Origin of the sequence: Shewanella sp. POL2, from assembly GCF_000282755.1 — a bacterium.
Taxonomy (GTDB): domain Bacteria; phylum Pseudomonadota; class Gammaproteobacteria; order Enterobacterales; family Shewanellaceae; genus Shewanella; species Shewanella xiamenensis.
Window position 1 is genome coordinate 1 of the sequence record NZ_AKZL01000013.1, and the last position, 57671, is coordinate 57671.

Below are 57671 nucleotides of genomic sequence, written 5' to 3' on the forward strand. Positions count from 1 at the left end.
CGTACCTTTGGCGCCTCGGGCTGGTTACTGCGTAGTGCCACTGGGCTTGAATTTGCCTTACTGGGGGGCATTGCTGGTGTGCTTGCAGTGATAGTGGCGGAATTTGCGCTGTATCTGTTAAAGACCCAAGTGTTTGAACTCAATGTGTATATGCACTGGCCCTGGTGGGGGATTGCCCCAGTCTGCGGCGCCTTATTGGTCGCGCTGCTGGGGGTATGGCGCTGCCGCCAATTACTCAATCAATCCTGCGCTGAATTATTAAAAGTGGGCACTTAAGATGAGGTCAGTTTGGAGCTGAGGCAAACGCTGTAACACCCCATTTGTAAAATGAAAAGCACTGGCATAAACCAGTGCTTTTTTTATTGGCGGTGAAATCGTTTCTATCATTGGATGACAACGATGATGACTTTACCGTTCATTTCATTACAAAGCCTTGTAGGGTTACATTATAAAACTGAGGTAGCCCTGCAATACAATCAAATTGACGATATCGATAAAGAAGGCGCCGACAATCGGTACCACCATAAAGGCCTGAGGAGAAGGGCCAGTGCGGGATACCAGTGCGCCCATATTCATCACTGCGGTTGGGGTGGCGCCCATACCAAAGCCACAGTGACCGCCAGTGATCACTGCTGCATCGTAATTGCTGCCCATCACTTTAAAGGTTACAAAATAGGCGAACAGCGCCAGCACGACGGTTTGCACCAACAGGATAATCAGTAGTGGGATCGCTAGATCTAAAATTTCCCACAACTTGAGATTCATCAATGCCATAGAGAGGAATAACGACAGTGCCACTGTGCCTATCACATCGATACTCTCAGTATGCGGTTTATAACCACGGGTGACTTCGGTGATGTTGGCGATGATAACGCCAAGAAACAGGGCATAGACAAAGTCTGGCATCTTGAGCCAATTCAGCTGATATTCGCTGACAAACACAGTAAACCATTTTGCCCCCGCAACGCAGATCAGCAGTACAAACAGGGTTTCGATGATTGTCTTGGCGGTAACTTGGTCCTCTTCGAGCTGATCATAGGTTACCAGTTGTGGATGCGTGGCGTGGTGCTTACGGCCCATGCCGTAACTAGATATCAGATTGTGCTTGCCAATGAGTCGCTGCGCGACAGGGCCACCGATAATACCGCCCATGACCAAGCCAAAGGTCGCCGCCGCCATGGCAAGTTCTAAGGTGTTGATGCCGTAGTTTTCGGCAAAGGTTTGTGACCAAGCAACACCTGTTCCATGGCCGCCAGAGAGGGTAATCGAGCCTGCGATAAGTCCTAAGATAGGGTCTAAACCAAGGAGGCTCGCGAGACTCACGCCAACCGCATTTTGAATAATAATATAGACCGAGGCCACGCCGAGAAAGATAAACACTTTCTTGCCGCCACTAAGCAGTAGCTTATAGTTAGCTGATAAACCTATGGTGCTGAAAAACATCAGCATTAAGGTATTTTGCATGGGTAAACTAAAGATGAGAGTGATGTCTTGGAAATGTAAAAAGGCAACGACTGCGGCGATGACCAGTCCACCTACGATAGGCTCTGGAATATTGTATTGTTTAAAAACACGCACATGGCGATTGATGGAATGGCCAATAAACAGCACGAAGATAGCAATTAAGAACGACTCGAGTTCGCCAATTGTGTAAGTGGTGTGCATGATAGTTCCTTACAAATGGTTTGTGTGGGAATACCGCTAGACTCAAGGTGAGTTAGGGTGACCCATCTCATTGTTTAGCTCTCGCTAATGCTAAGTGTTAAACGCGCGATCTAAGGACCGATTCTTGTCAATCCCCAAGGTTGGAGAAGAAATATTAAGCGCGAATATGAACCGTATTGGTATAGTTGATCAGCATCGCCACCGAGTGGGCGAGTACTGAAGATAATGGTCTTGCTTGGGGCGTTAACTGTGCTTCAGTGCGGGTGCTAACACGACAATATCGATAAGCAAGAGGCGAAAGTGTAACAGAAAAATGGGTTCATGTCGCTAAATAGTCTTTAGAATCATTGTGTTGTATTTATGTTTTGATGCTGTTGCCAAATCGGTCTAATCAGCCTTGTTGCACTAGGCTGATAAACAAATTCTATACTTGGTTTTTTATCTCTGATTTCTAAGTCATTCTTCAGTATCATATTAACGCTTGCCGATTGGCTTGATAACATTTTATTACCAAGCCAGTTACGGGGTATGAATGACGCCATAAAACAGATTAACTTGTGAGTAGGTCTTTAAGTGCTGGCTCAAGTTGAGCAAAACGGAAACTAAAGCCTGCGTCGAGCGCATGTTTGGGGAGAACAAATTGGCCTTCGATCAGCAGATCTGCCATTTCACCCATTGCGAGTCGTAAAACTGGTGCAGGTGCTGTCATAAAGGCTGGACGGTTTAATACTCTACCAAGAGTTTTAGAAAATTCAGCATTACTGACAGGATGGGGGGCTGTGGCATTAAATATGCCTTGGCAAGTTTCATGACAAAGTAGAAAGTCGATCAGGGCCACCATATCGTGGATATGTATCCAACTCATCCCTTGACGACCATGGCCTATAGGCCCACCAAGGCCGAGTTTAAAGGGCGGGAGCATTTTAGCTAGCGCACCGCCATGCCCAAGCACTATACCCGTGCGTAGGATACAAACACGGGTTTTAGTTGCAGCCTCTAGCGCGAGTCGCTCCCATTCTTTACAAATGTCATGGCTGAATTCAGGGTGGGGGGCTGCGTGTTCGTCAATCGTATTCGCGCCTTGACGGCCGTAAAAGCCAATTGCAGAGCCGCTTATCATCACCTGAGGTGGATTACTGCTTTGCAAAATCAGTTGGCTTAGTCTTGCGGTGATATTCCAGCGACTATCGCAGATGCGTTGTTTTTGCTGCGCACTCCAACGTTTAGCAACAATCGGTTCTCCGGCGAGATTGATCACGGCATCGATATGATTCAAATCATCAATTTCGTCTAAGGAGCTTAGATATTGATGCTGTGGGCCCAATAATTGCCGACTATTGGCAGGATGGCGAGTCAGCAATAACAGTTGGTGATGGTTGGCTAAATGGGCCACTAATTGCTGACCAATAAACCCACTTGCTCCCGTTATCAAAATCTTCATCGTCAAATCCTTAGGTGAGGGTGGCTATCTTTTATTTCAAACCTTATAAGCAATATACGACAACGGACAAGTGGGGATCACTTTATTGATTTTTTTGGTAACACAGTTCCATCGATACCGAATCAGCAAAGCGCAGGGCATGGGGCTTATCGATTTCGACACTGGCAAATTCAACCCAAGGATGTTCGCTGGCAATGGCTAAGGTTTGGCTGGTAAGGTTTTCAAGTAGTGAGAAGCGATTGTTTTCAATCAACTCAATGATCTTTTTTGTGATAGTACGATAATTAAGCGCATCATCGACATTATCGCTGTTGCGAGCTTTGGCGGCGCAGTAATGGATAACGACATTAATGATTACATCCTGCCTATTTTGGATTTCATCTTCTTTTATGCCGATAAAAGTGCGCAGTCTTAAGTTTTTAATGCGTATAATCGCGGTTTCTGGTTTCATAATAACAATCTAGTATCTAATGCTTAGGTGATTGAGTTTGAGACATTTCTTAGGCTAGCCTAACAACTTTATCGAAGATCAAGAAGGATTTTTACTCCATGACACGATCCAATTCGCCGACTGCCGCCTATAAAGGTTTTGCAGTTATGGCCTTTGTGGTGATTATTTTGGCAGGGATAAAGGCCGCCAGCCCGATTGTTGTTCCCTTTGTTTTATCCTGTTTTATTGCGGTGATTTGTAATCCAGCGATTGTCTTGATGACTAAATATCGGTTGCCTAAATGGCTTGCCGTGATCCTGCTAATGGGGTTTATCGTGTTGATGGGCTTGTGGCTCGCCTCTTTAGTGGGCAGTTCAATCAATGAGTTTTCTAAGCAGTTACCGCAATATCGCGATCAGCTGGTGGAGCAGTTTTCTTGGGTGCTACATAAGTTACAGGCACTCAATATTCAAATCTCTAAGGAGCAAGTGTTAGCCTATTTTGACCCTGGCATGGCGCTATCTATGACCACCAATATGTTGTCGGGTGTGGGTAATGTGATGGCGAATTTGTTCCTTATCATCCTGACCATCGTCTTTATGCTATTTGAAGCGCAGTCTTTACCGAAAAAACTGCACTTGGCCTTGGATGATCCCGATATGCGCCTGCAACAGATTGACCGTTTCCTGCAATCGGTAAATCAATATATGGTGATTAAAACCCTCGTTAGTTTAGCGACGGGCTTGATAGTCGGTATTGGACTGGCCTTTATCGGTGTGGATTACGCGCTGCTTTGGGCGGTTATCGCCTTTTTATTCAACTATATTCCCAATATCGGTTCAATTATTGCTGCTATTCCTGCTGTATTGCTGGCCTTTATCCAATTAGGCCCTGCCGCAGCAGGCGGAACCGCGCTGCTTTACATCGGCGCGAATATGGTGATGGGCAATGTGGTCGAGCCTAAATTTATGGGCCGCGGTCTCGGGCTTTCCACTTTAGTGGTATTTCTATCGTTAATTTTTTGGGGCTGGTTGTTGGGTTCTGTTGGCATGTTGTTGTCGGTTCCCTTAACCATGGTGGTTAAAATTGCCCTTGAATCCAGTAAGAGTGGTAGCTGGTTAGCCATTTTATTGTCCGATGATGTGGATGATAAACTGGTGAGCCAATCGACAAGCACTACTCCGGTTTTTGAACCTGTCGATACTCATCCAACTGATAAGAAGTAGTAGATAATGCAAGGTTTTATAGATGCACTGGCGACAATAAAAGTCAGTGAAGATGCCACGCGCTTATTCCACGGCCGCGGTGGACATTATCCAGGTTGCGAGCATCTTTGTTTAGATTGGTTTGCGCCCGTATTGTTATTGACCAGTTTTTCGGCCCTTGAAGCAGCTGAGCTCGCCCTTTGCCAACAGGCCATTACGGCACGTTGGCAAGTGATACAACCCAATCAGCCATTAAATTTGGTGTATCAATACCGCAGTGGTGGCGAAACCTTTAGTCAATTACTGGCGGGTGACGTGCCAGAGCCTCATATCGTGACTGAAAATGGTGCGAGGTTTCAGGTACATTTACTGCGTGGTCAAAACCACGGTTTGTTCCTCGACATGGCCAATGGCCGCGAATGGGTGAGAGCCAATGCACGCCACAAGAAAGTGCTGAATTTGTTTGCTTACACCTGTGGATTCTCGGTGGCAGCACTGCAGGGCGGCGCCGATGAAGTGGTGAATATGGACATGAGTAAGGGGGCTCTTGCGATAGGTAAGCAGAATCATCTGCTGAATGGCTTTACCGCTGGCGCGCGTTTTTTAGGGCACGATATTTTTAAATCGTGGGGTAAATTGCGTAAGTTAGGCCCCTATGACATCGTGGTTGCTGATCCGCCGAGTAATCAAAAGGGCAGTTTTGTAGCAACTAAGGATTATGTGCGTTTGCTCAGGCATTTACCCGAGTTGTTAGCCGATAATGCTGAAGTCTTGCTTTGCTTAAATGCGCCAGAGCTTGACACTCAATTTTTGCGTCAGCAGGTTGAGGAGGCGGCTCCTGAGCTTGAATACCTTGAACGTTTACCTAACCCTGCATCCTTTGCAGACATCTCTGAGGAGAAATCATTAAAGGTGCTGCGGTATCGTTTAAAAGCGTAAACTACAGTAGTCATCAGGGTTAAGTGGCCTTGATGACTACTTTTATAGCATCGATATTATCTTTCTACGCAATTGCTCCCAGTTTGCACTCATCTTCTTATATGCTTTATTTATCAACCACAATTCTTTAGCACATCATTCTACATCGACTGAAAGTCTTTCATGATTTAATACTGCTTTTTGGAATTTCCGACGATAAAGCACCGGTTTCATCTTTAAGTTGGAAACAAAACTGAAAGTTTTCTGTAATTGTTGGTTTTGCTTTGGTATACTCAGCGCCACGGAAATTCCCTTTCCTCATGGGCAAAATGTCTGCATAGAACGACATGCCTTTGCGACCTTACAAAATCGAGCAGGAGTTGTTATGGAAGTTCATGAATACGAAAACGCTTACTACCAAGTTAAAGACGATGTGATGACGTCTTTACCTGCGCAGAACGAAGAAGAAGCGGTCTAAGTTCTGTAAGCCATTCGCTTACAGTACAATTCTGAGTCTGAAGTAACAAATACAAGCACATGAAAATAGCAACCTTAAGGTTGCTATTTTTTTATCTGAGTTTGGATATTAGATTGATGCGTTATCAAGATATTAGCCATTGACCTTACGTTTTTCAGGCATAATCTCAACGATAATCCATTTACCATTAATTTTATGTAGGCGAATGGTTCTGTCATCAATCCAAGGTTGCCCTCCCTTTAAGCCCTTCATCTTGACAACTACCATAACGTCTTTGGTGAACTTACGGAAAAAGTCGATATCAATATCATCAATTTCCATTTCGACATTAGTCATAGACAGGCTAAGCACATTACGTTGTACTGCGGCAGCGATATAGTAGTGGGTGAGTACCTCTTTGAGCTGCTCATTGACATACAGCTTGGCTTTTTCTACATCTCGGTCAACATAAATGGCGCTAAAAAAGCCTAGGCTGACTTCTTCGGGCGTGAGCACGTGTTGTTCTTTGTCTGTGGGTTCGCCACAGCCAAACAAAAACAGTAATGAAAGGAAAAATAAGGTTCTCATGGCTTTTAGTTATAGGAATTTGTCACGAGTATCGCGATTTTAGCGGCTATGTTCAAGTTTTGTAATAATGGGCATCTTTGGCGAGAATGTCTTGACTCCTTTCTAATGGTTGTGGCATACCTTAAAGGATTCGCCTTTTAGGTTATCCACAGAATCTGTGGAAAAGTATGTTGAAGACTAGATGGATACTTTATAAGTGTCTGATACTCTAGCGCTTTATTGGCTGGTTAAAAAGTGACGCCTTTCTGTTAAGCCTTATTTCTGGCCTTTCCTTGTGGATATTTTTATAAAACTTTCCAGTCTATTCACAGCATTTGTTTTTCATCAGCAACATTTTCACCGTATTTTGGCTTTAATTTAAGCGTTTAATGCTGTCTATTTTGCGACCATTTGCCTCTGGAAATAAAAAAGCACTGAACAAGTCAGTGCTTTTAGGTTGAGCGTGTTGTTAGCTTAATTTACGATTTTTTAGCATCGTTTTGTGACGCTTGAATTGCCGTGAGGGCGATAGTGTAGACAATGTCATCCACTAACGCACCGCGGGATAAGTCGTTCACAGGTTTACGCATACCTTGTAGCATTGGGCCAATGCTGATGAGGTCAGCACTACGTTGTACAGCCTTGTAGGTGGTGTTACCCGTGTTGAGGTCGGGGAATACAAACACAGTGGCTTGACCTGCTACAGGGCTGTTAGGTGCCTTAGAGCGAGCCACGTTTGGCATAACGGCCGCGTCATATTGAAGTGGACCGTCAATAACCAGATCAGGACGTTTTTCTTTGGCGATACGAGTGGCTTCACGTACTTTATCCACATCTGAACCAGTACCTGAGTTACCCGTTGAGTAGCTGATCATCGCTACTCTAGGCTCGATACCGAAGGCTTTAGCAGATTCTGCCGATTGAATCGCGATATCGGCCAGTTGTTCAGCATTAGGATCGGGGTTAATCGCGCAGTCACCGTAAACCAGCACTTGATCTGGCATCAACATAAAGAAGATGGAAGAAACAAGGCTCGAGCCTGGGGCTGTTTTTATCAATTGTAGCGGTGGACGGATGGTGTTGGCGGTGGTGTTAACCGCGCCAGAGACAATGCCATCGACTTCGTCTTGTGCCAGCATCATAGTGCCGAGCACCATGTTGTCTTCTAACTGCTCTTTGGCAACGACTTCGGTTAAGCCTTTACTACGGCGTAGATCCAACATTGGCTCTACATAGCGATCACGTACTTCATCGGGGTCGACAATAACAACGCCTTCACCCAGCACGACATCTTGCTGAGCCGCTATACGCAGAATTTCATCTTTTTTACCAATAGCACGCAACGCGCGATACCACGTTCAGCACAAATGGCCGCGGCTTTGATCGTACGAGGTTCATCACCTTCAGGTAGCACCACGGTTTTGTGGGCGGCACGGGCAAGCTCGGTAAGCTTGTAACGGAACGCTGGTGGTGACAGGCGATGTTCCCGCGGAGAGTTTTTCGTGACGCTCTCAATCCACGTTTGGTCGATATGGCTAGCGACATATTCCTGCACTAAGTCGATACGAACGGCATCATCCACTGGCACTTCATGGTCGAAGCGTTGGATATTTAATGAGGTTTGCCAAGTATTGGTATCAATCAGGAAAACCGGTAAACCTGTCTCAAAAGCTTGTTCACAGAGTTTAAGGATCTCTGGCTCAGGCTCGTAGCTACCTGTCAGCAGCAGGGCACCAATCTTCACGCCGTTCATGGCTGCAAGACACGCAGATACGATCACATCGGAGCGATCGCCAGAAGTCACCAGTAAAGAGTCTGTCTTAATATGGTTGACCATATTAGGTAAGCTGCGAGCACAGAAGGTGACTTTACGTAGACGGCGAATATTCATCTCACCGGCATTAAGAATCCGTGCGCGTAAGTGTTTAGCTAAATCAGAGGCGCGTGGTGCGACTAAGTCTAGGTTGTAAGGCACGCTACCTAAAATGCGCAGTGGGCTCTTACCCGGCAGTTGGAACATGATAGAGGCATCAGAGCGTTGTACACCTTGATGATCAAACACTTCTGATAAGTCAGGGCGTGCACGACCTTCATCGTCCACCGGTGCACCAATCTTGTTGATCACGGCACCAATCAGACGTTTGTTGTTTTTGCCACCCCAAGAGTTGTAGGCAATTTCGAGGCGATTCATTAACCCTGTTGGAGTATCACTGCCAGGAGTGGCAATGAAAATCACGTCAGCATCCATGGCTTTAGCGATAGCGTAGTTAACGTCATCGGCAAAGGGATGGTTGCGGGTAGGTACCAGACCTTCAACAATCAGGGTTTCGGTGTTGCTGGCGCATTCTGCGGCGCGGGCAATGATTTGCTCCATCAGCACATCGGTTTGATCGGCGCGGATCAACGCTTCAGCATGGGCCATATCGAAGGGCTCTAACGGATTAACCGTTGGCGATTTGCTTAAAATCGTGGTTGAGCGTTCTGGACCGTTATCATTCGGACGAAGCTGTGAAATAGGCTTAAAGAATTGGACTTTTACCCCGTGGCGCTCTAATGCGCGCACCATACCAAGGCTTAAGGAGGTCAGGCCGACTCCTGTACCTATGGGGATTAACATAATATTTCGAGACATAAAAACCTCTAAGTTCGATGGTTTTTGGCAGAGTAGTCTCTGCGGATTTGCTTGTGTTTGTTAGTTGTAGGTCACTAATAATAAAGCCGTTTGACGACGCAAACGGCTTAATGAGTCTTATTATTTACTAATGAGTTTAATTGAATCTTCGGCGATAACCCACTCTTCGTTGGTTGGGATGACCATGGCGACAGTACTGTTGTCGGCGGTGATAATGCCTTTCTTACCGAAGCGTGCCGCTTTGTTGCGCTCGCTATCAACATGGAAATTAAATATTTGCAGCATGTTGAGTACTTTCTCGCGGATGATGTCGGAGTTTTCGCCGATACCGCCAGTAAAGACTACGGCATCTAAACGACCAAGTGGAACAGTATAAGAAGCAATGTATTTCGCTAGACGGTAGCAGAAAATCTCCAGTGCTAAGGTTGCACCTTTATGGCCATCGGCATAACCTTCTTCGATGCCACGGCAGTCGTTAGTCAGTTCAGAAATCCCCAGCAGACCACTTTGCTTGTTCATCAGGTTGTTGACTTCTTCCAGCGTGTAACCGAGTTGGTGCACTAAGTGGTAGATGATCGATGGGTCGAGATCGCCACAGCGTGTGCCCATGACTAAGCCTTCAAGCGGCGTCAGTCCCATTGAGGTATCAACGCTCTTACCGCCTTTAACCGCTGTCACAGAGGCACCGTTACCTAAGTGCGCGCAGATCACATTGGTTTCTTCTAAAGGCTTGTTCAACACTTTAGCGGCTTCACGGCTGACAAACAGGTGGCTAGTGCCGTGCATGCCATAACGGCGGATACCGTGCTCACGGTACAATTTGTATGGCAGGGCGTAGATGAAAGCGCGCTCTGGCATGCTTTGGTGGAACGCAGTATCGAACACTGCCACTTGGGGCAGTTTAGGGAAAGACGCAATGGCGGCGCGAATGCCGATAAGGTGCGCAGGGTTATGCAGCGGTGCCAGTGAAGAACACTCTTCAATACCTTTGATCACATGCTCGTCGATGATCACAGAGCGGGTGAACTTTTCTCCACCGTGTACGATACGGTGACCTACGGCTTGAATTTGTGCGGCTAATTCAGGTTGACCCGCGAGGATTTTATTGACGATAAATTCAACGGCTTCACGGTGAGCGGTGAATGCACCTAAAGAGGACTCATGTTTTTCACCGTTGATTTTCCATTTAATGCGCGAGTCTTCTAAGCCAAAACACTCGGCTAGGCCAGAGATCTGATCGTCACCTGTTTGCGCGTCAATGACGGCAAATTTGAGTGAAGAGCTACCGCAATTGAGTACTAAAACCAGTTTATTAGACATGTGTAAACCTTTTGCCATTGTGTTTAAGTTAACGATTCAAAATCTTGGGAACACGCGAGTAATTTGCCATCACAGTCTTGGGGCGTAGTGCCAGATTGTGCTATGGTAAAAGCAGTATTCCTCTGTAGTAGGTGTCTAAAATTGAGTCTCAATATTCTCAAAACCTTAGGTGACGGTCGTCGTTATATGAAGACGTGGCCTATGGTTAGACAACTGGGTTTGTATTTTCCTGAGTATCGGGTGGTACGCGCCACTCAGCTTGCCATTCTGGTGATGCCAGTATTGGCAATTTTAGCGAGCGTGAGTCAGCTCTATACCTATGGTTGGGGATTTTTACCCCAAGCACTCACTATCGCGTTGTTTTTTATCAGCCTGCCATTGCAGGGCTTATTATGGCTAGGCTGGCGTGCGCGCCATCCATTACCGTTATCGCTGTTCGACTGGAGTAATCAGTTGAGTGCGAAATTGTCTGCCATGGGCATTCATTGCCAATCCTTGGGCGCTAAGGCGTGTTACCTTGATATGGCGCTCATCTTAAAAATAGCCTTTGAGCGCTTAGATGCCAGTTATTGGGAGGAGCTTTAAGCCTCCCTTGACGCTTAATATGCCGCGTTAATCCCCTGTGAGCTAAACACGGCTTTAATTTTTTCCATGGTTTCGCGACTAGGTGGTGCGACACCATCAAGTTGATAGCTTTCTCCCATCGCTTCCCACTTGTGTTTACCAAGCTCGTGGTAGGGTAGGAGTTCTACTTTTTCAATATTCTTCATGGGTTTGATAAATTCGGCCAGTTGTAATGCCGAGGCTTCATCATCAGTAAATCCACCCACGACCACATAACGTATCCAAGTTGGCTGATTGCGTTTGGCGAGGTACTCGGCAAATTGCAGCGTTCTGTGGTTGCTAACCTTGGTCAGTTCAATGTGTTTATCGTCATTCATCTGTTTGATATCGAGCAAAACCAGATCGGTATTATCGAGTAGCTCATCAATCACTGGTGTGTACTTACGCACAAAGCCATTAGTATCTAAACAGGTATGAATGCCTTCTTTTTTACAGGCTTTAAAGAGTTCGGCGACAAACTCCGCTTGTAATATGGCTTCGCCGCCGCTAGCGGTGACGCCGCCGTTGCTGGCATCGAGGAAGGGGCGGTAGCTAATGATTTGGCTCATTAACTCGTCGACTTGTACTTCCTTACCTCCATCGAGATCCCAAGTATCACGGTTGTGGCAATATTGGCAGCGCATTAAACAGCCCTGCATAAAGGTGATAAACCGTATGCCTGGACCATCCACTGTGCCAAAGGATTCCACTGAGTGGATCCGACCGGTAACTGCCATTGTGACTCCTGTTGAAATAAGTGAGGCTGTAGCACATTGTACTACAGCCTTACCTAATTTAGCTTACAGACCTTTTGTGAACGTACGCGTGATCACATCTTGTTGCTGTTCTGGAGTCAGTGAGTTGAAGCGAACTGCATAACCAGAAACACGAATGGTCAGTTGTGGATACTTGTCTGGGTTGACAACCGCATCCTCGAGCATTTCACGGTTCATCACGTTCACGTTCAAGTGTTGACCGCCTTCGTGTCCTTCGTTGTGGGCAAAATATCCGTCCATCAACGCTGCTAAGTTGGTACGACGACCATCTTCATCTTTACCTAGAGCATTAGGTACGATAGAGAAGGTGTAAGAGATACCGTCCTGAGCGTGGGCGAAAGGCAGTTTAGCCACTGAGGTTAACGAGGCGATTGCGCCTTTTTCATCACGGCCATGCATTGGGTTTGCACCCGGTGCAAATGGCGCACCTGAACGACGACCGTCTGGTGTGTTACCGGTTTTCTTACCATAAACCACGTTCGAGGTGATGGTCAGAATTGACTGAGTTGGGATCGCGTTGCGGTACATTTTACGGTCGCGAATTTTCGCCATAAAACGTTCAACTAAGTCACAGGCGATATCGTCAACACGTGGGTCGTTGTTACCAAATTTTGGATAGTCACCACTGATCTCAAAGTCAACGGCAATGCCATTTTCATCACGCACAGGTTTAACTTGAGCGTACTTGATGGCTGACAGTGAGTCGGCTGCGATTGAAAGCCCTGCGATACCACAGGCCATTGTGCGACGTACATCTCTGTCGTGCAGCGCCATTAGCGCAGCTTCGTAGGAGTACTTGTCGTGCATGTAGTGAATGGCGTTCAGTGCTGTGACATATTGCGTTGCTAACCAATCCATTAAACCGTCTAAGCGATTCATCACATCATCAAAGTTCAGCACTTCGTCAGTGATTGGGTCGGCTTTTGGCGCGATTTGGATTTTCAGTTTTTCGTCAACGCCACCGTTAATTGCGTACAACATGGTTTTGGCGAGGTTTGCACGGGCACCGAAGAACTGCATGTGTTTACCCACAACCATTGGGCTCACGCAGCAAGCGATCGCATAATCGTCAGATTGGAAATCTGGACGCATTAAGTCATCGTTTTCGTACTGAATTGAGCTGGTGTCGATAGACACTTTTGCGCAGTACTTTTTAAAGCCAACAGGCAGTTTTTCAGACCAGAGCACAGTGATATTTGGCTCAGGGCTTGGGCCCATGGTGTATAGCGTGTTCAAGAAGCGGAAGCTTGATTTGGTCACCAGTGTACGGCCATCTAAGCCCATACCGCCGATAGATTCGGTTGCCCAAATAGGGTCACCTGAGAATAATTCATCGTATTCAGGAGTACGTAGGAAGCGCACCATACGCAGTTTCATTACGAAATGGTCAATCATTTCTTGAGCTTGTTGCTCAGTGATAACGCCGTTTTTCAGATCGCGTTCGATATAGATATCTAGGAACGTTGAAGTACGGCCTAAAGACATGGCTGCGCCGTTTTGGCTCTTAACCGCAGCTAAGTAGCCGAAGTAAGTCCATTGGATCGCTTCTTTAGCATTGGTTGCTGGGCGAGAAATATCGAAACCGTATTTCGCGGCCATTTTCTTCATTTGACCCAGTGCGCGGTGCTGCTCAGCAATTTCTTCACGTAGTTGGATAACGTTAGATAAATCTTCACCTGCTTCGAACTGCGCTTGCAGTGAGCTGAACTGGGCGAATTTATCCTTCATTAAGAAATCGATACCGTAAAGTGCAACACGGCGATAGTCACCGATGATACGGCCACGGCCATAGGCGTCGGGTAAACCAGTTAATACACCTGATTTACGGCACGCCATGATTTCTGGGGTATAGACGTCGAATACGCCTTGGTTGTGGGTTTTACGCAGTTCTGAATAAATGTATTTAACATCTTCATCTAGTACGCGATCGTAGGCGGCGCATGAGCTTTCCACCATACGAATACCACCGTTAGGCAACATAGCGCGTTTGAGCGGCGCATCAGTTTGTAAACCAACGATAGTTTCTAAATCTTTATTGATATAACCCGCGTCGTGGGAAGTGATGGTTGAAACCATCTTTGTGTCGAAATCAACTGGCGCATGGGTACGGTTTTCTTGCTTGATGCCTTCCATCACTTTGTCCCACAACTTGGTTGTGGCTTCGGTGGCACCGGCTAGGAATGACTCGTCACCTTCATAGGGAGCATAGTTTTGTTGAATAAAGTCACGTACATTGACTTCAGATTTCCAATCGCCAGGGGTAAAACCTTCCCATGCGTTGGCAAACAGTTCAGTTTTGTCGGTCATCGTACTAATACCTTTTGGTTGAGATAAAGGTCATTGGCGCTCATGGGGCAAGCCATGTTGAGTATAGGCCAATTGCTATTTCCTGATTAAAGCTCCCTTCAAGATGACGCCCTATGATGGGAACTGGAACTTGGGGATGTTTATCGCGCCAAGTGTCTGTCTATTGATACCCGATAAGATGACAAATATACGTTTAACGTGGATTATCGGCTATCGATAACTCTTTTTATAAATTGGTAAGACCAATTATCCATAAGCATATTAACATAGCTCTTACTGTCTCGCATCTTAAACGGGCGAGTTTGTCCTCTGTTAATCTTAAATTTGCTAGCGAGGTAGCATTTTTTTAGCACAATAAGGATTAAAGCACGCTTTTGTTGGCCCATTGCGGGCTGAAGCTATCGCTTATTTAACAGACTGTCGCGCTTTTAACCGGCGAAAGCTATCACCGTATCGATTGATTTTTAATGGTTACGATTTAATCTCCAATTGGCAGGTAAAGCTGCGATGAAAAAGGCCTGATTATACGGAATGCTTGGCGGTGCTAAAGCATTTAAAGATAAGGATGTTGATGCGGAATATTGTTGTGTCGGGCTTCGAATACTGTGATTTCTTGTTGAGCCGCTATTTAAAAGATTACAGCACTTAGTCAACAACCCGCCATCTCAGTGAAGGATACTTATGCTTCATTCACTCTGTATAAGGTTAAATCTGCTTAATCTAGTCAGTGAATAATGCTTAGATGGGCGGTGATAAATTGGCAAAATGCAAACAAAATTGGTATGACCAATTAACCTTTTGTGTTTGCCTCTTCAAAAATTTTACATTTTACCTGTGAATAACATCACGCTTTGGCAAACTCTGCTTCACGGCGAACACGATTTGTATGTTACAAAGCGTGACTTTAGTGAGTCATCATTTAAGCAAGTCTTAATGTAAATTTTGATTGGTTTGATCTGCGCCTCGGCGCTGTAGGAGAGACCTATGTTGCAAGTTCGCGTTTGTTTATCGGGTTTGGGAGTAAGGTTATGAAAGACTCACATGCTAACGCTCCACAGACATCATCAAATGGCTATGAGCCTGTGCAGGTTTCTTCGCATTTTAGTTGTTATCACCAAGCCGAAATCTACGGCAAAAGCAAAGTGGTTAAGGCGCCTTGGCAATCCTTTGGTTTAGCGGTATTTGCGGGTGCCTTTATTGCTTTAGCCTTTGTGTTTTACCTGACCGTCACCACGGGCGCGGGCGATAGTGCATGGGGCTTAGTACGTCTTGTGGGCGGTATCGCCTTTAGCTTAGGGTTAATTTTGGTCGTGATTTGCGGCGGCGAGTTGTTCACTAGTTCAGTCTTAAGCAGTGTGGCTTGGGCGCAAAAACAAGTGACTACCAGTGAGTTACTCAAATGCTGGACGCGAGTTTACCTAGGCAACTTTGTCGGCGCCATGTTAATGGTCGGCTTGATTATGGCGGCGGGCTTATATGAGCTTGATGGCGGAAATTGGGGACTAAATGCTTTAAAGGTCTCACAACATAAGCTGCACCATACATGGATTCAAGCATTTAGCTTAGGTATTTTATGTAATATGCTGGTATGTCTTGGTATTTGGATGACCTTCGCCAGCCGAGAATCGCTAACCAAAGCCATTTTATTGATCCTACCTGTAGCCATGTTTGTTAGTAGCGGTTTTGAGCACAGCATTGCAAACCTGTTTATGGTGCCGTTTGGGATAACAATTCAAGCTGTGGCAAGTCCGGAGTTTTTTGCTTCTTTAGGTATTACCCAAGAACAATTTGCTGATTTAACGGTAACAAATTTTGTATTCAATAACTTAATTCCTGTGACCTTAGGCAACATCGTCGGCGGCGGCGTGATTGTTGGCCTCGGCTATTGGTGGATTGAGCAAGGACAACTTGCCTTACCCGATCCACAAAAATCCCATCAGGCTCATTTTTTCGCGTCACCATTGCATACTGAAAAGGCGAAAAATAGCCAAGAGACTAAGTCATTAAGGGACTAAGTAATTAAGAGAAAGTAATCAAGAGAGTAAGGCACTTAGGTTTGTGAGGCTCTCTTTGAGTGATATTTGCCTTAGGCTCATAAAAAATGCCCAGTATTACTGGGCATTTTTTTGTTTTTTCACCGCAAAGGCTTTTTTATGCAGATTACTTGTTTGTGATAGATGTGACCATTTTGCATATTCATGCAAGTGAATGAAGATTTTATATACTGATTTACAGCGCTTTAGTTTATAGTGCGGCCTTTTCCGTTTGACATAAAATGGCGCATCTATGACGACTCCACCTTCGACGAATCAGCCAACAGAAGCCGCTCAGACTGCTCCGGCATCATCCGCTTCACACACTCCCTCACCATTTCAAATGCCCGATACCTTAGTGATCATCTTTTTTGTGGCATTGCTTGCGGGATTAATGACTTACTTTATCCCCATCGGGTCGTTTCAAACCCAAGAGGTGCATTATCTGGCTGATGGTGTCGATAAAGCGCGGACGGTGGTCGACCCTACTTCTTTTGCCTATCAATTGGATGCTGCGGGCGAGCCTAAATTGCAACCTGTGGCATTGTTTAAAGGCGAGGGCGGGGTTGGCTTTTTTAACTTCGCCTTTGAGGGCCTAACTTCAGGATCTAAATGGGGCAGTGCGATTGGCGTGATCATGTTTATGCTGGTGATTGGCGGCTCCTTTGGAGTGGTGATGGCCACAGGCACCATAGATAACGGCATCTTAAAGTTAATCGATAAAACCCGTGGCAATGAAAAGTTGTTCATTCCGGTGATATTTACGCTGTTTTCCCTTGGTGGCGCCGTGTTTGGCATGGGAGAAGAGGCCATAGCTTTTGCCATTATCATCTGCCCATTAATGATCCGTTTGGGCTATGACGGCATCACCACTGTGATGGTGACCTATGTGGCGACTCAAATTGGTTTTGCCAGTTCTTGGATGAATCCCTTCAGTGTGGCGATTGCCCAGGGTATTGCGGGAATACCGGTTCTTTCAGGCAGTGAGTTTCGCTTTCCTATGTGGCTTGGATTCACCTTGCTCGGGATTGTTTTTACCATGCGTTACGCCCATCGCATTCAGCAGCAACCCAGTTTATCCCATAGTTTTCAGTCCGATGCTTATTTTCGAGAGCATCATGCCAATACGACATTAGAGAGTCGCTTTAATCTTGGCGATATACTGGTTTTAGCATTGTTAGTGCTCACTATGGGATGGGTGATTTGGGGCGTAGTGGTAAAAGCTTGGTTTATCCCTGAGATTGCCAGTCAGTTTTTTACCATGGGTATGGTAGCTGGCGTCATTGGCTGCGTGTTTAAACTTAATGGATTGACGCTTAACAAGGTGGCGCAGAGTTTTAAGGACGGCGCTAAAACCATGTTAGAGCCTGCTCTTTTAGTGGGATGTGCCTCGGGGATTTTACTGCTCCTTGGCGGCGGTGCACCGACTGAACCGAGCGTGTTAAATACGGTACTTAACAGTGCTGGCGGGGTGATTGGCCATCTGCCGGATGCGCTCTCGGCGTGGTTTATGTTGCTGTTTCAATCCGTATTCAACTTTTTTGTGACTTCAGGGTCAGGGCAGGCTGCCTTGACTATGCCACTGATGGCACCTCTTTCTGACATCGTTGGTGTGACGCGCCAAGTGGCGGTATTGGCCTTTCAATTAGGCGATGGCCTCACCAATATCATAGTGCCCACTTCAGCGTCTTTGATGGCCACTCTTGGCGTATGCCGCGTCGATTGGGGTAACTGGCTGAAATTTGTATGGCGCTTTATGTTGCTGCTGATGCTGGTCTCAAGCGTACTGGTGATTGGCGCGCACTATCTTGGATTTAACTAGGTGCCGGGATTTAACTAGGTGCGCGGATTTCGCTGGGCGCTGGGGTTTACCTTAAGCTGCGGGTAAATAGGCGCTAAGGTTAACTCAGTTAATGGGTTAAACAGGATATAAAAAACGGCATCCGAGGATGCCGTTTTTGTTGTGGTTTTCTATCTTCCTAAAGGGAAATTAGAATTTCACTTTGTATCCTGCAAATACGACACGACCTAAGATGTTATGAGTATCTGTATCGTATCCTGGGTAGCCTAAGCTGTAGTTAACAGTTGGCATTGCATCAAACAGGTTACGAGCACCTACAGTGACTTTACCGTAACTATCGAAGTCGTAGTTCAGTGTCAGATCCCACGTGGTGAAAGATGAGAAGTCTTGTTTATTCGTGCCAACTTCTTGTTGTTGTGGCGTTTCACCATCGTAAGAATCAATGTACTTAGCAATCAAAGATGCAGAGAAGTCATCAATTGCATAGCTAAATGTCGTATTGAAGCGTAGTGGCGGATAACCTTTAGTACCTAACACATCATAACGTTTAGCAATTGGGCTTGCTTGTTCGGTGTATTCCAGGGCATAAGTACCTTCAACTGCAAACTTAAATGTACCAATTTCCCCTAAATCGAAGTTTGACGTGAAAGATACGTCAAGACCCGAAGTTTGTACGCCGTCCATGTTGATGTTGCCTGCACCAATCTCATCGATAGTGCCATCAGCTTTACGTTTAACATAGATGTATTTAGGGTCATAGGCACCTAAGCCACCAATTGCTTCTAAGTCAACGATAGTTTGTGCACCGATGTAGCTTACTTGATCAGTGATTTCAATGTTGTAGTAATCAACAACAAAATCGATATTCTCAGTAATATTCCACACTGCGCCGAAAGAGTATTGAGCAGATTTCTCTGGATCTAGGTCTTTATTACCTGAACTCTTACGCAGATATTGGTTATCTTCACAAGCAGGATTACCGTTTTGTTGATCAGGTGGTAGACTTTGGCACAGAGTAGTATCTGTGACTCTGTCGTAACTGGTTGCTGGTTTGCCTAACAGGTCATCTAGTGACGGTGCTCTAAAGCCTTGGCCATAAGATGCACGTAGCACTAAGTTATCTAAGGCTTCGTAACGTACGTTTACAGAGCTAGAAAGCTGACCAACATCTGGTAAGCTATATTGGTCGTAACGGCTTGCGAGCTTCACGTTCAAGTGATCTAAAACTGGTAGCTCTAACTCAACGAATGCCGCTTTGTAGCTTCTATCGCCAGCAGAATCACCACCATAAGTCCCTAATACGTTACCTGCTGCTTGTTGAGCGTCACGGGAATCTTTGTATTCAATTTTTTGGTATTCCATACCAACAGCATAACCTAAGTCACCGCCAGGTAAGGAAATTGGAGCAAGTGCCGCCCATGACAATCCGGTGCCGGTTGTATTTGAGGTTGCTTTACGAGTAGCTGTGTGTAAGAAAGTATCTAAAGTGGCTTGAGTTGCGTTGCCACCTTCAACGAATGGGTTATACAAACCTTTATCAACCGCTTCTTGCAGCTTATCTTCGAAGACATAAGAGTCAGTTTCAATGTTTACAATTTGATCTGAGTATTGAACGTACCAGCTTAGAGAGCCTGCATCTAACTCAAGGTTTAAACCTGTTACTATGTCAACTACATTTGAGTCGAATTCCGTTGAACGGTCTGCTACGCCTTTCAAGCGATGATAAGCTTGAACTTCTGACGCATTAGCTGTGCCGAACGTTGGGTTTAATGGGTTATCGGCTGCTATGTATAGGTTAGGAGTCCACAGCGCAGTAGAAGACGTGATGGATTTATCACGCATTACGATAGCCTGACCAAACCACTCTAATTCATCAGTAATACGGTAAGTCATATTTGAGAATACAGAGTCTTTTGTTTGATCTGGGAGATAGTCAGTACCGTCAAACTGGTTAAAACCACAAGCTGAACCGTCTTTAGTGGTTACAATGCGATCAGCTGGACAATCTTTACCTGGAACCTGTAAACCTGTATAGACAGGTGTGCCGAATGTGCCATCTGCGCCTTTCACAGGACGAGATTCTACTGGACGATATGTGCCTTCTGGCGCATATAAGCCGCTACGGCCGTATTTCTTATCCCAGTTAGCGGTTAAGTGAGGACGTTGGCCACCTTGCAGTGGATCAAATTGCTTGTGTTCGATGATTACTAAGCTGCTGCTTTTATCACTGGTATTACCAAAAGTGATAGAAGCCGACTTTTCATCTCTTCCGCCTTGAGTTGGGCTACCAAATTTGGCATCAAATGCTAAACCGTCGAAAGTCTTCTTAAGGATGATGTTGATTACACCACCGATAGCATCTGAACCATAAATTGCTGATGCACCGTCACGTAAAATTTCAATACGTTCAATTGCATCCATTGGAATTAAATTGAGGTTAGTGGCATCACCACCAAATGTAGCAGATGGCGCAATACGGCGACCGTTGATCAAGGTTAGCGTACGGTTTGAGCCTAAACCACGCATACCTGAGCTAGCATGGTTACTTGCAGAACTACCTGCATCGCTAATGAAGCTACCGGCAGTGTTAAATGGCATTTGTGCTAAAACAGCAGAAACATCGCTTAAACCTGTTTTTGCAATATCTTCGGCAGATAAAACTGTTACTGGTAACGCTGATTCCATATCCGTTCTTTGGATACGTGAACCTGTTACCTCAATGCGTTCTACCTTAGCGTTATCTCCTTCTTCAGCGTAAACAGCCATACTAGATAAAGCAGCTGTTGTAGCACCACCAATTAACGCAAAGCGAACCGCTTTGGCCAATGTTGAATTAGCGCGCATATCATTCTCCCTTAACACTTGTTATTTGTTTAGTTGTTATTTTAATTAAATACGGAACGTTATAGGAAATAAGTGCCTATTTAATTAGGCTCCAGATATAACCACAAGAAAATAACAAGTGCAACAGTTGATATTGATGTTGGTTACGATGTGTAAAGATATTTTGTTGCAAAAATGTTTGTCTTAAGTTGTTTTTTATTGGTTGATTGCTGGCTTAGGGTGCGTTTAATCTTTTTTGCTAATGAAAACATGGTGTTTGTTTATTTTTATTTGTTAATTTGTTTTTTATTTGTAAAAATTGAAAGCATTTGTAATAAAAAAATAATCATACTTTTTCAGTATGTGTAGATTTAAATTTAAGCAATATTAAATATACAGATTTTTATGCGGTATTTTTGAGTGTTTAATGTTGAAAATATCTTAATGAAAGGATTTAAGAATGGTTTTATAAAGCTGTTATAGCCTTTATTAAATTTTTGAGAGTTCTTTTTACTTTGTCAGTCTAAAGTTTTGTGAGTGAATTGATGGTGTGGATTTTAATTTGAAAAGGAGTGAATATAAATTCACTCCTTATTTTATTCTGTATGTTGTGTTATTAAATTTTTATTTAGTACGTTAAGTAGCCAAATACACTTACCGTATTTTATGCCTATTACTTAAGTTCAACTATAGTTGTGCCAATATTGGCCATTGGGTTGGGTAGATAATGAGTCAGATACCGAACAGCGACGTAGGCAACGACGACAGTGGCGACACCGAGTTCAAAATCTGCCAACAACCTTACCCATTGAGTGAGATCGGTCATTTGACTAAATTGCTCAAGCCAGTGAGCGGTTTTAAAGAGTGCTGTAGCACCGATCACCATGGGGAAAGTAAAGGCTGCATAACCAGGGCTAAAGGGCAATTTAAGTAAATGGAAAAAAGCAAGGTAGATAACCGCTGTCATTAAGATGGCAATACTTGCCAATAAGGCGACTAAGGCGATTGATGGTTGCTCACAAACCGTTAAATAGCCTGCAAGGGATAAACTTGCGGGAGCAGCAAGGATGGCAATAGTGGGCTTAGCTGCGTCAGGAATCGCTTGACAAAAGATCAAGCGATAGAGCATCAGTGGCAGCATGACTAAATAGGCGATCATACCGAAGGCTAAAATGGTGTTAACTAACCAAGGTTCACCATTGCTGGGGAAAGACACAGCAGCCACTATGATGCCAATGGGTGGCACAAACCAGCTAGGCACCATATGTTCGAGTTTGAAGTCGATAGCACGATAGTAGATAAAGGCGCCTAAAAATACGATATGAATCGCAATGGCGGCTAACCAAAGGGCTAATCCCGCATGGGGAAAATAGTGACCGAGCAGGTTAGACACTACCATTAATGCCATGGCAAAAGTCGGTATTACGCTGCCGACGACGGGATGGCTAAGTTCATTTTTGAGCACTGTAGGATGCAGCAAAAACTTACCGGCTAGCATTAGTAACAGTGCTGAGGCAATAATTGCACCGATTAATTGACCCCAGCCATTCAGTGAAGGCATTACACTTTCCCAAGTCCACCCTAAGCTTGCGATTGCGAGTGCGAGTCCGCCCATAGGGCTAGGTAATTTTGCGGCCTGTGCGGTCCAACGTTTACGCTTTGAAGTCATATTACTTACCTCTCAACACTGACATTAATTCGATGTATCTATTTGTTAATGTCAGTGTATGACTAAGGTGTAAATAAATAAAATTGATTAATTTTATCCATTGATTCAGTTTTTATTAACTAGCAAGGTTTTCGTTTACAACGCAGCAAAGTATGCCCAAGCCCAATATTGTCAGTATCCTCATCGACATATAAACCTGCTTGATGCAGCAAGGCCATCAAGTCCTTAGAGTGGTACATTCGACTATTGCCATTGGCCATCGCGGTGAAGTACAAGCTCGTGGCGTTAACACAATAGGCCGAGGCGGCAGAAGGCTGTCTGTCCCAGAAGGTTTCGACAATAAACAACTGACTATTGGCTGTCATCGCATTTGCGGTGCGTTGCAAAATGCTCAAGATTTGCGCCTTAGAGAAGCAGTCAAGAAACTGACTCATCCAATAGGTATCAGCACCTTCAATAAAAGGGCGCGACTCATCGAGTAAGTCGGTGGCAAAGGTATGGACTCTATCGGTAACGCCATGTTTTGCAGCATTTTCTTTGGCAATGGCTAATTGCCCTGGAAAGTCCATCAGGGTCACTTCAACCTTAGGATCGAATTTGCAGCAGCTTAGAGCCCACTTTCCGGTGTTACCACCAATATCGACTAAGTGTTTTGGACTATGGGCAAAGACTAAGGGTAAAAGCTGCGGAAAAGCATGATCAGAATAATAATGATCAAATGCAAACCAACTCTCTTTTGCGGCGTAAGGCAGATCTTTCAATGCGGGATAGATAGTTTGCCAGTCACCAAATACACTCAGCCCCGCGGGTTTACCAGTGAGTAGCGCCTTATCCAGCGTAAATAATCCCTGATAACATACATCCTGCACAAAGTTGAGGTTGATTGCTGCCATATCATCATGCAGTAAAAAATGACCTGTTTTATCGAGGACATAGGCGTCTTCGTTAAGCCATACCAGCCCCATGCTTAGTCCCATATCCAATAACACCCCAAGGGCGTATTCACTCAACAGGTTCGTTTGGGCTAATTTCGCTAAGGTCACCCCTTGCTCACCAGCCTTATCAATAGTGGCGAGCACTTCAAATTTGAGTAGACAATGCGCGACCTGAAAACTCACGGGTCCAAAGGCAATTTTCTGTGCCTCAAACTTAGCATCAAAGGCGCTTAGCGCTTTTGGATTTTGGTAAAAAGACATAAAAGACTGACGTTAATCTTGGAGAGGGCTATTTATAGCGGACTGAATTGTTAAAGCTAGCATTGCACGGAAAAACTATGAACTGTGTCCAATTTCACCAATAAATCAGGCTCTTGATAGAAACAATATTCGTTCGAAAGAGATATGCATGGCAAGAATTAACTGACAGACATAAAAATACCCAGACGGAGCTGGGTATCTTTATCAACAAGCGATGAGATTACTGAATATTTTCTTCGTCGCCAAATTGGCCTTGGAACAATACTGATGATAAGTAACGCTCGGCAGCCGAAGGCAGGATAACCACAATGTTTTTATCCGCAAACTCTGGCAGGGCAGCGATACGGTTAGCAGCAACCACTGCTGCGCCTGAAGAAATACCGACTAAAATGCCTTCTTCTTGCATCAAGCGACGGGCCATGTCGATAGCTTCATCGTTAGTGACGGTTTCAACGCGATCGATTAACTCAAGATCTAAGTTACCTGGAATAAAACCAGCGCCAATACCTTGAATTTTGTGTGGACCAGGTTGTACGGGTAATCCCGCTAAGGTTTGGGTGATAACTGGTGAATCTGCGGGTTCTACCGCGACAGAAGTAATGGCTTTGCCTGCAACTTTCTTCAGGTAACGGCTCACGCCAGTGATAGTTCCACCAGTACCAACACCCGCAACAAACACATCCACAGCACCATCGGTATCGTTCCAAATCTCTGGACCTGTGGTTTTTTCATGGATTTCTGGGTTAGCAGGGTTATTAAACTGCTGCAGCATAATGTATTTTTCAGGCGCTGATTGACGGATTTCTTCCGCTTTATCAATCGCACCTTTCATGCCTTTTGCGCCTTCAGTCAGCACAAGATTTGCGCCTAAAGCTTTAAGCAGCTTACGACGCTCTAGGCTCATAGTGTTTGGCATCGTTAACGTCAGCTTGTAACCACGGGCGGCGGCTACATAAGCTAAGGCAATCCCGGTGTTACCTGAGGTAGGCTCAATCAGTTCATGATCTTTGGTGAGCAGGCCTTTTTTCTCGGCATCCCAAATCATATTGGCACCGATACGGCATTTGACACTGAAACTTGGATTACGTGCTTCGACTTTTGCGAGCACTTTACCTTGGCTTACGCGGTTTAAACGCACTAACGGGGTGTTGCCAATAGTATATGAATTGTCTTCGAAAATTTTGCTCATGGATTGCTTGCTCCTATGTTTGCACTATTGAATCATAATCGCCTGTGGCGTATTTAGAAGTGATTGTTTGTTCTTCTTTATTCTATTTAGTTATTAAAGATGTCACTGTTATTCGCAAAGCCCGATTGGTCGTGGGTTTAACTGTGTTAACCTCTTGCTAACATCAATAAAAATTGCAATAGAACGAGAACAGTCATTTGATGTTTTGGTGATAAAAGCGCTTATCGGAATCGGATTTCAACCATTATGAAGCAACAACAAACAGATGTGGGTAAAGATCCTAGAACTATGGTCACCCCTAAGGCATTTACTATTGCCGAATCGGTACTTTATACCCCGTTAGCAACACCATTTAAGCGGGCGCTAGCGATATTAATCGATGGTTTATTTATCACTATTTTAGCCGAGCAAATGGATTGGCTGTTTGTTCTGCTGGTGGTGGGGATTATTTATATCGAAAAACGTAGCCGCCAGTTTGGCCGCTTTCTCAAATGGGGCCTTTATGCCGCCATGCTAGGGTTAATGCTCTTTAGCTCGGCGGGGAATTTGTGGGATTTGCATCAATCCAATCAATCCACCCGCGACAAGGTCTCCGCGCCCCAGGATAGTAAGACTGTTGTTAAGGCGATTCCTGGCCTTGTCTCCCTCGGACTCTGTGAAAATACGGATTGTGCCCGTGAACAAATCCGTTCTTTGCAACAGACGCTCGAAACTCAGACACTGGAAAATGTACCCATTGAGGGCATGTCGGCAGCTGAGCGCCGCGATATGGTATTAGACACTTTAGCGAGCATGGATTTATCCGAGGCTGATAAAACGCAGTTACGTGATGAAATCATGGCGGGCATTCTCTGGCCCGAGGTGAAAGTGTTTGAAGTCACTCTCGATTCAGCCACGGATTCAACAACACCCTCACAATCACCAAAGCCAAGTCATTTGCTTGATGACAAGCTTGAACGTAGGGCGAACCCAGTGTCTGAACCACAAGCCGATGGATTAGCTAACGCGCATACCGATAAACAAGCCGCAGATGAAGATCTTAATTCCGTGCGTCAAGCGGAAAGTAACAACACCAAAAACGTCGATGAGGAAGAAAGTGATACCCGCAGTGTGCTGGCGTGGATTAAAGGCTTTATGAGCGATATGGGCTTAGGGTTTGGTTGGGCAGCATTTTACTTTACCGTGTTTACCGCCAAATTTGATGGTCAGACCTTAGGTAAAAAACTATTAGGTATTCGCGTTATTCAACTTGATGGCGCTAAAATCAGCCTTTGGACCGCTTTTGGCCGTTATGGTGGCTATGCGGCGGGCTTTACGACAGGCTTACTTGGCTTTATCCAGATTTTTTGGGATGCCAATCGGCAGGGGATCCAAGATAAAATATCTTCCACAGTCGTGATAGACTTAGCGCAAATGCATAAAAAGCAACAATTAGAGCAGCAACAGGCGCAGGCTGAACACGCATTAGCCGCCGTGCCAACACAGAATAATGCGACGTCTGCTCACCTTACAACAAGCACCCGTTCGGAGCACCTATGAAACAGGTCGTTATTTCTGGCAGCGGTTTATTTACGCCGCCACACAGTATTTCAAATGAAGCTTTGGTGGAAAGCTTCAACGCCTATGTCGATATGTTTAACCTTGAAAATGCAGGATTAATTGAGCAGGGCCATGTCGCGCCGCTGTCTTATTCTTCCAGTGAGTTTATCGAGAAAGCCTCGGGCATCAAGCACAGATATGTGATGATTAAAGACGGTATTCTCGATCCTGAAATCATGATGCCGCTGATCCCTGAGCGCAGCAGTGACGAGTTATCTATGCAGGCCGAAATTGGGGTTGAGGCGGCATTGATGGCACTGAAACAAGCGGACGTGAAGGCCGAGCAAATCGATTTAGTGATTGTTGCCTGTGCTTATACGCAGCGCGCTTACCCGGCGATGGCGATTGAAATCCAGCGGGCACTCGGTACCCGTGGCTATGGTTACGATATGCAGGTTGCCTGTTCTTCGGCCACCTTTGCCATTGTGGCCGCTGCCAATGCGATTGCGACTGGCTCGGCGTCGCGCGTGTTAGTGATTAATCCCGAAATTTGTTCGGCGCAGGTTAACTACCGTGACCGTGACAGTCACTTTATCTTCGGGGATGTCGCAACCGCTATGGTGCTCGAAGAGCAAAGCCTAGTGGCCGCGAGTAAAGGCTTTAACATTGTTTCAAGCCGTTGTTTTACCGACTACTCGAACAATATTCGCAGTAATTTTGGCTTTCTTAATCGCTGCGATCCAAGCTCGGCGCATCAGGCGGATAAGCTATTCCACCAACAGGGGCGCAAAGTCTTTAAAGAACTGTTGCCGATGATTTATCAGCATTTAGATGAGCATCTGGCCGAGCAATCCCTCACGCCGCAGTCCTTTAAGCGTTTGTGGTTGCATCAAGCCAACATCAATATGAACCTGTTTGTGGTGAAAAAACTACTAGGTGATGAGGTGACGCCCGATCAGGCGCCCGTGGTGCTCGACGAGTATGCCAATACCGCCTCCGCCGGCTCTGTGATTGCTTTCCATAAATATTCCGCTGACTTTAACGCGGGCGATTTAGGGCTTTTAAGCTCCTTTGGCGCGGGTTACTCCATCGGTAGCGTTATTTTGCAAAAACGCTAAATCGACAAAAGCCCCATTGCCAGCAATGGGGCTTTTGCTTTTATATCAGCACATTGGGTTAAACGGCTTGATGCCGTACCTTAACCGAAAATGCTTTTAATCAGACAAGGCAGTTAACAGCCTTAAAAACAGTTTTTTAAAGCCTCAGTTGCAGTACGAGAACCTGTCACCATGACGCTTCTTTACCCTGATTCGGATATTCCGTTCCATCCCAATCCTGGCTGGTTTCTTGGCGCCTTTAATTGTTATGACCGCGAGGAAACGCTCGGGGAAACACTCAATCGTTACGATCCTTTAGATCCCGCGCAGCTGCAAGCGCTGTACGATGCTTATGTATTTGATGAGTTTGGTGAGCAGTTGGGATTTACCTCTGCCCACAGGGTCGCGATGGCGACGAATCTAATCGCTGCGCTGAGTGAGGCAAAGCATGATTTTGTCGCCTATTTAGCGATTGATGAGAGCGAGGAGGAATGGTGTTTTCCTTCAACGTGGGCATTCCCGCGGCCACGCTATCCCTTTGAACAGGCGTATCTTGCGCTGCTGCGGCATTGGGGAGTGGAGCTCACCGCAATGGGGATTGCGCTTCCCAGCCCAAGCTTATTGGGGATCCATGAGTCTTAGCTAGAATTCTGATTTAAGCCCACAAGCCTTGTTGTGGGCTTTATGCTAAACCTTTCTGCCTAGAGCAACCAGGCGTAGCTTAGCTTCATAAAATAGGTCTTCTCGTCCCGAGTGAGCCGCGTGAGTTCATCATCCGAGGTTAAACTGTCGGAATAGCCCAAATAGAACACGCTCTGGGGATTAAGTTTGTAGCCGTAGAGGATTTCATTGCCTAAGTGCGCCGCTTCGCTATCGGGCGACGAATACAAATACTGCGTAAGATTACGCTCGATTTGGGTGTAAATGCTCGATAGGCGAATAAAGCTGTGCAGACTCAGTTGCCAGTGCAGGCGCACATCCGAAAGGTTTGCGGTAAAGAGTTTATCCTGCTCGACCTCCATATGTTGATAAAGATGAGAAATCTCCACCGATAAACCGTTGGTGATTTTCCAGTTCAATATTGGATTGATTAAGGTCTTTGTGCCTAATCTATCATTGAGAAAATCAATCTCATCGCCGTAATGGATCTCCAGCTCAAGGCTGAGGGCTGAAATCGGCGTAATGGCTCCGTAAAGCCAGCCTTGAGTTTCCTCATATTGATTGCTGTTACCTATTACGGCGAGTTGCGCTGTATTATGGCGTGGTCCGACCCGCTCACGGGTTTCTACCCCAAAGGACAATTCACTTTGTAGTGCGCCATACATTTCCCAAAAGATCTCAAATTCTTGCTCGAGCTGTTCTCCCGCTTGATTGTGGGTGATATCCCAGTCACCGCCAAATTTTATCTTGTTAAACACCACTTGCGGATACCAAATTAAGCCACCGCCAGCCATAAAGGTGCGATAGTCAATTTTCTCTACAAAGCCCAAATCGGCACGAAAATTAGGGGAAACATCGTGATATTCGCTGTAGGCAAACCAATCGCGGGCATTGTGTTCATAGGTCAGTTGATACAAGGCGCCACTAAAATCCTCATCTGATTGGGTACGTAATACTTGTTCATTCACTTGGCATTGGCCAAATTCACAGTTTAAGGGCGTTTGACCGCAGAGTAGCCCTTCTGTCAGTTCTCCCTCCACATTGCCACAAAATTGTTGGTATAGGGCTGTGGGGTAACGTGTCTGGGAATGGGCGACCTGAGCAGTAAGTATATCTTGCTCAGTAGGCTGGTATTTGGCATCTAAACTTATGACATAATTGTGGTAATCATTATTATCATCGGTTTGTGCAGCAAATTCAGTCAGTTGATTGTCGGCACTGCTCTTAGCCGTGATAAGACCCCCAAAGGAAAAGGTTTTATCCATATCGAAGCGGTAACGCGCAGCCAGATTGAGGCTTTCCTCTGCTAATGAGGCGACCTCTGAACTTAAATTACCCGGCATTAAAAAGGTGGCTTGGCTGTCATTGGCGGCCAGCAGTGCCCAAGTGTGTTGCTCGGTTTGGCTGGTGAGTTTGAGGCCATAATCCGGCGATACGATATTGCGGGTATGTAGCAGATTCACTTGGGTATCGAAGTAGTCTTTATTATCGAGGAAGAAGGGGCGTTTTTCGTCGTAAAACAATGCGAATGTACTGTTAATATCGAGCTGACCCGCATCGGATTCGACTTGAGAGAAATCGGGGTTAATGGTTGCATTCAACAAGGTGCGGGCATTCATTCCCCAGCGTAAATCAAACCCCGGTTTATAGTCCGTATCTGTTTGCCAACCATGTGCAGTTTTATGTTCATTGCGAGTTGCTACAAAAGCGGGAGTAATTTGCAGATCTTGCCCTTGCTTGGCTGAAACTAAACCCGTGGCGACGCCGAGCTGACAGAGCTGGCAACTGATGTTGCGGTCAATTTTATGGGTGGAGAGACGATGGTTTTCATTACGTGGATAGTAGCGAATAAGCTCAAATCCCCAGTCTTGAATGGGCTTTTTATCGTCAAAGTTGAATAGCCGTAATGGCAGTTCGACTTCCACCTGATAGCCATCTGCGGTGATTTTACCGGCGGTTTTCCAAATGCCATCCCACGCTTCGCTCTCTTCGCCCGTGAGTTCATTCTCTATCGAGTCTAGTTGCACGCCCAGCGGGTTGATAAAAAACTGATAGGCCAAGCGTGCGTTATTGAGGGTATCGAGTTTGATCCCCACCAGATCATCACCCCAGAGATTATCCCTGTCCTTGAGAGTGGCACGAATGCGTTGAGGCTGACTGTCTTTGGCGATAAAGGCCACAAATAGGCTGGTTTGGGTGGCGTAGATTCTGGCCTCGGTATAAACCGGAGCGGCAGTGTTTTCTCCGGGCTGAGTCTCATAGCGTAACTCGGCCAGCGCCGCCTGCTGCCACACTGCCTCATCAAATTCACCATCAATCTCGGCGGTATCCGTTAAGGTTGGAATCGTTAACTGAAATTGGCTAACTGAGCCGGCCTGACTCGGTAAGCTCAGAAACATCATGCTCGATAGCAGAAAGGGGAGAAACGTCTTCAACAACTGGGCCCAAAATAATCCGTAAATTACGCGCAGTGTGCCAGAAGTTTTGAGTTAACAAGAATGAGTAATTGTTACAAGGATTGTATTTAAATTGGATTGAGTTAGAGCCAAAGCGCACTGGATGGCATGCATCCAGTGCGATAAGGAGGATTATTCAGGTGCGACCACAGGATTACGGTAGGCTTCACGGTACTTATCGACCCACATGGCGGTGGCGCCACAAATAGCCACAGGCATCACAATAAAGTTCACCACAGGGATCATCGAAAACAGTGTCACTGTTGCGCCAAAGCTGAAACTGGTGCCGCGGGTTTGATTCAGTGCAAAGCGCATATCCTTGAAGCTCACCTTGTGGTTATCGAAGGGATAGTCGCAGTATTGAATCGCCATCATCCAAGCGCTGAATAAAAACCACAGAATAGGCGCCAAGGTTTGCCCGACCATTGGCACTAAAAATAGCAGTAAAAATACCAATGCACGGGGCAGATAGTATTTCAGCTTGATCCATTCACGGCCAAGAATGCGCGGTAAGTCTTTGACTAAGTCCATGCCTGAACCGGTATGCATGGGTTTGCCGGTTAATAGTTGTTCAACCTTTTCGGCCAGTAAGCCATTAAAAGGCGCGGCTAGCCAGTTCATCACTGAGCTAAACACAAAGGCTAGCATCACCAACATAGTGACAACCGCCAGTGGCCAGAGCAGAAAGTTAAGCCAGCTTAAATACTCAGGCAGTTGGGCATTCATCCAAGTAAAGAGCAGATCGAGCTGACCGACAGCCACATAAATTACGGCGGCAAAAAGTAACAGGTTAATCATTAAAGGAATAAATACAAAAGTACGAAGACCTTTACGTGTGATCAAACCAAAGCCATCGAGAAAATAATTCACACCACTTTTAGCCTGTGAGGGCGAGGGAAATTTCTGTGTCATATCGTCATTCCAAAAAGTTGAGATACAGCGCGGGAGACAGATAACTGCGATTGTGATCAACTCGTCGCGAGATGACAAGCTAAAAGCCGCATGAATTCAATAAAAAGCGTTACAAAATGCAGCTTGCTTTGCTAAAGTTGGCCTCAGAATTCTATGACACGACTCGGGCTAATATTGGCCTGCACCGATATCTGCCATCGCCCTGATGGCTTTTTAAACTGAGACGCGCTAACTGGCACTATGAGATTAAAACAAATAAAACTTGCCGGCTTTAAGTCGTTTGTCGATCCCACCAAAATTCCGTTTTTACAGGCATTAAGCGCCATTATTGGCCCTAATGGCTGCGGTAAATCGAACGTGATTGACGCCGTGCGTTGGGTGCTAGGTGAAAGCTCGGCCAAACATTTGCGCGGCGACTCCATGAGTGACGTAATTTTTAACGGCTCCAGCGCCCGTAAACCAGTATCTGTGGCGGGCGTTGAACTGGTGTTTGAAAATAAAGAAGGCCGCCTTGCGGGCCAATATGCCAGTTATGAAGAAATCTCGGTCAAGCGTCAGGTGAGCCGTGACGGTGAATCTTGGTATTTTCTCAACGGCCAAAAATGTCGCCGCAAAGACATCACCGATCTATTTATGGGCACCGGGCTTGGGCCGCGCAGTTACGCCATTATCGAGCAGGGCACTATTTCACGTTTAATCGAATCTAAACCACAAGACTTACGTACTTTTATCGAAGAGGCGGCGGGGATTTCTCGCTATAAAGAACGGCGGCGTGAAACGGAAAATCGTATTCGTCACACCCGTGAAAACTTAGAGCGTTTAGGGGATATTCGCAGTGAGTTAGCCAAACAACTGGAAAAGCTCAGTCAGCAGGCAAAAGCCGCAACACAATATCGCGAGCTAAAGCAGGCTGAGCGTAAAACCCATGCTGAATTGCTGGTGATGCGCTACCAAGAGCTGCAAAGCCAGATGGCGAGTTTATCGGAGCAGATTAGCTCGCTTGAGCTGCAACAAGCGGCAGCGCAATCCTTAGCGCAAACGAGTGAGTTAGAAAGCACTGAGCTGCAAGTTACGCTTTCACAGTTAGCCGAGCAAGAGCAGCAGGCGGTCGAAGCCTATTATCTAACGGGTACTGAAATCGCAAAGCTTGAGCAACAGTTGCAGAGCCAAAAGCAGCGCGACGCCCAGCTACATACTCAGCTCGAGCAATTGAGCGAGCAAATCACCCAAAACCAAGCCAAATTAGCCGCTTATCAAGCTAGTTTTCAAGCGCTTGAGCTAGAGCTTAGCCAACTTGCGCCGCAACATGAGTTGCAGCAAGAAATGCTCGATGAGCTGCAAGCCCAGTGGGAGATGAGTGTTTCGCGCAGTGAGGCGCAAAGTGAAAGCGCCAGAGTGCTGGCGGCGACAACCGCTCAGCATAAGCTGCAATTAGAATTACACCGCAGCAAACTGACGCATCAGCAGCAATTAAATGCCCATAAAACCCAGTTACACCAAGAACAACAGCAAGAGTTAGCCTCACTCAATGAGCATGCCCTTGAAGATAACAGCGCATCACTCAATGACGAGATTACCCAGTTAGAGCAAGCATTAGCTGAACAAGTTGAAATTAATCAAGAGTTTGAATCCACTCTGGCTACCGATACTCACGCGTTAGATGTTGCGCGAGGTGAGTTTGAGCAGTTATCGCAGCGTTTAACTTCGATGCGGGCGCGCTTCGAACTGGTTGAACAATGGCTGGCAAAACAAGAAGAGTTAAGTGATAAGCCGCAGCTGTGGCAAAGCATTCAAGTGGAAAACGGCTGGGAAGCCGCGGCAGAGCTGGCGCTGCAGGGATTAATGACGCTGCCCGTGGGCGTTGACGCCAATGAGATAGGGTTTTATGCCGATGCTGCCTTGGCGGCGGATGCGCATCTCGATGGTTCTCCCATCTTAGGGACAAAATTGAACCTTGCCCCTTGGCTTAAGGGACTTAAATGGGCCGATAATCTGGCCAGCGCACAAGCACAAGTGGCGAGCTTGGCGGCCGATGAGCGAATTGTGACCGCTGATGGTTATATGCTTGGCAAAGGTTTTTTGATTGCCAAACAAGACAATAGCCAATCGTTAGTGCAACTGAGTAAAGAACAAACTCAATTAAGCGAAGCGATTAATGAGTGTGAGCAGGCGCGGGTAATACAGCAGTCAAAGCTCGATGCGTTGGCGCAGCAATTAACCCAAGTGCGTGACAGCTTAAGCCAAGGTATCAAACGCTTACACCAATTACAGCTCGATAAAGCCACCAAATCTACCCAGCTTAATAACGCAGAGGCCCAGGCCAAGCAGCGCGAAGTTAAACGGGGACAACTAGCAGAAACCGTTGCGCGAACGCGCAATGAGTTAGCCGAGCTGGCTGAGCAGTTAATGCTGCTTTCGGAACAAGAGGATGAATTGGCGGAGGCGCTAGCGTTAAGCCTTGAGAAACAGCAACAACAAAGCCTTGAAGCCCAAGGGGATTTAGCCCGTCACCAAGCGCTAAAGGCACAAATTAGCGATGCCGAGCGCCGCTTAGCGAGCCTCAATGCCAGTCTGCAATCGGTCACCACTCGGATGGCGGTGAGTACAGAACAAATTGAATTACAGCGGGTCCGTGTCAGTGAATTAGTCCACTCACAGGAAACACTGTCAGCCCAGCTTGCCAGTGTTGTCGCACAGCAGGGTGATCAGCAAACGGCAAAGCTGAGTGAACAACTGGCGCAGCTACTCAATCAGCAACAGAGTCAGCAACAGGCACTTAAAACGCTCAGGGCACAACAAAGTTCGCTCACTGAAACGCTAAACAGTATAGGATTAAAGCAAAAACAAGAGCTTGGTAAGCTTGAGGGCTTGACTCAAAGCCTCAGCACGTTAAAGTTACGTCGTGAGGGATTAAAAGGGCAGGCTGACAGCCAGTTGGCAGCCCTGGCGGAACAGCAAATTGTGCTTGCTCAGGTGATTGATTCGCTGCCTAGCGATGGTCAGCCAGATAAGTGGCAGCGTGATTTGGATCAGATCCGGCAAAAAATTATCCGTTTAGGTGCGATAAACCTCGCGGCGATCGAAGAATTTGAGCAACAAAGTGAGCGAAAATCCTATTTGGATCATCAAGATGAAGATCTTAATAAAGGGCTTGCAACACTAGAAGAAGCCATTCGTAAAATCGATAAGGAGACCCGCACCCGCTTTAAAGCCACATTTGATGCGGTCAACGAGGATTTAGGGCGATTGTTCCCCAAGGTGTTTGGTGGCGGGCGTGCCTACCTTGCGCTAACGGAAGACGATTTATTAGAAACTGGGCGTGACCATCATGGCCCAGCCGCCAGGTAAGAAGAACAGCACAATCCATCTTCTTTCCGGTGGTGAAAAAGCCCTAACGGCTTTATCATTGGTATTCGCGATTTTCAGGTTGAATCCAGCTCCCTTCTGTATGTTAGACGAAGTGGATGCGCCCTTAGACGATGCCAACGTAGAACGTTTCTGCCGATTATTGAAGGAGATGTCGCAGAGCGTACAGTTTATCTATATCAGCCATAACAAAATTACGATGGAGATGGCTGATCAACTTATCGGTGTGACTATGCATGAGCCGGGTGTATCCCGTATAGTCGCAGTAGATTTAGAGCAAGCGGTGGCGATGGCCGACGCGTGATAACTAGAAGAAAGACAGGGTAACCAATGGAAGATTTGCAACTAGTTTTGTTCGTTTTAGGCGCCATAGCCATAGTTGCTGTGCTGGTGCATGGATTTTGGTCTATCAGAAGACAACAGCCTAAGTCATTGAAAGATAGTCCGATGGGCAATTTCTACAAAAAGCAGGCAGAGCGTGGCGAGGCTGCCCCCAAGCGTATCGATGCCGATGGTTTCGACGCCGATGGTATTGGCGCCGTCAGAGTTCGTAAAGCGAATGAAGCTCATACCCCAGAGGCACCTGCGTTTAACCCTTATTTAAAGCAAGAAGCCAAAGCACAACCGCAACCAGTGGAACCCGTTCAAGTTGAACCTAAACCACTGTTTAAGCAAGAACCAAGCATGGCGCAGCCCGACTTTAATTTGCAATCACCGAGTGTGAAAGAGCAACACCGCGGTCCTAAAGCATCGCGCCAAGAGCCAGTATTGCAAAGCCATACAGCGCATTTAAATCAAGCTCACGTTGGCCAATCCCATGCGGCGATAGTGGCGCAAAAGGCGGCTGAAGAGCAACGTTCCCAAGTGCAAATGCCTACCCAAACCGCGTTGTTTGATGATGAAGAGGCGTATGAAGAAGAGCAACCTAAAGCCGTTGAACAGGCCGATGATGATTTAGGTGAACCACGTGATGTACTCGTACTGCACGTGGTGGCGAAAGAAGGCCAGCAACTTAATGGTGCCGAATTATTACCTTGCTTTTTAACCCTTAATTTTAAATATGGCGATATGAATATTTTCCATCGTCATGTGGATAATGCCGGTAATGGTAAGGTGTTGTTCTCCATTGCTAATATGGTAAAACCTGGTGTTTTTGACCCAGACAATATGGAGCAATTCAGCACCCAAGGCGTGGTATTCTTTATGACTTTACCTTGCTACGGTGATGCGCTAATGAATTTCTCTATCATGCTTAACTCGGCGCGCCAATTGGCGGATGATATCGACGCGGTTGTGCTCGATGGTCAGCGTCAACCTTGGGGCGAGTTTACTAAGCAAGATTATTTACACCGCATTCGCGCAAACGCTTAATGCACCGCCGCGAGACCGCGGTGATGGACAGATGGGGCCGCTAAATGCGGCCTCATTTTTTGCAACTTTTTGATGCTTAAGAATTCTGGATAATGAATATGCAAGACATTCAACTCGATAAACGCCTATCTGAACTGCTTTCACAAGCTGTTACGTCGGAAAATGCGCAGCCATTGATGCAGGCGCTCTGCCAATCTCTGAATGAACACAATATTCGTTACTATGTCGACGATGCGCCAAGCATTACTGACTCAGAATACGACAGATTAATGCAGCGGCTGAAACAGCTTGAGGCCGAGTATCCTCAGTTTGTTGCTGCCGATTCGCCTACCCAAAGAGTGGGCGGCATGGCGCTGGCAAAGTTTGAACAAATTACTCACCTTAAACCCATGTTAAGTCTTGATAATGCCTTCGATGAGGCGGACTTTAGTGCATTTCATAAGCGTGTCAGCGACAGAGTGGGGCAAGTGAGTTTTTGCTGTGAGCCGAAACTCGATGGTTTGGCGGTGAGCATTTTATATCGCAATGGGGTGCTTGAGCGCGCCGCGACCCGGGGCGATGGCACTGTGGGCGAAGATATTACCGAAAACGTTAAAACCATTAAGTCGATTCCGCTCAAACTGCGTGGTGACAACTATCCCGAATTGGTCGAAGTGCGCGGCGAAGCCTTTATGCCCAAGGCGGCATTTGAGGCGCTAAATGAGCGTGCACGCTTAAAGGATGAAAAACTGTTCGTAAATCCGCGTAATGCGGCGGCGGGCAGCTTACGTCAGCTCGACAGTAAAATTACCGCGTCACGGGCGCTGTCTTTTTATGCCTACGCCTTAGGTGTGGTGGAGCCGACTTCCCACGAGTTAGCTAAGACGCATTACGAGCAATTGCAGCAACTTAAATCTTGGGGGCTACCAGTCAGTAGCGAGATTAAAGTCTGCGACGAACTCAGCCAAGTGTTTGCCTACTATCAAGATATATTGACTCGCCGCAGCGATTTACCCTTTGAAATCGATGGTGTGGTAATGAAGGTGAACGATATCGCCCAGCAGCAAACCTTAGGGTTTGTGGCCAAATCTCCCCGCTGGGCAATTGCCTATAAATTCCCCGCGCAAGAAGAAATGACGCTGCTCGAAGGCGTAGATTTTCAAGTGGGCCGCACCGGCGCGGTGACTCCGGTCGCACGCCTAAAACCTGTGTTTGTCGGCGGCGTGACGGTTTCGAACGCGACTTTGCACAATGCCGATGAAATCGAGCGTTTAGGTGTGATGGTGGGCGATACCGTGATTATCCGCCGCGCCGGCGATGTGATCCCGCAAATTGTGGCCATAGTACCAGAGCGTCGCCCTGAAGATGCTAAGGCGATTACCTTCCCGCAACATTGCCCCGTTTGCGGCAGTTTGGTTGAGCGATTAGAAGGTGAGGCCGTTGCCCGTTGTAGCGGTGGCTTATTCTGTGAGGCGCAGCGTAAAGAGGCGATCAAACATTTTGCCTCCCGTAAGGCATTAGATATCGACGGCATGGGCGATAAAATCGTCGAGCAGTTGATTGATAAGGAGTTGGTTCAAAGCCCGGCGGACTTATTTAAACTCACCGCCTCTATGATGACCATGCTCGACCGAATGGGAATGAAGTCGGCCACCAATCTTGCGCTGGCGATTGAAGCGGCTAAAACCACGACTTTGCCTCGTTTCCTCTATGCCTTAGGCATTCGAGAGGTGGGGGAGGCCACGGCGGCGAACCTTGCGACACACTTTGGTAGCCTAGAGGCACTGCGCGTAGCTACCATTGAGCAACTCATTCAAGTTGAAGATATTGGTGAAGTGGTTGCCCAGCACGTGGCGCATTTCTTTGCTCAGCCCCATAACCTAGAAGTGATCGATGCTTTGATTGCGGCTGGTGTCAACTGGCCTGCGATTGCAGCGCCAAGTGCCGATGAGCAACCATTGAAGGGGCAGACTTGGGTGTTAACGGGCACCTTAAATCAGCTTAACCGTAACGATGCTAAGGCACAGTTACAGGCTTTAGGCGCCAAAGTGGCGGGCAGTGTGTCGAAAAATACCGATTGCTTAGTGGCGGGTGAAGCGGCGGGCTCCAAGCTTGCCAAAGCGCAGGAGCTAGGCGTGAAGGTGATTGGCGAAGACGAATTGCTCGCGCTGCTCGCTGCCAATACCTAATGCGAGTTTGATTTGATGAGTAAAACGCCTTGCTTAGCAAGGCGTTTTTGTTGAGGGTTCATCTTGGTTGGGCGCGGTTTTCTGGCGGAGCCATGATAAACTTGATCTATCCGCAGATTGCACAGATAGCAATCATTGTGCGCTTATAAAAAGGAAAACCGATGACAGATCTCAGTGATATTCGCCGTGAATACACCAAAGGTGGCTTAAGACGCGCCGATTTACCCCAAAACCCGATGCAATTATTTGAATTGTGGATGACACAAGCCAGAGATGCGCAGCTGAGTGATCCTACCGCGATGTGTGTTGCCACAGTGGATGAACATGGCCAACCTTTTCAACGAATTGTACTGTTAAAGCGTTTTGATGAAACAGGTTTTGTGTTCTTCACTAACTTGGGCAGTCGCAAGGCTCAGCAGATTGCGGCCAATAATAAAGTGAGTCTACATTTTCCTTGGCATCCGATTGAACGCCAAGTGTCGATTCTCGGTGAGGCGCAGCCGCTTTCTACCGCCGAAGTGCTGAAATACTTTATGACCCGCCCCAAGGATAGCCAGATTGCCGCTTGGGTGTCGCAGCAGTCGAGTAAGCTGAGCGCACGACAAGTACTCGAAGGTAAGTTCTTTGAAATGAAAGCCAAATTTGCCAAGGGCGATGTACCATTACCGAGCTTTTGGGGCGGCTATCTAGTCAAGCCCTCGAGTATTGAGTTTTGGCAGGGAGGGGAACATCGCCTACACGATCGTTTCCTCTACACTCGCCAAGCGGATGAATGGGTCATTGACCGTTTAGCACCTTAATAGGCGAGGAGCGTAAGCGTGGGACAGTATAAGATTTGGGTGGATGCCGATGCTTGCCCAAACCCAATTAAAGAGATTTTATTTCGCGCAGCTGAGCGAAAGGCGCTGCCGCTAGTGCTGGTGGCGAACCAAATGCTACGGGTGCCACCGTCACCGTATATCAGTCAAGTGCGTGTTGGCTCAGGCTTTGATGTGGCGGATCAATACATTGTCGACCATGTTGAGGCCACACATTTAGTCATCACTGCCGATATCCCGTTGGCGGCGCAAGTGATCGAAAAGGGCGCGCTGGCGCTCAACCCCCGCGGTGAACTCTACACCACTGACAATATTCGCCAAAAGCTTACGATGCGTGATTTTATGGAAGATTTACGTTCATCGGGTGTACATACAGGTGGACCTGATACTTTGTCTGCGGCCGATAAGCAGGCTTTTGCCAATAGTTTAGACAAATGGCTTGTGCGGGTAAAATGATAGTTCACTGGTCGCTAATCAATAAAAAGAGTATCTTTAGTGAAGCTTAGGTGATCTTTGTCACGGTTTGCTAAGTGCTGAGCAGCTTTGTACTTCATAACAAGGAGCTGCTGGATCTTACAACTCACAATTGAGGATGGATACGATGAATAAATGGATAGGAATCGCGGCATTATCGACGTTGATCAGCTTCAGCTCCGTTGCCCAATGGCAAGTGATTGAGCAGGATTCTAGGGTCAGTTTCGTGTCGGTAAAAAAGGGGGATATTGCTGAGGTTCATCATTTTAAGCAGCTAAAAGGTACTCTGAAGGATACTGGCCAATTTGAGCTAACAATTCCGCTGATAAGCGTAGCAACGGGTATTGATGTGCGTGATGAGCGTATGCAGCACTTATTGTTTGAAGTGTCATTGTATCCTGAACTTAACTTGAGTGCCCAAGTCGATAGTCAAATGCTCAAAGCGCTTGCCGTGGATGAGTCAAAGGTTGTTGACATCGAGGGCAAAATTGCCCTGCATGGAAAACAGCAAACAAAAACTTTTTCGGTAATTTTGACCAAAGTATCTGATAATAAACTGATGGTTAGTAGTTTTCAGCCGATAATTATCAATGCCAATGAATTTGGCTTGGTTGCAGGGGTTGATAAGTTGCGTGATATTGCAGGTTTATCTAGTATTAGCCAAGCCGTTCCGGTGTCGTTTGTACTAACCTTAACTCAGTAACAACAATAAGATTGGTTTAGATCAATACGTCAGCTGTTGTTTAAGATAAGGTTATGAGGTGGCTGACGTATAATGCTCATACTGACCACTTAATGGGTGGATGTTGAGGCTTTTTAGATGTTAACAGTGTCCTTAATGGCGCTCGATTTAGTTGTTTTAAGGGTTAAAAATGGTCACAGATAAAGACGGTTACATGCATTTAATCCAGTATTTGACTGAGCACCTTGGCTTGTTCGAAACGCCTGATACCCAAAATGTGTCCGACGATACTGTGATGGAATTGTTTGAGGAACAATTATCCGCGCAGATTATTATGGTCTGTGGTCAAAATCCGTCACTCTCCTTTAGTGAGCGTAATACCATTATCCGTGAGGTCGATGCCATTGTGTATGATCTCGAGGAAATTCTCGCCTCTGTAGCCAATCATAGGGCAACACCTGAGCAAACGCTGTTTATCACTGAATTTTCAGGACTCATCAAAAATTTATTTGATCAAGAGATCGCAAAATTTCAATCCCATGCTTAATGTTTGAGGCTAGTCATCGGGTTACTCTTACTCCCATTGCTTATCGTTAGCTCTTGGGAATTGAAGTCGTGTTTTAATCCCGTTCCTTGCCTTCAGCAATTGCATATTGGTTTTTCCATCATGGCTTGTCTCTTCACGCTGGATTGATTGCCGTTGTTAGTAACAACCCTTTGTGCTCATTTTTCTGTTTTCTGTCGATATTCGCACAAAAGCCTATGTGGTTAGGGGAGATAAGCTATCACTCTGCTTATTTTGCTTTCCGAGCCGTAGAAAAATCACCAGTTGTTTAAGCATCTTTGCTTACAGGGTATATCTTTACTCTATAACGATATTTTTGGGTGATATACGAAGGGAGATGCATAATGTTAACCATATGTCCTAGCTATGCCGATGATTTATTAACCATTGCTGTTTCCGGTCAGGTAACGCATCAGGATATTGAAACCATTTTGTTTCCGGCCATTGAAGCTAAGTTATTGGATCATGCTTGTATTCGTTTATGGTATGAATTTAGTGCTGATTTTATGGGTGTTACAGTTGGAGCACTTTGGGACGATGCTTTACTCAGTGTGTTCCATTTCAGTGATTTCGCGCGGGTAGTGATGATTGCGGATACGCAAATGCTTGGGACTATGGTCAATACGTTAGCTTTTATGTTGCCTTGTCCGGTTAAAGTCTTTGGCGAAAATGAGCGTGTACTGGCTAAGGAATGGCTAGACGACGACAAAGTGATTGCACTGTAACAGAGAGTAACTGCTCGGATTGTTGATGCTTAATTTGTAAAGCATAGAGCCGGGCGGCAAAGAGCTGTTACACCGTAGCCAACGGCCAATAGCACTCGATTTGAGTGCCTAGATTGAGTTCGCTGTTTACGATTAGCTCGCCATTTAACTCATATTTTATCCACAAATTGAGGCAGGATAGCGTTCCTGTGCATTGTCTTTGAAGTATGTCATGCCTGAGTTGCTCAAGATGAGCTGTCGAGATCCCCACACCATTATCCTGTAGCAGTATATGTAATTCATTACCTCGTTTATCGAGTTGCAACAGTATTTCGCGATGTTGATGATGCTCTTTAAATGCGTGTTGTAGAGTGTTATTAAGCAATCGATAGAAAAACTGCAAATATTGCCAAGCATTACCATCGATAATTAATAGTTCATCGCAGTTAAGATTTACTTTCACCTGTGCTTTGAGTAATTGTGGCTGTAATAGGCTGAGCAAATGTTGGAGAAACTGCGCTAAATGGAGCGGTCGTATTTCACTATGTTGATCAGTAAATAGCTGCGATATTTGTCTTAATCTTACGGCCTGTTGACTCATGAGATGCACCGCTTTAGCAGACTGGTCGACATATTCACCTTGACGAATCTGACATACTTGAGCGAGGAGGCGATCCTGCTCTTGCATCATTTGATTAATCACTTCGGCGAGGAAGTGCTGCATGAGTTTTAGACTTTGCTGTTTATTGAGGTTGAGTTGGATTTGCTGTGTAATTTCATGATTGAGCTCACCTATCTGCTCCCTCATTAAGGCGAGTTCTTGCTGGGCTAACTGAGTTTGATGTTGCTGTTCCTTTATTTGTTGCTGTTGTTGTTCTAGCAGTTTTTCTTGTGCTTTCTCTTGGCGCTTTTTGAGATCCACATTAAAGCCAATTGCACCAACGCCAATAGAATTATCTTCATCATCTCGGATATCAAACTTAGTCATCTGGTAAATAATTTCACCACGGGGAGTTGGTATTGGCTCTTCAAAATGCAGAGCATCGTGGCGATGGTTTACCCGTTGATCGTTCTGTTGGTAGAGTTGAGCGAGAGGAGCTGGGAAGAGTTCAAAATCCATGGCACCGATAATTTTTCGCCGTTCGATACCGAGTACTTCACAATATTTATGATTGACCAAGGTGTATCTGCCATTTAAGTCTTTGATATAAATGATGGTAGATGCAAAGTCTAATAAAGATCTTAATTGTTCCTTATGTCGATTCAATTCCTGTTGAACATGTTGTTGACTAAGTAACTGTTGTTCCAGTGCGAGATTGCTGGCATCTAAACTCGCCATAGCGATTTCAAGCTGTTGAGTACGCGATAAAAAAGTCTTTGCGAGTAATCCGACTTCGTCATGGCGCTCTTTGGCTTTGAGTTCGATGGAGGCAGAGTCATTGCGTTTAAGCGCTCTGACCATTTCCATTATAGGAGCCATGATTAGCCTATGTTGCAGTATGAACAAGGATATAAGGCCTAGCATTTGGATTGCGACTAAAGAAAGCCCCACCTTTTCAATCAGTTTTTTAGCGGTGTCTTGTAACGGTGCGACTGGTGTGACGACTAAAATTTTCCAATAAGTATGGGGCATAAGAAAAACAGAAACGAGTGAAGGCGCCTTTAGGACAGGATCCATTGTCAATGCGATTGAAGCGATACGTCGGGGGGTTGTGAAATGGTTTTTCGCGTTGTCATTCACAATTGCAGAGAGCATTTCTCGCTCATTATCGCTGCTTAATCGAGTGAGATTATCCATTTGCTCTTGAGTAAAAACGCGCTCAGCAATTGCTTGGTCGATAAAACTGCGATCTGCCAACTGAAGCGCTGATGCTATAGGAGTAAAAGCGTGCTCTACTTTAGCTAACGCATCAAAGCTCATTAAATGGTGTGTCGTATCAGACTGAGATTGGCGTGTATTATCACGATTAGGAAAAGCCAGTATTTGATTTTGATGGTCAATAGCCACGACATAGCCACTGACATCCAACATGGCATTGCGTAACAGCTGATTGAGTTTTTCTAGACTAATATCCGTGGTAGCTGCACCGATAAATTGGTGATCTACCCACATGGCGCTTGATGCGGTAACCATAGGTTCATGGGTTGTGGGATCGATATAGGATTTAGACCAAAAGACTTTACCTGCGGGGAAAAAACGGGTTGGTCGATACCATTCTTCAGTATGATAACTTGGGAAGTTATCACTGTTGTAGCTGTCTATCGCAACCAACTCACCGCGAATATTGTGCGCCCAAAACAAGCTGTCACGGAACTTTTGCCGATTAAATGCGCCTGGCTCAGGCCAAATACCGCCACCAGAGATGATGTCTTTTTGACTTTCTATCGAAAGTAAAACGGGAATACTTTTACTGAGCTGTTCAGGTTCATGGCGGTAGAGCATGGCGATTTGACTAATCGCATTCACTTGATTTTCGACTTGTGAGGTCATCTCCTGCAGTTTAGCAATAATTATTTGACCGTGATTCTGATTAAGCAACGTCTGTTGCTCACTGATTTGTTGGGTCTGGATATTAAGGATGACCCAAGCAGTACTGAAAATCAGTATGCTGGCGATGATGAGTTGGAGCAAGCTGAGCTTAAACGGCAGGCTTTTTTGCCATTGGGTTAACGAGGCTTGTGGCGCAAAGATAGGCCGTTTATCCATGTTATACGGGGTCCAAATGCCGCGATCATTGAGCCAGTTTAGCTTTTTTTGATCTAATTGCCATTGGCTTAAATCAAAGTTAAGTCATAACACTAACTAAAGTTATAAATGGAGAGGCATAAAAATAAGGCAGACCTTAAGTCTGCCTATTGAAACTTATTTATAGAGTGACGGTTTATTTGAGCCGCTGAGAATTGGCACAATAAACAGTAATAACATCACTAGATAACCACTAAAGGCAACGACCATCCATTCGGCCATTGTCACTCCCATAAATTGCCATGGCACATCGGTACACATACCCGTCGGCATCATGATGGCAGGAAACCATTCATGCAGTGGCATCCAGGCTGGAAATTCGGGTAAAAACGAGCAGGTAGAAAACGGTGAGGGATTGTTTTGCATATCCACTAAGGCTAATGCTAGCTTTAGGCCCCATGTTGCGCTTATTGCCCAACCCAGTGCTCCCAAAATTCGAACGATACGGTACTTTGGCACCGTCATTCCCACAAGTCCTGCAGCCAAAATACCGAATACAGCGAGTCTTTGGTAGATACACATCACACAGGGATCTAATTTCATCACGTATTGAAAATATAAAGCGGCCGCTTCAAGGACAATCGCAGAGCCTGTCAGAATAAACCAAGATGCACGGGAATGGGCAAAGCGAGTGAATGCTGTCAAAAGTGAACTCCGTATCAACAAAAAACGCCCTTGAAGATAGGGCGTTTGTTTGACTGTACTGAACTCATAAAGTTCAGTCAACTCTGATATTTATGTTAGTGAGCTGCCGCAGGCGCTAAGGCTTCCTTAACACTGTGGTGCAAAATTGCATGGGAATCATAGAAATACTGCGTCATTTGCTCTAAGAAACCCATTTCAATCGCCATTACACCCACAACCGATAGGACGATCGTGTAAGGCAATGCCATCCATACCATTCTGCCGTAGGACAAGCGGATGAGTGGTGCAAGTGCTGATGTCAGTAAGAACAGGAATGCAGCTTGACCATTGGGTGTTGCAACTGAAGGCAAGTTAGTTCCAGTGTTAATCGCCACAGCCAACAGGTCAAATTGATCGCGGGTAATTTGACCATTAATCAAAGCCGCTTTGACTTCGTTAATGTAGACCGTCCCCACAAACACGTTATCACTGACCATAGAGAGTAAACCGTTAGCAATATAGAAAATCACTAATTGGGTATTGCCTTCGTGGTTCAGCGCCCATTGGATCACGGGAGCAAATAGTTGTTGATCAATAATCACTGCGACCACGGCAAAGAATACCGCTAACAGCGCCGTAAAGGGGAGAGCTTCTTCGAAGGCTTTTCCTAGGGCATGTTCATCGGTAATACCGTTAAACGCAGTGGCTAAAATAATCACGGATAAACCAATCAAGCCGACAGAGGCTAAATGTAACGCAAGACCTGCAATCAACCAAACCCCAATAATGGCTTGAACAATAAGCTTCATTTTATCTTTATTGGTACGACGTGCATCTTCATAGGCTGCATAGTCACAGAGGATTTTATGAACAGCATCAGGTAATTGCGCACCGTATCCAAAGATACGGAATTTTTCGACTAAGTAGCAGGTTAAGATACCAGCAATCAGGACCGGCACGGTAACTGGTGACATACGAATTGCAAACTCACCGAACTGCCAGTTAGCTTGGGCGGCAATAATTAAGTTTTGAGGTTCGCCAACCATAGTACACACGCCACCTAATGCGGTACCAACGCCTGCGTGCATCAATAGGTTACGTAAGAAGCCACGGAAGGACTCCAGCTCAGCTTCGTTGAGTTGGGCATCACCTTCCTCGTTTTTATCTTCTGAGGTATGGTCATGATCGGCAGAGAAATCTTTACCCGAGGCAACTTTGTGGTAAATAGAGTAAAAGCCCACTGCAACGGTAATAATTACTGCAATAACGGTTAAAGCATCTAAAAAGGCGGATAGGAATGCTGAAGCTAAACAAAACATTAAAGACACTAAGATTTTAGATCGGACTTTGGTGATCATCTTAGTAAACACGAATAGCAGCAGTTGCTTCATGAAGTAAATGCCAGCCACCATGAACACTAGCAATAATAACACTTCAAGGTTAGCTTCAATTTCGTGTAGCACTTGACTGGCTGAAGTCATGCCAATTGCAACCGCTTCGATGGCTAACAAACCGCCGGGTTGTAATGGATAGCATTTTAACGCCATTGCTAGGGTGAAAATAAATTCAAGCACTAATACCCAACCAGCCACAAAGGGACTGACATAGAAAAAGAGTATTGGATTGATTATTAAAAACGACAGTATTGCGATCTTGTACCACTTAGGTGAGTTACCTAAGAAGTTTCCAATAAACGCCTGACTCATTGTCATCGGCATGGCATCCTCTCTTCTAATTATGTTTTAAATTTCACAAGTTATTGTTAGTGACATATGTTTTAGGATTCAGTCTAGCCTAAAGAGAATGCTAATGTAACGAGTTACTCAAACCCAGATTTCAAAAAGCGGAGCTAATCGGCAAAATTGGTACAATTGCTATTGATTTGTGTCGATTTATTAAACATTTTTGTGACAATTGTACGCTGATGAAGCGGGGAGTTTCAGTCAATGGTTTCCATTTTTTACCGCTCTGGTATGATCAGTGACCATTATTAAAGCACAACAACTGGATAAGTGGGCTGATGATTATCAATGCCAAAGGACCTGCAAGTTTTGCAGAGAAGTATATTGTAAGATCGATTTGGGAAAATAAGTTTCCTCCAGGGTCCATTTTACCGGCTGAACGTGAGCTTTCTGAATTGATCGGCGTGACCCGGACGACGTTGCGTGAGGTGTTACAGCGTTTAGCGCGTGATGGTTGGTTGAAAATTCAACATGGCAAGCCGACTCGTGTCAATAATTTTTGGGAAACTTCGGGTCTGAATATTCTTGAGACGATTGCAGATCTCAACCCTGAGGGCTTCCCTGTACTAGTGGACCAATTACTCTCTGCTCGTACCAATGTGAGTGCAATTTATTTCCGTGGCGCACTGCGCAACAGCCCTGATACTGCGATGGAAGTATTGGCTAAAATCCATCAGTTAGAGGATACCGCTGAATCCTTTGCTGAGTATGATTATCTGTTACATCATACCTTAGCTTTCTCATCGGGTAATCCACTATATGTATTGATATTGAACGGCTTTAAAGGGCTGTACAGTCGAGTTGGGCGTTACTATTTTAGTAGTCCAGAGGCTCGTCAGTTGGCACTTAATTTTTATAAAGAGTTAGAACTGTTAGCGAAAGCGAAAAACTATCTTGATGTGCCTGCATTAATGCGTACCTATGGGATCAATAGTGGCAAAATGTGGCTGCAATTGCGTGATGATATGCCGTCTTCAATTGCTCAACAGGATTCGCATTCGTAGCTGACACTGAGCATTCACTATCTGGGTGCTTGTTAACATCAGGCCAAATAAAATATGAAAGCCGTTTTCGCTAAAACGGCTTTTTTGTATGTTGTCTTACCACGGATTATCAGTCCGCTTTGGGCTGCTCAGGGCATGTAGCTAATAATGTAATACTATTATCAGCGTTGGCTTGTTCAAGGCTAACACTAAAACCCCAAAGACGGTGCAGATGCTTGAGCACTTCTTTGTAGCTATTAGCAAGCGGGATATCTTTGTTGGGAACATACCTTAGCGTAAGGGATCTGTCGCCGTTTATTTCAACATTATGCACTTGAATATTGGGTTCAATATTAGACAAATTGTACTGCTGCGATAATAAATTACGAATATCTTGATAGCCCTGTTCATCGTGGATGGCGGATACGGATAAATAGTTACGTTTTTCATCATCATGGATGCCAAACAGCTTGAATTGACGGATCACTCTTGGTGACAGGTATTGGCTGATAAAACTCTCATCCTTAAAGTTCTGCATCGCAAAGTGTAGGGTTTCGAGCCAATTACTCCCCGCAATATCCGGAAACCAGGCTTTGTCTTCATCAGTCGGAGCCTCACAGATGCGCCTAATATCGGTAAACATCGCAAACCCTAGGGCATAGGGATTGATACCGCTGTAGTATCGGCTGTTATATTCAGGCTGCGCTACGACGCCCGTATGGCTTTGCAAAAACTCCATCATAAAACGGTCAGTGACGACACCATCATCGTATAAATGATTCAAAATGGTGTAGTGCCAAAAGGTTGCCCACCCCTCATTCATGACTTGTGTTTGTTTTTGCGGATAAAAATACTGTGCCATTTTGCGTACGATCCGAATAATTTCCCGTTGCCAAGGCTCCAGTAGCGGTGCATTTTTTTCGATAAAGTACAGAATATTCTCCTGCGGTTCTGCAGGGAATCGACGTTTTGTGGTTGAAGGTTGCTGTTGTTGATAGGTAGGAATAGTTCGCCACAGATCGTTTACTTGACTTTGCAGATAGGCTTCGCGGTCTTTTTGCCTCGCTTGTTCTTCCCTAAAAGAGATTTCAGCAGGACGTTTATATCTATCAACGCCATAGTTCATTAAGGCGTGGCAGGAGTCAATCACGCTTTCAACTTGCTCGACACCGTATTTTTGCTCGCAATCGCTGATATAGTTTTTAGCGAACACCAAATAGTCGATAATCGAACTCGCATCGGTCCAGGTTTTAAATAGGTAATTGTTTTTAAAAAAACTATTATGTCCAAAACAAGCGTGCGCCATTACTAATGCTTGCATTGTGATGGTGTTTTCTTCCATGAGATAGGCGATGCAAGGGTTGGAGTTGATCACGATTTCATAGGCGAGCCCCATTTGCCCACGTTTGTAGCCTTGTTCGGTCTCGATAAAGCGTTTGCCGAAAGACCAATGGGTATAGCCTATGGGCATCCCAATACCGGCATAGGCATCCATCATCTGCTCTGCGGTGATGATTTCGATTTGATTCGGATAGGCGTTTAATTTGTAAATTGCTGCCACCCGTTCAATTTCCTTTAAATAACTTTGTAGCAGCTCAAAGCTCCAGTCTGGACCATCGCTTAAGGCTGTACGTGTTTTTGCTTCTTTAATCCCCATAGAGCCCCCTTAAACCGCCTGTTTTTTAAATAATTCTCTAAAGACAGGGTAGATATCTTCGGCTTGACGAATATGTTGTACCGCTATGTTGTCGTAGTGTTGTTTTAGGGATTCGTATTCACGCCACAGGGTTTGATGGGCACGATTGGTGATTTCGATGTAGCTGTAATAGCGCACCAGTGGCAATATTTTTTGTTCTAACCATTGCCTACAGGTTGGTGAATCGTCGGCCCAATTGTCACCGTCGGATGCTTGCGCGGCGTAAATATTCCACTCATTGGCAGGGTAACGCGCCTGTTGAATTTCGTGCATTAATTTCAAGGCGCTCGACACTATGGTGCCGCCAGTTTCCTGGGAATAGAAGAACTCATGTTCGTCTACTTCCTTCGCTTGGGTATGGTGACGGATATAGACCACCTCGAGGTTTTTGTAGGTACGAGTGAGGAACAAGTACAGCAAGATATAGAAACGTTTCGCCATATCTTTTGTCGCTTGATCCATCGAGCCTGACACGTCCATTAAGCAGAACATGACCGCTTGGCTTGAGGGCACCTCGCGCCTTGCAAAGTTGTTGAAGCGTAAGTCAAAGGTATCGATAAACGGTACTTTAGCAATCTTCTGCTTTAACTCCTCAATTTGTGCTTTTAAATCCAAAATCAGCTCAGCTTTTGTTCCAGGTATATTTTCAAGCTCTGCCAGTTCCTGTTCCAACTCTTTGAGCAATTTCTTTTTACTCGCCGACATGGCGATACGGCGCGCCAAGGATGAACGCAGTGAGCGCACAATATTGATATTGGCAGGCACCCCATCATTGGTGAATCCCGCACGGTAGATTTGATACTCAACGAGCTTGTTGAGACGGTTTTTTTGTAGATTCGGTAGCTCTAAATCTTCAAATAACAACTCAAGGTATTCATCCTTTGAGATTTCAAATGCAAAGTCATCATTACCTTCACCTGAATCGGAGGCATCACCTTTACCCGCTCCGCCGCCAGCACCTCCCGGTGGTCTGTCAATTTTATCGCCACGGGTGAATTGGTCATTCCCTGGGTGAACTCTGTCTCTTACGCCTCCTTTACCTTGATGGAACATAGGTTCACTGATATCCCGTGTGGGAATACTGATTTTTTCACCTTTATCTACATCCGTTACACTGCGACGCGTGACTGCATCGCTGACGGCTTTTTTGATTTGTTGCTTATATCGGTTGATAAAGCGTTGGCGGTTGACTGTGCTTTTTCCTTTCGCATTCAACCGTCTATCGATAAAGTTCGCCATACGCACCTCCCAAACCCCAGCGAAGGCTTTGGCAACACCAAAGCCTCGTTTTTAGTGAGCGCAAGTTAAGAGGATTTACGAACCCGTAAATACCACTCAGACAGGAGTCTGACTTGTTTTTTGGTATAGCCTTTCTCCATCATTCGATTGACAAAATCATCGTGTTTACGTTGATCGTCAGTCGAGGTTTTGGCGTTAAAGGAAATAACTGGCAGTAAGTCCTCTGTATTCGAGAACATTTTCTTCTCGATCACAGTGCGTAGTTTTTCATAGCTGGTCCACAGTGGGTTATGGCCCTCATGACTTGCGCGAGCGCGCAGGACAAAGTTGACAATTTCGTTACGGAAATCTTTTGGATTACTGATGCCCGCAGGTTTTTCGATTTTTTCAAGTTCGGCATTCAGTGCGGCGCGGTCAAACAACTGGCCCGTTTCTGGATCGCGATATTCTTGATCCTGAATCCAAAAATCGGCATAGGTGACATAACGGTCGAAGATATTTTGGCCGTATTCAGAGTAGGACTCTAAATAGGCGGTTTGGATTTCTTTACCGATAAATTCGACATATTTAGGAATTAAGTAGCCTTTTAAAAACTCCAGATAACGTTCGGCGGTATCGCTAGGGAATTGCTCCTGCTCAATTTGCCGTTCAAGCACATAGAATAAATGCACTGGATTAGCGGCAATTTCGGAATGGTCAAAGTTAAATACCCGTGACAGGATCTTAAAGGCAAAACGGGTAGAAAGGCCGTTCATTCCCTCATCGACGCCTGCATAATCGCGATATTCTTGGTAGGATTTTGCTTTAGGATCAGTATCTTTTAAGCTCTCACCATCATAAACTCGCATTTTCGAGTAGATAGAAGAGTTTTCTGGGACTTTGAGCCTTGATAGTACGCTAAATTGCGCTAGGGTTTCTATGGTTCCGGGGGCGCAAGGTGCTTGAGATAGCTCAGAATTTTGTATGAGCTTTTTGTAAATCTGCAGTTCTTCTGATACCCGTAGACAATAGGGCACTTTGACAATATAAACCCTGTCGAGGAAGGCTTCGTTGTTCTTGTTATTTTTAAAGGTTGACCATTCTGATTCGTTAGAGTGTGCCAAAATAATCCCGCTATAGGGCAGGGCGGATAAGCCTTCCGTGCCGTTATAGTTACCTTCTTGCGTCGCGGTCAGCAGTGGATGTAGCACCTTAATCGGCGCCTTAAACATTTCCACAAACTCCATTATCCCTTGGTTAGCGCGACATAATGCGCCGGAGTAGGCATAGGCATCTGCATCATCTTGGGAGTAATGTTCCAGTTGACGAATGTCAACCTTACCCACCAAAGAGGAAATATCTTGGTTGTTCTCATCCCCAGGCTCGGTTTTGGCAATCGCCAATTGATCGAGAATAGAGGGATAGACTTTGACTACGCGGAATTTAGAAATATCGCCACCAAACTCGTGCAGACGTTTCACCGCCCAAGGTGACATGATGGTTTTGAGATAACGGCTGGGAATATTGAATTCATCCCGCAATAGTTGACCATCTTCGTCCACATCGAAGAGACAGAAGGGATGATCATTCACCGGGCTTCTTACCCCATTAGCGCTCAGAATATAAATGGGCACTTTTTGCATCAATGATTTAAGTTTTTCTGCCAGTGATGACTTACCGCCACCCACTGGGCCGAGTAAGTATAAAATTTGCTTAGATTCTTCTAAGCCTTGGGCTGAGTGTTTTAGGTAGGCAACGATTTGCTCAATCGCATCTTCCATACCGTAAAAGTCTTTAAATGCGGGATAGCGTGAGATGAGACGATTCGAAAAGATACGGCTTAGGGTTGGATTTTTAGCCGTATCGATAATTTCAGCATCACCGATGGCGAGCAGTAATCGCTCTGATGCTGACATATAAGCACTGCGATCTTCTTTACAGATATCCAGAAATTCCTGCAAAGTGTATTCTTCATCGAGTTTTTGTTCGTAGCGCTTTTGGTAATGCTCGAAAATGCCCATATAAACCCCCTGAAACGCCAGTGATGTTATGGAAGGGATAACTGATTTTCAGCTTCCTACACTAATCTTAGACACAAACTTGCTTGCTGTGTCAAAAAAATATCAAATAAAAACAATAACAAATGATTGCAATTGCAATTATTGCACTTGTAGTTATCAGGTGAAGTTTAACGGGAAGTCGAAGATGAATGATTTTTGAGGTAATAAAAAAGAGCCACTTGGGCTCTTTTTAAGGATCGCTGAGAGACGATTAACCCGCGAAGTTTTGGTTCACGAAGTCCCAGTTAACTAATTGCCAGAAGTGGGCCAAGTAGTCAGGACGTACGTTGCGGTAATCGATGTAGTAAGCGTGTTCCCACACGTCAACAGTCAGGATTGGTGTTACAGTGCTGTCAGTCAGAGGTGTTGCAGCATTGCTAGTGTTAACGATAGCAACAGTGCCATCGGCTTTTTTCACTAACCAAGTCCAAGCGCTACCAAAGTTGTTTACCGCAGAATCGGTAAATTGTGCTTTGAATGCGTCGAATGAGCCGAAAGCCGCGTTGATGGCATCAGCCACAGGGCCAGTTGGCTCACCGCCAGCGTTAGGCGCTAAGCAGTTCCAGTAGAAAGTGTGGTTCCAAACTTGAGCTGCGTTGTTAAATACGCCACCAGTAGAAGTCTTGATGATCTCTTCTAAAGATTTACCTGCGAAATCGGTTCCTTCGATCAAACCGTTTAGCTTAACAACGTAGGTGTTGTGATGCTTGCCGTAGTGGTATTCAATGGTTTCTTGAGAAATGTGTGGTTCTAGTGCGTTCTTTGCATATGGTAATGCGGGTAATTCGAAAGCCATTAGTATCTCTCCATGGTCTTAGGTTATCGTTTTTTAAACGTGCTCACTGGACACTATTGTACCGATAAAATTTGTGATGTGAATCATTGTTTGGCTAATTGATTAGATAGGCGTCATCGAAAAACTAATTGCAGGCCATAACCTTACAAACTGTGGGATTTTGTTCTGTGCTTAGCTGTCGTACAATAGCCAGCATTGAGTCAATGTCATCATACTTAGGAATTAAAATGGAAACAGTAGAGAAAATTAAACAGCAGATCGCTGAAAACCCAATCATTGTATACATGAAGGGTTCTCCTAAATTACCTAGCTGTGGTTTTTCATCTCAGGTAGCCCAAATCATGATTAACTGCGGCGAGCAGTTTGCGTTTGTGGATATTCTCCAGCACCCAGATATTCGTGCTGAATTACCTAAGTATGCAAACTGGCCAACCTTCCCACAACTGTGGATTGAAGGCGAGCTGATTGGTGGCTGTGATATCGTGGTTGATATGTACCAAAAAGGCGAATTACAGCCATTAATCAAAGCGACCGCAGAAAAGTACAAAACTGCAGAGTAATTCTCGTCACAGAGCGATGAAGAATAACAAAAAGCCGCTAAGTGAATAACTTAGCGGCTTTTTTATTGCCATATTCCTACTGAGTCAGGAATTGAAGGGCAACACTTAGTGTGATGCCGCATCTCGATCGTGGTGTTTGCTCGCAGGTAATAGCAGATTCATGGTAATGGCGACAATCCCGCAAAGACTAATGCCTGTAAGGCTAAAGGAACCAATACCAAAGGCCATACCGCCAATACCGAAGACTAAGGTGACACCGACAATGCTTAAGTTACGCGGCTCGGATAAGTCCACGTGATTACGGATTAAGGTATTTAATCCTACAGCGGCAATTGAACCAAATAACAAACACATAATGCCGCCCATAACTGGAACGGGGATAGTTTGCATCAGTGCCCCTAATTTACCTACAAACGCCAAGGTAATGGCAGTGATGGCTGTCCATGTCATGATCCTTGGGTCGAAGTTACGGGTTAAGGTGACTGCACCTGTGACTTCTGAATAGGTGGTGTTTGGTGGACCACCGAAGGCTGCTGCGGCGATTGTTGCTACGCCGTCACCAGTTAAGGTGCGGTGCAGGCCAGGTTTTTTCATAAAATCCTTACCAGTGACATTGGAAATAGCCAAGATGTCACCGATATGTTCAACCGCAGGAGCAATGGCAACAGGGATCATAAACGCAATCGCATGCCAGTTAAATTCGGGGGCTACAAATTTTGGAATGGCGATCCAACTTGCTGCAGTGACTACCGCAAAATCGACGATACCAAATGCTAGACTCAGGCTGTAGCCAACGATAATGCCAGCAAGAATGGGCATCACCTTGAGTAACCCTTTAGCAAAAATCGCTACGGCAATGGTGGTACAAAGGGATACAAGCGAAATGATTAATGCCGTATTGGTTGCGACTAAGGTTAGACTGCCGTCGCCACTTTTGCCCAGCGCCATATTCACGGCAACAGGCGCTAAGCCTAGGCCAATGATAATGATGACGGGTCCTACAACTACAGGTGGTAACAGCCGATGAATAAAGTCAGTGCCGCGTACTTTAACTAAGGCGCCTAGGCATACATAGACCGCGCCTGCGGCCATGATACCGCCCATGGTTGATGGGATCCCCCAAGTTTGTACCCCGTAAAGAATCGGGGCGATAAAAGCGAAGGAGGAAGCCAGAAAAATAGGCACTTGGCGTTTAGTGATTAATTGAAATAGTAGGGTACCAATACCTGCGGTAAAGAGTGCAACACTGGTGTCGAGCCCGGTTAACAGTGGCATCAGTACCAGGGCGCCAAATGCGACAAACAACATTTGTGCGCCCTGCAATGGAATAGCAAGTCGTCTCATTTATTATTCTCGTAAATTTAGGGTAAACCGCGAGATGATAACAGTTTGTTGCAATATGATCTTTATTAAATGATGTATTTGCGGGTGGCGATCACTGTTTTATGGCTTGTCAGAGTAGCGATCCTTATTCAGAGTATCGAATAAGGCTAAGACTCGCTAAAGGCGCGAACTATGGTACAATTTGCACTATCTGATGTTACTTCAACTACCCAAAGATGCTGAAATTTCTATTAAAGCCAAGCTTAGTCGCGTTTTTATACTGCCTGTTTACCGTTAATAGCCTGCAAGCTGTTGAAGTGAGTAAATTAGATGAGGCCGATGTACCGGTCACTTCCCGTGCGGTTCCAGAGCGTAATAGCGCGTTGAAAACCGCTTTAGAAAAAGTGATCATTAAAAACACGGGGACGGCCCGTTCTTTGGACAATAGCGTGATCCAATCGCAGTTGGCCAATCCTGATGCTTTGCTAAGTCAATTTGGTTATGTTGAACAAAATGGTCAATTGCTGCTGAAAGCAAATTTCGAGCATAGACGAATTGTGTCCTTGTTGCGTCAAGCACAACTCCCTGTATGGGGCACCCAGCGTCCATTGACCCTGTTTTGGGTGGCGATGCCCGGTGAAGGTGACACCATTTTATTAAGTGATTCTTCCACATCGACCGAGCGTCAGGCGTTTAGCTCTTTCTCTGATGAACGTGGGATACCTGTGCTATTGCCTATCCTCGATCTTGATGAACTCATGGGGATTAACCCGAACGATGTCAAAGGCATGTTTGCGGATATCGTGGCCAGTGTCTCTGGACGTTATCAAGCTGATTTCTTAGCGCTTGTTGCCATTGAGCCAGCAGGGAACCAGGTGCGTTATCGCTTAAATCTGTATTCTAAAACTACGATTGATTCATTAACGCCACCATTGTTTAGTTTTAATGGCAGTGCTGAAAATAGTGCGCAGGCGATCACAGCGATGATGGCTGCCCTAGGGGATTACTATTTTACTAAGTATGCTATTGCGGATTCTGGTGAGCAGGTTGGCGCCAGTGTGACCTTTGTGAACATTGATAAAATGGCACAAGTTGTTGAGGTAGAAAAGTATTTAAAACAACTGAGTGCGGTTAAGAATGCGACTTTGTCGCGCATTCAAGGTAACACTGTGACCTTTTCGTTAGATCTATTTGGCTCACAGACAGACTTTGAGCGTTTATTAAGTTTAGAGCCGAGAATTTCGGTGGTCGCTCCTGGAGAGTTTTCCGCCAGTGCGAGCCCTGCAGGTAAAACTGTCTATCAATGGCGGTTACCTTAAACTTCCCTCGTAGAGGCTGGGAAATACTCTACCCAGTCGCGTGGGGTTGATAATTTATTGATATTGAGACGTACGAGTGCCATTAAACTCACCGCTACAACTTTCATTGCCGGTTTATCTGCCAGACGATGAAACTTTTAATAGTTATTATCCTGCAGCGGGTAATGATGAACTTATTCAAAAGCTGCGCGCTAATGCTGAGGGGCATGGTGAAGCGGCTATCTATGTTTGGGGACCCGTAAAATCGGGACGTACTCACTTAATGCATGCCGCCTGTGCCCATGCGAATGAACTCGACCGCCGCAGCTTTTATCTGCCACTTGGGATCCATGCGAGTATTTCGACGGCGCTATTAGAAGGTTTGGAACAACTTGATTTGATTTGCATTGATGATGTGGACGACATCGCAGGCCATCCAGTTTGGGAAGAGGCGATTTTTGATCTGTATAATCGTGTTGCTGAAAATAAACATTGCGCGCTGGTGGTGAGTGGTCGGTCTGCGCCTGCGGATGCCGGATTTTTATTACCCGATTTAGTCTCAAGAATGCAGTGGGGACTCAATTATCAACTCCAGCCAATGGCTGATGATGAAAAACTCGCAGCATTGCAACGCCGTGCTGCCATGCGTGGGCTACAATTACCTGAAGACGTTGGGCGTTTTTTGCTCAATCGAATGGCAAGAGACCTTCGTACTCTGTTTGATGTGTTAGATAAACTTGATAAAGCATCTTTAGTGCATCAGCGCAAACTCACCATTCCT

Annotated in this window: 40 protein-coding genes and 3 pseudogenes (1 of these 43 running past the window's edge); 21 read left to right on the top strand and 22 right to left on the bottom strand. The window is 45.6% G+C overall.

What is annotated here, in order from left to right; translation table 11 throughout:
* Positions 1-276: pseudogene (locus tag SHEWPOL2_RS05070) on the top strand (FtsX-like permease family protein); the annotation flags it as partial.
* 165 nt (positions 277-441) lie between these two features.
* On the opposite strand, the gene gltS reads toward SHEWPOL2_RS05070, so the two are convergent.
* The 3 genes from gltS to folX form a co-directional block, all read right to left on the bottom strand.
* Positions 442-1665 carry a sodium/glutamate symporter gene (gene gltS, locus SHEWPOL2_RS05075; RefSeq protein WP_037426727.1) on the bottom strand — a complete coding sequence of 408 codons (1224 nt, stop codon included), beginning with the start codon at positions 1663-1665 and terminating at the stop codon, positions 442-444.
* A gap of 550 nt (positions 1666-2215) precedes the next feature.
* Positions 2216-3106 (bottom strand): TIGR01777 family oxidoreductase, encoded by an 891-nt coding sequence (locus SHEWPOL2_RS05080; RefSeq protein ID WP_037426729.1) that lies wholly within the window; start codon positions 3104-3106, stop codon positions 2216-2218.
* 82 nt (positions 3107-3188) lie between these two features.
* Entirely contained in the window at positions 3189-3557 is a 369-nt protein-coding gene (folX, locus tag SHEWPOL2_RS05085; RefSeq protein ID WP_037419769.1) for a dihydroneopterin triphosphate 2'-epimerase, read from the bottom strand.
* Between the two features lie 98 nt (positions 3558-3655).
* On the opposite strand from folX, the gene SHEWPOL2_RS05090 reads away from it, so the two are divergent.
* Positions 3656-4762: an AI-2E family transporter gene (locus tag SHEWPOL2_RS05090; protein WP_037426731.1), complete on the top strand. Its 1107-nt coding sequence runs from the start codon at positions 3656-3658 to the stop codon at positions 4760-4762.
* 6 nt (positions 4763-4768) lie between these two features.
* Positions 4769-5680, top strand: coding sequence for a class I SAM-dependent methyltransferase (locus SHEWPOL2_RS05095; RefSeq protein ID WP_037426733.1), 912 nt, complete (start codon positions 4769-4771; stop codon positions 5678-5680).
* A 589-nt stretch (positions 5681-6269) separates the two neighbouring features.
* Here SHEWPOL2_RS05095 and SHEWPOL2_RS05105 read toward each other — a convergent pair.
* From SHEWPOL2_RS05105 to ackA, 3 genes and pseudogenes are all read right to left on the bottom strand, one after another.
* Positions 6270-6704, bottom strand: a complete 435-nt coding sequence (locus tag SHEWPOL2_RS05105) for a hypothetical protein (RefSeq protein ID WP_037419778.1) — start codon at positions 6702-6704, stop codon at positions 6270-6272.
* A gap of 458 nt (positions 6705-7162) precedes the next feature.
* A pseudogene (pta, locus tag SHEWPOL2_RS05110) lies at positions 7163-9315 on the bottom strand (phosphate acetyltransferase).
* Positions 9316-9435: 120 nt separating this feature from the next.
* A complete protein-coding gene (gene ackA / locus SHEWPOL2_RS05115; protein ID WP_037419788.1) occupies positions 9436-10635 on the bottom strand; it encodes an acetate kinase in 1200 nt (399 codons plus the stop codon).
* Positions 10636-10776: 141 nt separating this feature from the next.
* Between ackA and yfbV the strand changes: the two genes are divergently transcribed.
* Positions 10777-11220 (top strand): terminus macrodomain insulation protein YfbV, encoded by a 444-nt coding sequence (gene yfbV, locus SHEWPOL2_RS05120; protein ID WP_086023991.1) that lies wholly within the window; start codon positions 10777-10779, stop codon positions 11218-11220.
* 14 nt (positions 11221-11234) lie between these two features.
* On the opposite strand, the gene pflA is transcribed toward yfbV, so the two are convergent.
* Positions 11235-11975 carry a pyruvate formate lyase 1-activating protein gene (gene pflA, locus SHEWPOL2_RS05125; protein WP_037419790.1) on the bottom strand — a complete coding sequence of 247 codons (741 nt, stop codon included), beginning with the start codon at positions 11973-11975 and terminating at the stop codon, positions 11235-11237.
* Positions 11976-12038: 63 nt separating this feature from the next.
* Positions 12039-14321, bottom strand: a complete 2283-nt coding sequence (gene pflB, locus SHEWPOL2_RS05130) for a formate C-acetyltransferase (RefSeq protein WP_037419792.1) — start codon at positions 14319-14321, stop codon at positions 12039-12041.
* Positions 14322-15349: 1028 nt separating this feature from the next.
* Here pflB and focA point away from each other — a divergent pair.
* Together focA and yfcC are read left to right on the top strand one after the other, a co-directional pair.
* Positions 15350-16336, top strand: coding sequence for a formate transporter FocA (gene focA / locus SHEWPOL2_RS05135; RefSeq protein WP_037426738.1), 987 nt, complete (start codon positions 15350-15352; stop codon positions 16334-16336).
* A 271-nt stretch (positions 16337-16607) separates the two neighbouring features.
* Positions 16608-18176 carry a putative basic amino acid antiporter YfcC gene (gene yfcC, locus SHEWPOL2_RS05140; RefSeq protein WP_083848300.1) on the top strand — a complete coding sequence of 523 codons (1569 nt, stop codon included), beginning with the start codon at positions 16608-16610 and terminating at the stop codon, positions 18174-18176.
* Positions 18177-18344: 168 nt separating this feature from the next.
* Here yfcC and SHEWPOL2_RS05145 read toward each other — a convergent pair whose 3' ends face one another.
* The 4 genes from SHEWPOL2_RS05145 to cysK all read right to left on the bottom strand — a co-directional run bounded on the left by SHEWPOL2_RS05145 (position 18345) and on the right by cysK (position 25032).
* Complete coding sequence (locus tag SHEWPOL2_RS05145; protein ID WP_037426740.1) at positions 18345-20999, bottom strand: TonB-dependent receptor; 2655 nt, start codon at positions 20997-20999, stop codon at positions 18345-18347.
* Positions 21000-21651: 652 nt separating this feature from the next.
* Positions 21652-22647, bottom strand: coding sequence for a TDT family transporter (locus SHEWPOL2_RS05150; RefSeq protein ID WP_037426741.1), 996 nt, complete (start codon positions 22645-22647; stop codon positions 21652-21654).
* A gap of 119 nt (positions 22648-22766) precedes the next feature.
* Positions 22767-23843 carry a methyltransferase gene (locus SHEWPOL2_RS05155; protein WP_037426743.1) on the bottom strand — a complete coding sequence of 359 codons (1077 nt, stop codon included), beginning with the start codon at positions 23841-23843 and terminating at the stop codon, positions 22767-22769.
* Positions 23844-24063: 220 nt separating this feature from the next.
* Positions 24064-25032: a cysteine synthase A gene (gene cysK / locus SHEWPOL2_RS05160; RefSeq protein WP_011622282.1), complete on the bottom strand. Its 969-nt coding sequence runs from the start codon at positions 25030-25032 to the stop codon at positions 24064-24066.
* A gap of 246 nt (positions 25033-25278) precedes the next feature.
* Here cysK and SHEWPOL2_RS05165 point away from each other — a divergent pair, with 246 nt between their 5' ends.
* The 3 genes from SHEWPOL2_RS05165 (at position 25279) to SHEWPOL2_RS05175 (ending at position 28310) form a co-directional block, all read left to right on the top strand.
* A complete protein-coding gene (locus SHEWPOL2_RS05165) occupies positions 25279-26571 on the top strand; it encodes an RDD family protein (protein WP_037426744.1) in 1293 nt (430 codons plus the stop codon).
* Complete coding sequence (locus tag SHEWPOL2_RS05170; RefSeq protein ID WP_037426746.1) at positions 26568-27689, top strand: beta-ketoacyl-ACP synthase III; 1122 nt, start codon at positions 26568-26570, stop codon at positions 27687-27689. Before SHEWPOL2_RS05165 ends, SHEWPOL2_RS05170 begins: the two co-directional genes overlap by 4 nt.
* A gap of 171 nt (positions 27690-27860) precedes the next feature.
* The gene (locus SHEWPOL2_RS05175) at positions 27861-28310 is read left to right on the top strand and encodes a hypothetical protein (RefSeq protein WP_037426748.1); all 450 of its coding nucleotides are present in this window, start codon (positions 27861-27863) and stop codon (positions 28308-28310) included.
* 59 nt (positions 28311-28369) lie between these two features.
* Here SHEWPOL2_RS05175 and SHEWPOL2_RS05180 read toward each other — a convergent pair whose 3' ends face one another.
* The gene (locus SHEWPOL2_RS05180) at positions 28370-30730 is read right to left on the bottom strand and encodes a carbohydrate binding family 9 domain-containing protein (protein ID WP_050991309.1); all 2361 of its coding nucleotides are present in this window, start codon (positions 30728-30730) and stop codon (positions 28370-28372) included.
* A gap of 186 nt (positions 30731-30916) precedes the next feature.
* Positions 30917-31696: a sulfate transporter CysZ gene (cysZ, locus tag SHEWPOL2_RS05185; protein ID WP_037426752.1), complete on the bottom strand. Its 780-nt coding sequence runs from the start codon at positions 31694-31696 to the stop codon at positions 30917-30919.
* Between the two features lie 240 nt (positions 31697-31936).
* On the opposite strand from cysZ, the pseudogene smc reads away from it, so the two are divergent.
* From smc to SHEWPOL2_RS05225, 8 genes and pseudogenes are all read left to right on the top strand, one after another.
* Positions 31937-35366: pseudogene (gene smc / locus SHEWPOL2_RS05190) on the top strand (chromosome segregation protein SMC).
* Positions 35367-35392: 26 nt separating this feature from the next.
* A complete protein-coding gene (zipA, locus tag SHEWPOL2_RS05195) occupies positions 35393-36433 on the top strand; it encodes a cell division protein ZipA (RefSeq protein ID WP_037426754.1) in 1041 nt (346 codons plus the stop codon).
* 98 nt (positions 36434-36531) lie between these two features.
* Complete coding sequence (gene ligA / locus SHEWPOL2_RS05200; RefSeq protein WP_037426809.1) at positions 36532-38601, top strand: NAD-dependent DNA ligase LigA; 2070 nt, start codon at positions 36532-36534, stop codon at positions 38599-38601.
* 161 nt (positions 38602-38762) lie between these two features.
* Positions 38763-39401, top strand: a complete 639-nt coding sequence (gene pdxH, locus SHEWPOL2_RS05205) for a pyridoxamine 5'-phosphate oxidase (RefSeq protein WP_037419840.1) — start codon at positions 38763-38765, stop codon at positions 39399-39401.
* An 18-nt stretch (positions 39402-39419) separates the two neighbouring features.
* On the top strand, positions 39420-39875 hold the full coding sequence (locus tag SHEWPOL2_RS05210) for a YaiI/YqxD family protein (protein ID WP_037419843.1): 456 nt from the start codon (positions 39420-39422) through the stop codon (positions 39873-39875).
* A gap of 145 nt (positions 39876-40020) precedes the next feature.
* The gene (locus SHEWPOL2_RS05215) at positions 40021-40596 is read left to right on the top strand and encodes a YceI family protein (RefSeq protein WP_037419949.1); all 576 of its coding nucleotides are present in this window, start codon (positions 40021-40023) and stop codon (positions 40594-40596) included.
* 169 nt (positions 40597-40765) lie between these two features.
* Positions 40766-41122, top strand: a complete 357-nt coding sequence (locus SHEWPOL2_RS05220) for a DUF3802 family protein (RefSeq protein ID WP_037419846.1) — start codon at positions 40766-40768, stop codon at positions 41120-41122.
* A 362-nt stretch (positions 41123-41484) separates the two neighbouring features.
* Positions 41485-41865 carry an STAS/SEC14 domain-containing protein gene (locus SHEWPOL2_RS05225; protein ID WP_037426761.1) on the top strand — a complete coding sequence of 127 codons (381 nt, stop codon included), beginning with the start codon at positions 41485-41487 and terminating at the stop codon, positions 41863-41865.
* A 67-nt stretch (positions 41866-41932) separates the two neighbouring features.
* Here the strand turns inward: SHEWPOL2_RS05225 and SHEWPOL2_RS05230 are convergent, their stop codons facing one another.
* The 3 genes from SHEWPOL2_RS05230 to nhaB all read right to left on the bottom strand — a co-directional run bounded on the left by SHEWPOL2_RS05230 (position 41933) and on the right by nhaB (position 46932).
* On the bottom strand, positions 41933-44551 hold the full coding sequence (locus tag SHEWPOL2_RS05230; protein WP_037426764.1) for a cache domain-containing protein: 2619 nt from the start codon (positions 44549-44551) through the stop codon (positions 41933-41935).
* Positions 44552-44707: 156 nt separating this feature from the next.
* A complete protein-coding gene (dsbB, locus tag SHEWPOL2_RS05235) occupies positions 44708-45235 on the bottom strand; it encodes a disulfide bond formation protein DsbB (protein WP_037426767.1) in 528 nt (175 codons plus the stop codon).
* A 95-nt stretch (positions 45236-45330) separates the two neighbouring features.
* Positions 45331-46932 carry a sodium/proton antiporter NhaB gene (gene nhaB / locus SHEWPOL2_RS05240; protein WP_037426770.1) on the bottom strand — a complete coding sequence of 534 codons (1602 nt, stop codon included), beginning with the start codon at positions 46930-46932 and terminating at the stop codon, positions 45331-45333.
* 302 nt (positions 46933-47234) lie between these two features.
* On the opposite strand from nhaB, the gene fadR reads away from it, so the two are divergent.
* Positions 47235-47960: a fatty acid metabolism transcriptional regulator FadR gene (gene fadR, locus SHEWPOL2_RS05245; protein WP_037419862.1), complete on the top strand. Its 726-nt coding sequence runs from the start codon at positions 47235-47237 to the stop codon at positions 47958-47960.
* Positions 47961-48069: 109 nt separating this feature from the next.
* Here the strand turns inward: fadR and SHEWPOL2_RS05250 are convergent, their stop codons facing one another.
* The 4 genes from SHEWPOL2_RS05250 to sodB form a co-directional block, all read right to left on the bottom strand.
* Positions 48070-49596: a SpoVR family protein gene (locus SHEWPOL2_RS05250; protein WP_037426773.1), complete on the bottom strand. Its 1527-nt coding sequence runs from the start codon at positions 49594-49596 to the stop codon at positions 48070-48072.
* A 9-nt stretch (positions 49597-49605) separates the two neighbouring features.
* A complete protein-coding gene (locus tag SHEWPOL2_RS05255; RefSeq protein ID WP_037419869.1) occupies positions 49606-50874 on the bottom strand; it encodes a YeaH/YhbH family protein in 1269 nt (422 codons plus the stop codon).
* A 65-nt stretch (positions 50875-50939) separates the two neighbouring features.
* Positions 50940-52874 (bottom strand): PrkA family serine protein kinase, encoded by a 1935-nt coding sequence (locus SHEWPOL2_RS05260; RefSeq protein ID WP_037419872.1) that lies wholly within the window; start codon positions 52872-52874, stop codon positions 50940-50942.
* Positions 52875-53124: 250 nt separating this feature from the next.
* Positions 53125-53709, bottom strand: a complete 585-nt coding sequence (gene sodB / locus SHEWPOL2_RS05265) for a superoxide dismutase [Fe] (RefSeq protein WP_011622352.1) — start codon at positions 53707-53709, stop codon at positions 53125-53127.
* Positions 53710-53936: 227 nt separating this feature from the next.
* Between sodB and SHEWPOL2_RS05270 the strand changes: the two genes are divergently transcribed.
* On the top strand, positions 53937-54269 hold the full coding sequence (locus tag SHEWPOL2_RS05270) for a Grx4 family monothiol glutaredoxin (RefSeq protein WP_007649079.1): 333 nt from the start codon (positions 53937-53939) through the stop codon (positions 54267-54269).
* A 105-nt stretch (positions 54270-54374) separates the two neighbouring features.
* Here the strand turns inward: SHEWPOL2_RS05270 and SHEWPOL2_RS05275 are convergent, their stop codons facing one another.
* Positions 54375-55613 (bottom strand): uracil-xanthine permease family protein, encoded by a 1239-nt coding sequence (locus SHEWPOL2_RS05275; protein WP_037426776.1) that lies wholly within the window; start codon positions 55611-55613, stop codon positions 54375-54377.
* A gap of 215 nt (positions 55614-55828) precedes the next feature.
* Here SHEWPOL2_RS05275 and SHEWPOL2_RS05280 point away from each other — a divergent pair, with 215 nt between their 5' ends.
* The gene (locus SHEWPOL2_RS05280) at positions 55829-56911 is read left to right on the top strand and encodes a DUF2066 domain-containing protein (RefSeq protein ID WP_037426779.1); all 1083 of its coding nucleotides are present in this window, start codon (positions 55829-55831) and stop codon (positions 56909-56911) included.
* A 76-nt stretch (positions 56912-56987) separates the two neighbouring features.
* Positions 56988-57671 carry the 5' portion of a DnaA inactivator Hda gene (gene hda, locus SHEWPOL2_RS05285; protein ID WP_037419883.1) on the top strand. The gene runs 27 nt beyond the window's last position, so only the first 684 of its 711 coding nucleotides appear in the window; its start codon is at positions 56988-56990; its stop codon lies beyond the right edge, outside the window.

What these genes read in the sequence shown, in the direction of transcription:
- gltS (WP_037426727.1), bottom strand. Translation starts at nt 1,665, where the DNA reads ATGCACACCACTTACACAATTGGCGAACTCGAGTCGTTCTTAATTGCT.
- SHEWPOL2_RS05080 (WP_037426729.1), bottom strand. Translation starts at nt 3,106, where the DNA reads ATGAAGATTTTGATAACGGGAGCAAGTGGGTTTATTGGTCAGCAATTA.
- folX (WP_037419769.1), bottom strand. Translation starts at nt 3,557, where the DNA reads ATGAAACCAGAAACCGCGATTATACGCATTAAAAACTTAAGACTGCGC.
- SHEWPOL2_RS05090 (WP_037426731.1), top strand. Translation starts at nt 3,656, where the DNA reads ATGACACGATCCAATTCGCCGACTGCCGCCTATAAAGGTTTTGCAGTT.
- SHEWPOL2_RS05095 (WP_037426733.1), top strand. Translation starts at nt 4,769, where the DNA reads ATGCAAGGTTTTATAGATGCACTGGCGACAATAAAAGTCAGTGAAGAT.
- SHEWPOL2_RS05105 (WP_037419778.1), bottom strand. Translation starts at nt 6,704, where the DNA reads ATGAGAACCTTATTTTTCCTTTCATTACTGTTTTTGTTTGGCTGTGGC.
- ackA (WP_037419788.1), bottom strand. Translation starts at nt 10,635, where the DNA reads ATGTCTAATAAACTGGTTTTAGTACTCAATTGCGGTAGCTCTTCACTC.
- pflA (WP_037419790.1), bottom strand. Translation starts at nt 11,975, where the DNA reads ATGGCAGTTACCGGTCGGATCCACTCAGTGGAATCCTTTGGCACAGTG.
- pflB (WP_037419792.1), bottom strand. Translation starts at nt 14,321, where the DNA reads ATGACCGACAAAACTGAACTGTTTGCCAACGCATGGGAAGGTTTTACC.
- focA (WP_037426738.1), top strand. Translation starts at nt 15,350, where the DNA reads ATGAAAGACTCACATGCTAACGCTCCACAGACATCATCAAATGGCTAT.
- yfcC (WP_083848300.1), top strand. Translation starts at nt 16,608, where the DNA reads ATGACGACTCCACCTTCGACGAATCAGCCAACAGAAGCCGCTCAGACT.
- SHEWPOL2_RS05145 (WP_037426740.1), bottom strand. Translation starts at nt 20,999, where the DNA reads ATGCGCGCTAATTCAACATTGGCCAAAGCGGTTCGCTTTGCGTTAATT.
- SHEWPOL2_RS05150 (WP_037426741.1), bottom strand. Translation starts at nt 22,647, where the DNA reads ATGACTTCAAAGCGTAAACGTTGGACCGCACAGGCCGCAAAATTACCT.
- SHEWPOL2_RS05155 (WP_037426743.1), bottom strand. Translation starts at nt 23,843, where the DNA reads ATGTCTTTTTACCAAAATCCAAAAGCGCTAAGCGCCTTTGATGCTAAG.
- cysK (WP_011622282.1), bottom strand. Translation starts at nt 25,032, where the DNA reads ATGAGCAAAATTTTCGAAGACAATTCATATACTATTGGCAACACCCCG.
- SHEWPOL2_RS05165 (WP_037426744.1), top strand. Translation starts at nt 25,279, where the DNA reads ATGAAGCAACAACAAACAGATGTGGGTAAAGATCCTAGAACTATGGTC.
- SHEWPOL2_RS05170 (WP_037426746.1), top strand. Translation starts at nt 26,568, where the DNA reads ATGAAACAGGTCGTTATTTCTGGCAGCGGTTTATTTACGCCGCCACAC.
- SHEWPOL2_RS05175 (WP_037426748.1), top strand. Translation starts at nt 27,861, where the DNA reads ATGACGCTTCTTTACCCTGATTCGGATATTCCGTTCCATCCCAATCCT.
- SHEWPOL2_RS05180 (WP_050991309.1), bottom strand. Translation starts at nt 30,730, where the DNA reads ATGATGTTTCTGAGCTTACCGAGTCAGGCCGGCTCAGTTAGCCAATTT.
- cysZ (WP_037426752.1), bottom strand. Translation starts at nt 31,696, where the DNA reads ATGACACAGAAATTTCCCTCGCCCTCACAGGCTAAAAGTGGTGTGAAT.
- zipA (WP_037426754.1), top strand. Translation starts at nt 35,393, where the DNA reads ATGGAAGATTTGCAACTAGTTTTGTTCGTTTTAGGCGCCATAGCCATA.
- ligA (WP_037426809.1), top strand. Translation starts at nt 36,532, where the DNA reads ATGCAAGACATTCAACTCGATAAACGCCTATCTGAACTGCTTTCACAA.
- pdxH (WP_037419840.1), top strand. Translation starts at nt 38,763, where the DNA reads ATGACAGATCTCAGTGATATTCGCCGTGAATACACCAAAGGTGGCTTA.
- SHEWPOL2_RS05215 (WP_037419949.1), top strand. Translation starts at nt 40,021, where the DNA reads ATGAATAAATGGATAGGAATCGCGGCATTATCGACGTTGATCAGCTTC.
- SHEWPOL2_RS05220 (WP_037419846.1), top strand. Translation starts at nt 40,766, where the DNA reads ATGGTCACAGATAAAGACGGTTACATGCATTTAATCCAGTATTTGACT.
- SHEWPOL2_RS05225 (WP_037426761.1), top strand. Translation starts at nt 41,485, where the DNA reads ATGTTAACCATATGTCCTAGCTATGCCGATGATTTATTAACCATTGCT.
- SHEWPOL2_RS05230 (WP_037426764.1), bottom strand. Translation starts at nt 44,551, where the DNA reads ATGGATAAACGGCCTATCTTTGCGCCACAAGCCTCGTTAACCCAATGG.
- nhaB (WP_037426770.1), bottom strand. Translation starts at nt 46,932, where the DNA reads ATGCCGATGACAATGAGTCAGGCGTTTATTGGAAACTTCTTAGGTAAC.
- fadR (WP_037419862.1), top strand. Translation starts at nt 47,235, where the DNA reads ATGATTATCAATGCCAAAGGACCTGCAAGTTTTGCAGAGAAGTATATT.
- SHEWPOL2_RS05250 (WP_037426773.1), bottom strand. Translation starts at nt 49,596, where the DNA reads ATGGGGATTAAAGAAGCAAAAACACGTACAGCCTTAAGCGATGGTCCA.
- SHEWPOL2_RS05255 (WP_037419869.1), bottom strand. Translation starts at nt 50,874, where the DNA reads ATGGCGAACTTTATCGATAGACGGTTGAATGCGAAAGGAAAAAGCACA.
- SHEWPOL2_RS05260 (WP_037419872.1), bottom strand. Translation starts at nt 52,874, where the DNA reads ATGGGCATTTTCGAGCATTACCAAAAGCGCTACGAACAAAAACTCGAT.
- sodB (WP_011622352.1), bottom strand. Translation starts at nt 53,709, where the DNA reads ATGGCTTTCGAATTACCCGCATTACCATATGCAAAGAACGCACTAGAA.
- SHEWPOL2_RS05270 (WP_007649079.1), top strand. Translation starts at nt 53,937, where the DNA reads ATGGAAACAGTAGAGAAAATTAAACAGCAGATCGCTGAAAACCCAATC.
- SHEWPOL2_RS05275 (WP_037426776.1), bottom strand. Translation starts at nt 55,613, where the DNA reads ATGAGACGACTTGCTATTCCATTGCAGGGCGCACAAATGTTGTTTGTC.
- SHEWPOL2_RS05280 (WP_037426779.1), top strand. Translation starts at nt 55,829, where the DNA reads ATGCTGAAATTTCTATTAAAGCCAAGCTTAGTCGCGTTTTTATACTGC.